Source organism: Cryobacterium sp. HLT2-28 (assembly GCF_004402495.1).
Classification (GTDB): domain Bacteria; phylum Actinomycetota; class Actinomycetes; order Actinomycetales; family Microbacteriaceae; genus Cryobacterium; species Cryobacterium mannosilyticum.
Window position 1 is genome coordinate 56287 of sequence record NZ_SOFH01000022.1, and the last position, 57671, is coordinate 113957.

Below are 57671 nucleotides of genomic sequence, written 5' to 3' on the forward strand. Positions count from 1 at the left end.
GCCGCGGTCCTCGAGACCATCAAGTAGCACCGCCTGAAGTCTGCCCGGCCCGGGAGTCGCATTGCATGCGCCCCCGGGACCGGGCACACTTAGGTTTGTGGCCAGCGGCTCGAACCTCCTCCCCCCAATCCAGCACCTCACCACTCCAGGGAGACGCCCGGCATGACCACCACCGTTGCCCGTGACACGATCCGGGCACCCCAGCGAGCCGGCGACCGCGTCTTCTCGACCGCGACCGTGGTGGCCGGCAGCCTCATCCTCGCCGTGCTCGCCGCCGTGGCGGCCTTCCTGCTCCTGCAGAGCCTCCCGGCATTCGTGGCCACGCCCGCCGACTTCAACGGCGACGCCGCCAACTTCTGGGCCTACGTCTGGCCGCTGGCCTTCGGCACGCTCTGGTCGGCATTGCTCGCGCTCCTGATCGCCATCCCGCTCGCGATCGGCATCGCCCTCTTCATCTCGCACTATGCCCCGCGCAAGCTCGCCCAGGGTCTCGGCTACATCATCGACCTCCTGGCCGCCGTGCCGTCGGTGGTATTCGGCCTGTGGGGCATCGGCGTGCTCGCCCCGCTGCTGCAGCCCTTCTACACGAGCCTGGTCGAATGGTTCGGCTGGATCCCCCTCTTCGCCGGCCCCGTCTCCGGGACCGGACGCACGATCCTCACGGTGTCGATCGTGCTGGCCGTGATGGTGCTGCCGATCATCACCGCGATCTGCCGGGAGATCTTCCTGCAGACCCCCGTGCTCTACGAAGAGGCCTCCCTGGCCCTCGGCGCGACGCGCTGGGAGATGATCGCGATGGCAGTGCTGCCCTTCGGCCGCTCCGGCATCATCTCCGCGTCCATGCTCGGCCTCGGCCGCGCCCTCGGCGAGACCATGGCCGTCGCCATGGTGCTCTCACCCAGCCCCCAGGTCATCTTCGCGCTGCTCACGTCCCAGAACCCGACGACGATCGCCGCGAACATCGCCCTGAACTTCCCCGAGGCGCACGGCACCGGCGTGAACATCCTCCTGGCCACCGGCCTCGTCCTGTTCGTGATCACCCTGGCCGTGAACATGGTCGCGCGGGTCATCATCAACCGCCGCAAGGCATTCTCTGGAGCGAACTGATGAGCACCACCACCGTGGCCGCGCCCCTCACCAACTCGCTCACCGCCGGCAAGCTGCCCCGGTACTCCGCGGTCGTCGTGCTGCTGGCGAGCTGGCTGGTCACCGCCGCCGTCTTCCTGATCGTCCAGCTCTCCGGCGGCGGCACGAGCTTCAACGTCGCGGGCACCCTGTTCTTCGGCACGGTGCTCTACTGCATCGCGATCTACCTGCTCTCCTACTTCGTCGAGGGCGTGCGGAAAGCCAAGGACCGGCTCGTCACGGCCCTCGTCACCGCCGCGTTCGTGATCGCCCTGCTCCCGCTGATCTCTCTCGTCGCCACGACGGTCATCAACGGGCTCCCGGCCTTCCTCACCCCGACCTTCTTCACCTCGTCCCAGCGCAACGTCGTCGGGGCCGGCGGCGGCGCACTGCACGCCGTCATCGGCACGCTGTTCATCACGGGCCTCGCCACGGTGATCTCCGTGCCGATCGGGCTGCTCTCCGCGATCTACCTGACCGAGTACGGCCGAGGCCGGCTGGCGCGGGCGATCACCTTCTTCGTCGACGTGATGACCGGCATCCCCTCGATCGTGGCCGGCCTGTTCGCGTTCGCGCTGTTCTCACTCCTGTTCAACGACCCCGGGATCCGGTTCGGCTTCGGCGGCGCGATCTCCCTGTCGGTGCTGATGATTCCCGTGGTCGTGCGTTCGAGCGAGGAAATGCTCAAGCTCGTGCCGAACGAGCTGCGCGAGGCCGCCTACGCCCTCGGCGTGCCGAAGTGGTTGACCATCCTCAAAGTGGTGCTGCCGACATCCCTCGCCGGAATCGTGACCGGCATCATGATCTCGATCTCCCGCGTGATCGGCGAGACGGCGCCGCTGCTGATCATCTCCGGCTTCACCGCCAGCATGAACTACAACCTGTTCAGTGAGCGGATGATGACCCTGCCGGTGTTCGTGTACACCCAGTACGCCAACCAGGGCACGGACACGCAGGCCTACCTCGACCGGGCCTGGGCCGGGGCGCTCACGCTGATCCTGATCGTGATGCTGCTCAACGCCCTCGCCCGGCTGATCGCCAAACTCTTCTCCCCCAAGCTCGGCCGTTAGGCTCCACCCGGCCGCTGGCCTCAAACTCGAAGGAATGCATGTCCAAGCGCATTGAAGTCAACGACCTCAACGTCTACTACAGCAAGTTTCTGGCTGTCGAAGGCGTGTCGCTGACGATCGAGCCTCGCACCGTCACGGCCCTGATCGGGCCCAGCGGGTGCGGCAAGTCCACCTTCCTGCGCACGCTGAACCGCATGCACGAGGTCATCCCCGGCGCCTACGTCAAGGGCGAGGTGCTCATCGACGGCAACAACCTGTACGGCCCCGGCGTCGACCCGGTGCTCGTGCGCCGCCAGGTGGGCATGGTCTTCCAGCGCCCGAACCCGTTCCCGACCATGTCGATCGGCGACAACGTGCTGGCCGGCGTGAAGCTGAACAACCGGCGGATGGCGAAGTCCGACGCGGACGACCTGATCGAGAAGTCGCTCCAGGGCGCCAACCTGTGGCAGGAGGTCAAGGACCGCCTCGACAAGCCCGGTTCGAGCCTCTCGGGAGGCCAGCAGCAGCGCCTCTGCATCGCCCGGGCGATCGCCGTACAGCCCGACGTGATCCTGATGGACGAGCCCTGCTCCGCCCTCGACCCGATCTCCACCCTCGCGATCGAGGACCTGATCGAGGAGATGAAGGCCGATTACACGATCGTCATCGTCACGCACAACATGCAGCAGGCCTCCCGGGTCTCGGACCGCACCGGGTTCTTCAACATCGCGGGAACCGGAAAGCCCGGCAAGCTGATCGAGTACAACGACACCACGACGATCTTCTCGAACCCGAGCATCCAGGCCACCGAGGACTACGTCTCCGGCCGCTTCGGCTGACCCGCGCGCCACACCCGTCAGGCGGTCAGGCCGTGCGGGCGAGGAGGTAGCCGTTGAGGGACCGGGTCAGGTCGAGGTCCGTCGGGCAGGGCTCACCATCGATGGAGGTGACGGCCACGGCCAGGCGCACGCTGGAGACCAGCCAGACCGCCTCGGCGTTCCGCAGCTCCTCGAGCGTGACATCCCGGTACTCGGTCTTCTCCCCCGCGGCTTCGAGGTACTCGAACACGCTCTGCTGGGTGGTGCCGTGCAGGATGGCGCCGCTCGGCGCCGGCGTGACGTAGGCGCCGCCCGACCGGATGATCACACTCGAGGTCGGCCCCTCCATCACATAGCCGTCGTGGGTGGTGAAGATCGTGTCGTCGGCGCCTCGGCGCTTCGCCTCGCGGATCGCCGCCATGTTGATGGCGTAGCTGAGCGTCTTCGCGCCCATCAGCAGCCAGGGCGCCTGCTCGGCCACCCCGCGCGGGTAGCCGCGGTCCAGGGTGACGACACGCACGCCCTGCTCGCGCACTGCGCGGTAGTCAGGCGCCGCCGTGGCGTGCAGCCACGCCGTCGGGGCCGGCCCCGATTCGACGCCGCGGCTGAGCACGAACTTGAGTGCGAGTTCTCCCTCGCCGGGGATCCGGTCCACGGCGTAGGCGATCGCCGCCCGCCACTGCCCGGCGTTGGGCACAGGCAGCTCACAGATCTCGGCCGAGTTCCGCAACCGGCTGATGTGAGGTTCGACCTCCTGGGGGTGGCCGTTCACCACGCTGAGGGTCTCGAAGATGCCGTCACCGCGCTGGGTGCTCAGCTCGCCCACCCGCAACGCCGGTGCGGTCGATTCCATCTCGTGGAAGGTATCGGCGAAGTCGGTGCGGGGCGAATCCGCGGGAACCGGGTCGATCAGCAGGGTGAAGGGCAGCGTCATACCCCGAGCCTACTTCGATCGAATCAGGAACTCTGGATGGCGACGATCGGGTCGGTCGTCGGCTGCGTGGAGCCGCCCTTGGGCTCGACCGTGACCCCGATCAGGTCGCCGACCGTCATGCTGCCGTCGAGCACGCGCCAGACCGTGCCGGTGCCGGAGGAGTCGAAGGTCCCGGCCGAGACCGGGCCTTTACCGCCGATGTACCAGAGCTGGTAGTCCTTGTCGGAGGGCAGCGCCGGCAGGTCGTCGACCAGCAGTGCGGAGAGTCTGCGTTCGGCGGACCAGACCAGGGTGGCCTGGTGGCCGTCCGCGGTGGTGGTCGAGGCGCGCTTGGAATCGGGTGCCGAGTTGATCTGGGCCAGCCCAGCCGCCTGCTGCTGCTGGAACTGGTCGGAGTTGAACGCCTGGCCGACGAACGCGCCACCCACGAAGAGGGCGGCGGCCGCGGCGGCGGCCATGAGCAGGCCGACCGGCCCACGGAACCAACGCTGCCTGGCCCGCTCGGTCGCGGTGCCCCGCGAGGGCGCAGCCAGGGGCGTGACGGGGCCGGCGAATGCCTCGGCGGCGGTCCGGGCGGCATCCGGCGCGGCGCGCACGGCCGGGGCGTCCGCGGGAGCCTGGAGCGGGGGCAGCTGCGGGGTCGAGGAGAGCCGGGCCATCAGGGAAGCCTTGAGGGCAGCGGACGGCTGGACCGGCGCGGTCGCCAGGCCAAGGGCCACGGCGGTATCGCTGAGCTCAGCGGCCTCGATCCGGGCCTGCTCCGAGGAAGCGAGGTGCGCCTCGTAGCCCGCGGCCTCGTCAGGGTTGAGCGCGTGCAGGGCGTAGGCGCCGGACAGTTCGCCGGGGTTCTCGCCCCCATTGTCGACGCGGTTGTTGCCTGGGCCGGTCATGACACCACCCCCAACTCGTCCCTCAGGCGGATCATGCCGTCTCGAAGGCGGGTCTTCACCGTGCCGAGCGGGATCTGCAGGCGTTCGGCGACTTCGCTGTGACTGAGACCGCCGTAGTACGCGAGGCTGATCGCCTGGCGTTGCAGTTCGGTCAATCTGGACATCGCCTTTTCCACCCTTTCATGCTCGATTCGTGTTTCGACGGTTTCGGACACGTTGTCGTACGCCACCGCGAGGTCGCGGATGCCGATCTTCGTGTCCCGGTCGCGGCCGGCCTGGGACGACCGGATCCGGTCGACCGCACGCCGGTGCGCCATGGTCAGGATCCAGGTCGAGGCACCGCCACGCGCCGCCTCATACCGCGCCGCCGACTGCCAGATCTCCAGGAAGATCTCCTGGGTCACTTCCTCCGACTGCGCGTGGTCGACCAGCAGGCGTTTGACCAGGCCGAGCACCCGAGGGGCCATCTGGTCGTACAGGTCCCCGAATGCCGCTTCGTCTCCCCGGGCCACACGGCCCAGCAGCTCCTCCTTGGAGGCAGGAGCAGTCGACTCGAGGTCGAAGTCGAAATCAGCAGTCATGAGACCTAGCATGTCAGGTCTTCTTCCATTCCATGACTAGGGTTCGGTGCCGAACCCGGCTCGGATTGGTGAAAAGACGAATCAACGGCGAAGAGAACACAGAGTGAAGGCCGGGCCGCAGAACGCCTCTCGGCGCGAGGCCGCTCGGAGCGGCGAATATTGGAGCCCGGGGTTACTGCGGCCCGACCAGCATCCAGTGTAAACGACGACCTCGGGTGTTTTGTTCCCCGGCTCCGGAAGGTGGCGGGGACCCAGGCCGCGGTGACCCGGGCCGCGGTGACCCGGGCCGCGGAGACCGCCGGCGGCCGGTCTCCGATGGTTCAGTCGAGGGACTCGCTGCGCCACAGCCGGGCGCAGGAGCCGAACTCCTGGGCCGTGGTCGAGAAGCGCAGCGCGCGGGTGGTGAGTTCGGTGGCTCGCGCCGACTCGGTTGATTCGTAGTCGTCGGCGACGCTCGTGCAGCCGATCGAGACCACCCGGCAGAACGCGGCGGCGCGATCGAGGGCCACGGCGAAGTCACCGGCGAAGACCCCGCGGAGAATCTGGTCGGCCAGGGCGATGATCTCGTCGGGCCCGGTCGGCGCCGCGACGCCGGCGACGACCGGGTCGATCGCCACGGTGACTTCGGTGCCGCGCTGGTAGAGAAGGGCAGTGCCCTGCGGGTCCTGCCGGATCAGGAGCCGCACCAGATAGATCCGCCAGAGCGCACCCGGGAGGCTGCGGGCGGTCGCGCTCGCCCACAGTTCGGCGACGGCGTCGATGCCGTGCTCGTCGGTATAGGCGACCAGACGGTCGACGACGGCAGGATCCGGGTCCTCGCGCACCCGGGCGAGGAGAGCATGGGCCGTCTCGTGGGCGACCCGGCTGATCGAGGCGGGGTCGTCGCCGCCCTGGAAGGACTCGAATTTGCTGCCGGAGAACTGGGTCGGCTTGTGGAAATCGTCAGCCATCGCATCCTCCTGCTGGTCTCATCGGCACCGCCGCCCCGACGTTCACGGGACGCAGTTCAACGCTACCCAGAAAAACGCCGCGCGAATCCACGCTAGATTATTAACCGCGGGCCTCTAGCTCAGTTGGTAGAGCAAAGGACTTTTAATCCTTGGGTCGTCGGTTCGAGCCCGACGGGGCCCACCCTTGTATCCCAGTGTTTATGCGGGGAGTACGGTCACTTTCGCTGTGGCCTCAGCGCGCTCTGCCCACGGCGTGCCCACAACTGAGGGATCGCCGGCGGCACTTAAAGCGTCTCCAACCGCGTCCAGATCATCATCAAACAGGTCGCTATAGACGTCGAGCGTCATTGCGGCCGACTTGTGCCCGAGCATCCGCTGGACGGCTTTCACGTTCGCTCCAGCGGAAATCGCTAGGCTTGCAGCTGTGTGGCGCAGGTCGTGAGGTGTCAGTCGAGGTAGAGAAGGGTGTGCTGCCCTCAGCTTGACCATCGCGGGGGTGAACGTTCGGATCCGCCAATTCCTGCTCATGAGCGGCCCACCTTTGGGCGCGGTGAACACGAGATCGTCGAGAGCCTTCCCTTGGCACCTGGCAGCGAGATCTTCAGCGAGGAACGCCGGAAAGGGAACGCTCCGCAGAGTGTGATTCTTTGGAGTCCCGTAGACCAGTTCCGATCCGATCAGTACGACCGCCTGCTCGACGCTCACCCGCCGGCGGAGCATATCGAGATCACGAACCCTCACCGCGGTGGCTTCGCCCCATCTGAGCCCGGTGTATCCGAAGAACAACACCAGATCACGATAAGTGCCGTTATACGCAGCGAGCTCATGCAACTGTGCGTGCGTCAGGTAACCGTGTTTGCGCTGGACGATCCGCGGGAGAAGGATACCGTCCGCGACGTTACGCGAGATACGACCGTCTCGCACCGCGTACTTCAGCATCATGGAGAACACCCGGTGGTAATACCGGACCGTTCGGGGAGAGACACGCTTCACCTGCTCCGAGATCCAGGATTGTAATCCTGAATGCGTGAGCTCGCCCAACGGCACTTGTCCCCACTTCGGGATGATCCTGGCGCGCATGATGCTCTGATAGCTGACATAGGTCGACGGCTTGAGTTGCACTTGGGCCGCGAGCCATTGCTCGCCCCAATCCCCCACAGTCACTCGCGCTCGGCTCGCCTCAACGAAATCACCGCGCGCCTTCGAGACCTCGATCGACGCCAGGAAGAGCTCCGCCGCCTTCTTGGTCTTGAAGCCTCGCTTATCCGTCTGGCCGCGGTCAGGCTTTCGGTAACGAACCCTGTAGCGCTTACCGGCCAACGTTTCGTATGGCGTTATCGAACCCACACTGACTCCTTGGTCTAAGGGTCGAATCTGGCTTGCGCCACCTCGACGGATGCCCAACCTGTCTCGATTCCGAACTCATCAAGCAGGTACTCACGGAGCATGTCCACCTCCGCGCTCTGCCTCGCCCACAGACCATTGAGCGCCTCAACGCGGGCCGGATCGGCATATTTCGGGACCCATACTTCGATCCCCTGAAGGGCTCGGAGCTCCATGGCCGTCCCTTCCCTCTGGTGCACCTGTATCGCAAGGCGCCGCAACGCGTCTACAGCTAACTCGTCGGTGAGCTGCGTGGGCGCAACAAATTCGAACCGCCCCTGGGTGTGCATCGAAACCCACTTGTCGAACTCGGCAATTGATGTGCGCTGAAGCGAAGAGACGAGATTCGGAAGGTCCAAGGGGTCTGCGGGGCGGCCGAGTGGAGCCAAAAGCAAGAGCGGCGATACTTTCAGCGCCCAAGCGATGTTAAGCAGCTGGCTCACACTCAAATCGCCCTTCCTGCCTGACTCGATGTTCCTCAAAACGGGTCCCGACATCTTGCCCTCACCAATCGCGGCCGCTAGCTGGTCCGTTGAGCTGAAGCCCCGCGCCTTGCGGAAGGCCGCTATCCGGCCCCCCAGCGAGTCCTCAACAAATCCTTGTGTCATTTCGACACCTTATCGCGATCATAAGAAATGACAGAGCACAAGACGAGATAACATCATGCTATCGTGCGCTCACGGCACAAATATCTACAATTTTGCGCTGAATCCAACCAAGGAGACTCCGTGGACACTGATTTCATCGATCCAGACACTGCGAGCGACATCGCCGGCCTCTCGGTGGCTGCACTTGCGCAGCTCCGCTACCGAGGAGACGGACCCCGCTTCTACAAGCCCACAGCACGCACCGTGCGATACAAGCGGTCCGAAGTCATCGCATGGATCGAGGCGTCTGCCCGAACGAGCACGCATCGGACCGACGTCATCGCACGCGCTGTGCAGTAATGCCGACCGTAGAGGCTCGATTCTCCGGCGGGCACATCATGATCACGGTCGAGTACTTCGACGCATCCGGAACGAAGATGATCAGCTTTCGATCTCCAAGCTCGGAATTCCCCCTATCCCCTGACGAGGCCCGCTCGCTGGCTCGGCGGCTCATCGAGGCGGCGAAAACGGCGGATCGTGACGGGGTATGCGAATGCCCGTGACAACGGGCTGGGCGGGTGCTGAACGCCCCGAGCAGACGTCTGGGGGCGATGAGGGCTAATGGCCCCCTGGTTCAAGGTCGACGACGGACTTTCGTCGAAGGCCCAGACAACGCGAATCCCACGTGCCAACAGACGGGCGGCCCTAGGCCTGTGGGTGCTGGCCGGGTCGTGGAGCGCCAAGGAGCTCACGGACGGGCACATTCCCGAACACATGCTCGATGAGCTGACCGGTACGCCGGCGGATGCCGCCTGGCTGGTCAAGGCTGCCTACTGGACGGTGGCCGAGGACGGTTGGCAGTTTGTGGAGTGGGCGCCGGAGCAGCCGCTGCGTGAGGTTGTTCTCGCGGGTCGCAAGAAGAACGCGGAGAAGGTATCGTCATGGCGCACACGTAACCGGCCCAGTAACCCAGTTACGCCCCCGGTTGCCAACCCGGTTAGTCATGCCCCTGTAACCCTGCCCCCGTCCCGTCCCAACCCGACCAATACTTCTAACGAAGTAGTTCATCTGCTGCATCCTGCTGAGCACTCGGATGCTCTCGAATCGGAATTTGCTGAGTGGTGGGAAATCTGCTGGCGCAAGCAGGCCAAAGCCGACGCGTTCAAGGCGTTCAAAGCTGCAAGGAAAGATACTGACCTAACCACGCTGCTCGCTGGTGCACGGGCATACAAGCTGCTCAACATCGGGCAGGACAAGGTGCTCACGAAGCTCCCCGGCGGCTGGCTTCGCGATCGTCGGTGGGAAGACGAAGACCAGATTCCCTACACGCGTTCCAATTCTGGAGGCAGGCAGTCGAAGGCCCAGCGCGCAGTGGTGGTGACCGAGATGGACCGGAGCCTGGATCAATCGCGGGGCGCGATGCCACCCCGACAACGTGAGATCACCGGCATGTGCCTTTTGCACCCGGAGTACCCAGACCCGTGCGACCTGTGCCGGCGCATCGCAGACGAAGTGCACAATGATCGAGTGCTTTGAGGACGAACATCTCGGTGCTAATGGCCGAGATGCGCCACGGAGCTTTCCCAACGCAGGACGCTGAATGCGGGCGCGCGCTCAACGTTTCTGAAGGGCGGCTTGCTCGATCAGCCGATTCTTGCGGCGGTTTGCTGCATGGCCAAATGCGCCGCGCTCGACGAGTATCAACGCGGTCTTTGAGCCACGTGATGATGGTTATGGGTCCTCCCCGCTCCGCCTCGCCCCGTTCAGAAGAGGATGACCCTCAGATCGGGTTCGAGTCCCTTCGGTCGACCAAGAAACCGCGCGAGATCCGCTCCCGGGAGGACTCCTGGCAAGGCCTCATGGGAGCCCGGCACCGCTGGTTGTTCGCTGATTCGCCCAAGGCCGGCAGGTGCTTGGCTAACGCCGCACACGAATCCAGCGATGCTCGGGGATGTCAGCAGAACCTGACATGGCCGCCAATGTCACATCTGGCGGACATTCTGCACTCTGTCATAGTTGACGGACAATGCCGCGCTTGTCATAGTTGACGGACAATGCCGCGCATGTCATAGTTGACGGACACTCGCCCGCCAGTGGGTCTCAGGAGGACATCATGATCGCAGATCGACCGGCCGACTGGGCTCGGATCATCCGTGAGCGCCGCATGGCGCTCAATATGTCCCAGGCAGACTTGGCAGTTGAGCTTGGTACATCCCGCCAGTGGCTGAGCAACTTCGAGAACGGACGCAGCACTGACGCTGCCCAGCTGCACGTCGTCTTGCAACTGATCGCCCTTCTCGACTTGACCGCGGTCCTCACCGCTGAAACGGAGTAGTCATGGCAGCCGAACACCTCGCGGCCTACCTCAGCGGGAGGCGGGTCGGCACCTTCGATCGGGTGGCAGGTGTCGTCTCGTTCACCTTCGACGACGATTGGCGACACGAGAACAGTCGTCTGCAGCTCTCCGCTTCACTCCCTCGAACGGTGGGTCATCACTCGGGATCAGCACCAGAGAATTTCCTATGGGGGCTCCTGCCTGACAACACCGCGGTGCTCACCCGTTGGGGGCGCCGGTTCGGCGTGAACTCCAACAACGCGCTCGCGTTGCTCAATCACGTCGGCCTGGACTGTGCCGGCGCGGTCCAACTCGTCGAAGATGACGGCGCTCGAACCATCGACCGGCCGGGAGGGGCCGAGCAGATTGACTCAACTCGAATCCACGACCATCTGAAAGAGCTGCGCTCGGATCCCGAGGCTTGGACACTGTCAACGACGCATGAAGGCAGTTTCAGTCTCGCCGGCGCCCAGTCCAAGTTTGCGCTTGCGCAGACAGACGACGGCTGGGCTGTGCCATGGGGCTCCGAACCATCCACTCACATTTTCAAGCCTGGCGCCGACGGGTTTGCTCAACAGGATGTCATCGAGCACGTGTCATTGGCCACCGCCGGGCGGCTTGGTTTGAACGCAGCCAGCAGCCGAATAGTGGACTTCGACGGTGAAACGGCGATCGTCGTCGAGCGCTACGACCGCGCGCTGGAAGACGGTCATCGGATCAGGATCCACCAGGAGGACATGTGCCAGGCGCTCGGCCTGCACCCGGCAGGGAAATACCAGAATGAAGGCGGCCCAGGGATCGCTGCGATTAGCGCGCTGCTCCGACAGGAGATACGTGGTCGCGGCGCACAGGCTGCAGTCGAAGAGTTCATGAACGCCAACGCGTACAATTGGTTGATTTCCGGGACCGACGCGCATGCCAAGAACTACTCACTGATCCGAACTGAACGGCGCACGCGGCTTGCGCCGCTCTACGATGTAGCTAGCGCCCTGCCTTACCCGGAGCTGCACGAACGGAAGATAAAACTCGCCATGTCAATCGACGGTGAGTACCGAATATTCGGGATGGCACCACGGCATTGGCAGCGTCAAGCCAAGGCAGTTGACGTCGACCCCGACGGCCTCATCGAACGGATGAAGACAATGGCCGAGCGGTTGCCCGATGCGGTCAGCGATATCGTCGCCGAGCTGCCCTTGAACGAGACTGGAGCAGCCTTCCGCGCGCGTTTCGTTGATTTGATGGCGGCGCGTGCCGTGGCTGTTCGAGCGACGTTGAACCGTGCGATAGGACTGACTTCGCCGGCCGCTGCTAGCACTGTGTCAGCGCAGCCTCGGAAGAAGGATTTGGGCGCGACAGATAACCGTGGCCGGTATGCGGCGAAGGGGTGAACACAATCTGAGAGAGGCGTCGAACTCTAGGATGCGCCGCGTGCGGGCTGCCCTCCCCGCGCCTCTCCTGCACTGGCTAGGTGCATTGTTCCCACTACTACCCCCTTGTCGGCGCGCTTGGCACCGTCCCATCGATTGCGCAGCACAGTACTTGAAGGCGATAGAGCGTGGCTTTCTCCAGCCGACGCTCGAGGCTCATGGTTTGGCCAGGTGCCGGTAGATCGTGGGGCGAGTGACTCCGAACTCCTCGGCGATGTGCTGGACGGTGTGGGCACGCTTGCCGTCGGCGTCCGTCTCCTCATACATTTCGCGGGCCAGCTTGACCTGGCGAGGCCCAAGCTTGGGTTTTTGCCCTCCTGTCCTTCCCCGGGCGCGGGCCGCGGCCAGCCCATCGCGGGTGCGTTCCGACATCAGCGCACGTTCAAACTCGGCGATTGACCCAAGGATCTGGAAGAACAATCGCCCGGTGATGCTGGACGTGTCGATGCCCTGGTCCAAGACCACCAAGTCAACACCGCGCTCCTGGAGAATGTTCGATAAATCGATGAGGTTCTCCAGCGACCGGCTGAGCCGGTCGAGTTTAGTAACGACTAGCTGGTCACCGGTCCGGTTCGCCGAGAGTAGAGCCTTGTCGAGTTCGGGCCGGCGGGCGAGTGTTCCCGAAGCAGTGTCGAGGAATATCTGATCACAGCCGGCCGCGGTCAGCACATCGTGCTGGGCCTCAGGGTGCTGATCCCTGGTAGAGACCCGGCCATATCCAATTCGCATGCCAGCAACGTATCACTAACCCGGTAGCGCGTTACAGAGACGCGTACACGACAAGCATTACGAATACCGCCAAACGTTTCCGCGACCGAATGAATCTGTCCTGGAGTGTCTTGCAAACGATCGTTACCGTACGCCGCACTCCTTGGCGTCAGATATCGACGAATCCCATCGCCACCCCCCGTTGGTCACACTTGTTCGGGGGTCTGTCGGACTGCACTCCCGGCTGCTAAACAGAAGTGCGCCTGTATAGATGGGCGCTTGGGGGAATTGACGTGGGGCGACATGGGGCATGGTCCTAGAGACTGGAACCCGCCGGGATATTGGGACGCGCCGGCGGCCAACACGATCACACGCCCCCGCAGTAGGTACGTTGCAACCCAGCCGCGCGTCCGGTCGAGCAATTTGACTGGATTGATGGCCGTCGCTTTGGGCCTCTTCGCCACTCTCCTGCCTCTGGCGCATCCGGACGTCAGCACGGGGTTCCGCGGATTCGCATTCACGACTGCCGGCATCACAGCGATCTCGCTCGCCATTCGAGCGACTCAGCTCCGACGGGAAGGCCGAGCGTCGAGCCGGCTACTGCCCGCAATCGGCGGAACTCTCGGTGTCGCCGGGACAATGTTATCAATTTGGAGCCTGGCGTTCTTCTACGCACCAAACGCCGTACCCCCCATGCCGAGCTTGGCATCGCTGACCGCTCTGACCCAGCCCATGGCCACCGCGCCTGATGTGCTCCCACAGGCGATCCCGGCAGCAGCGGCACCGCAAGTAGTTCCAGACGCCCCCGCTGCGACGCCGCTGGCCACCGCGCCACGTTCTCCGGAAGAGACGCGTGCAGCCATGCAGATGGCAGCCGGCACGATCTCGTTTGTCCTCAAGAACCTAAGAACCTCTGGGCAACCATGGCCTGCTGAACTCCTCATCAACGCAGAAAACATGGTCTCGACACCAGAGGGCCAAGCGCTCTTTCAAATCCCTGTAGGCACAACAGGCGGATACGCACGGAGCACTAGTGGTGAGAATTACCGCCTCACGCTCACTGACGACTCCTCCGGCGCCGGCGTAACCTTCGATTCCGCAACTGGCCTCGTGACTGAGTATTTGACGCTCTGAGCACCACCCAGTCGTGCTGTTCAGCACCACCGATCGTGCCAGAGAGCACCACGAATTTGCATGGCTCAGCACCGCTGGCCCACCGGGCCAATATTTGCCCACCGATGAGGCTGTTTCTACCTGGCCCTGCAGTGCCGGTCCGGGGACACATCATGTTGAGGATGCCCCGATCCATCATGGCGTCCACGTCGAACCTGTTCCGGTCCGTTGGCACCTACTCTTCGGTGAGCGCTCGATCATGACACCGTCGCCGTTGGCGACTAGCGCTCGTGGGTAGCGCTAGTCCGGGCAGGCGGTAGCGAAATTCCGCGAACTCGGCAGCACCCGGGTCTGTGCGCTGCCCTGCTATGAGGTGACGCCGATTTGGACGTTCCCGTTCATCGTTATGGGGCGGGTCCAGGAGGCCGCGTCATTGCCCGTAAGGGGATCCGCGAGAGACGGCACCTTCCACCTTGAGAACGATCACCACCGCGGGGAGATCCTGAGTCACCGCTCGTTACCCTGGGCACCAGACCAAAGTCGAATTTCGGCTTGCCACGGCCGACGAGCGCATTCGGAGCCGGGGAATTACGGTCTCATGACACGACACGACAGGGCCCCGCGGATCAAGTCGGCGAGCTTCGTCTGGGGGCCCGACCATACTGGCACTGTGACTGCACACGAAGAAGCTGATCGGAACCTGACTGAGGACGCGCCTAAACCTGCCGAGGTGCCAGCACCATCAGTCGTCCTCCGTACTCTCGCGCCCCAGTACGAGGCACCGCACCACGCGGGTTATCTACGCCACCTTGAAGATGCGATCAAGGAGCCCAAGAATCGCAACATTGCGCTCACGGGCCGATACGGTTCGGGAAAATCGAGCGTGCTCGATCAGTTCGAACTCGCGCACAAGGCGGATACCCTCCGAATCAGCATCAATACGCTCGGCCCGGACGAGGACGACGAAGACCTCACCAATCGGATCCAAAAGGAGTTGGTCAAACAGCTCGTCTATCGTGCGGAGCCGGGAAAGCTACGCCGTTCGCGATTTGCGCGAAGCAGACCGCTGACCCGTTGGCGCGCGTTTTTCGAAGCGCTCGGGATCACAACCGGCGGGCTACTACTGCTCTGGCTGGTAGGCCTCCGGCCCGGCGGCAACTGGTTCGGTGACACCAACCAGCCGCTATTGACGTTCGCACTGGGTGGGGTATTCGTTGCCCTCATCGTGGCGGTTGTGTGGCTAGCGCGGCTAATCATCGGCGATCGCATTGTCTCCCAGGTCACAACAGCCGGAACGACGATCACCCTCGGCGACAAGCCGACCACATACTTCGACGGCTTTCTCGACGAAATCGTCACCTTTTTCGACGCCGTCGAGCCGAAGTACGTGATCTTCGAAGACCTCGATCGCTTCGACGATCCGCAGATCTTCGACTCCCTCCGTGAACTGAACACATTGATAAACGCGTCCTCGCACTGGATCGGCAAGGATGGTCCGCTTCGGTTCATCTACGCGATCAAGGACAGCCTCTTCGAAAAAATCGGCACAGCTCTCGACGAAACGGACACGGCTTTGGGCGACGAATCGCCTAAGCCGCCGACCGCGAACTCGGGCCGCAGGATCGATCTGGCTGCCGCGGCCGTGGAACGCGCGAACAGGACTAAGTTCTTTGAACTAGTAATACCCGTCGTGCCGTTCATCTCACATCGCAACGCTCGAGACCTCCTTGCAGGAGCGCTGACCAAGCTCCGCCTGCCCGACAATCTTGTTACACGACCCCTACTGGATCTCGTCGCGCGCCACACGACCGACATGAGGCTGCTGATCAACATCTGCAACGAGTTCGCGGTGTTCGCCGAGCAGCTCTACTGGACCGACAATCGCGCGCCGGGAATGACTCCGGACGATCTGTTCGCGCTGGTTTCCTACAAGAACTTCCATCTCGCGGACTTCGAGTCCATCCCGCAGCGCGGGAGTGCCTTGGACACTCTTGAGGACCGCCATAGAGAGCTCGTTCGGTCGACCATTCAGGATCTCCAGAAGAAGCGCCGTGAGCTGGTCCAGACGGAAGAGAAGCGCCGCCTCCAGGGCGAAACTGCGGCGACTCTGGGAGCATTGCTGGTTGCGGTCAAGGATCTGGTTTCGTTGCGATCCACGTACGGCTTTGCGGGAATCGAAGTCGACGGAGATACTCGTTCATTCGATGACGCCAGCAGCCCGATGTTGTGGCAGCGCGTCTCGGAAGTAGGCACGCTAACGCTGACGCCCGCGCGGCCGCAGCACGAGAAACCCGTAATCATCGGGACGGCAGAGCTGGCAACCTTATTTCCCGGCAGCATCGACGGCGAGGTATGGCGCAACTCGAACCCGGCCGAACTCGCCCATCAGGTGCAGCAGTACGACCACGACATCGCGTCACTGCGGGGTGCGGACTTCGAGACCCTCGCCCAGTACGAAGTACCTTCGGGCAAGACACCGTTCAACGACACGATCACTAGCACGCTCGATTCCGAACTCGCACGAGATCTCGTGCGGCGAGGATTCCTAACCCGGAATTATTCGGAGTATTCAGCGCGCTTCTACGGGAGCTTCATTGGTGTGGACGTCGCCTTCTTCTACAACCACAGTGTCCAACCGAACCAAATGTACGTCGACTACACATTCAAGACGAAGAATGCAGTCACGAACCTACTTGAGCAGGTGCCAGCCGACTTCACGAGCTCTGTCAGCGCGCTCAACCTCGAGGTCACTGCACACCTCTTGATCAACGACCTGGACCTAGCGAAGGCAGTTGTCGCATTCATCTCGGCCCACTACAGCAAGGACGCGCAGATCTTCCTCGATGCGGCGATGAATGCCCCCACGTTCCCACGTGAGGAGCTCGTCGAGGTGCTTGCAGCCCATCCCTGGAAGCAACTCTTCGACTACATCGCCAGCCACACCGGTATGCCTGACGAGGACACCAGACTCCGCTTGCTGGACTCGGCCCTGCTGAGTAGCGAGACCACGGACGCCTACGACCTCACCGCGGAGGTGCGCTCACTCCTCGCCAGCGAGTATTCGAGACTCAGCGCGTTTCGCGAACCTCAAGCGGATGCGCGCTCGGTGACAGTCCTCGGCTTCGCAAAGGCCGCCGGGATCGTTGTCGCCGACTTGAACGTTCTTGGTACACCCCTTCGGAAGCGTATCGTCAACGCTGAGATGTACGAACTCTCCAAGACGAACCTGCAGACCGCGCTCGAGATCTCGACAACACCGACCATCGACGAACTCCGAGAGCACGATGCGGTTTGGCACTACTGCAAAGGGGACCTGGACGCGTACCTCGACGCGATACTCGGAGATGATGCTGGTGCAATCGTCGTGCTGTCGGAAGCTGTCCTCGCGGCTGTCATCGCAGAGCAACACACCATCTGGACAGATGAGCAACTTGCCGCGGTAATTGCGGCGAGCTCCCCTAAAGCGGAACTGGCAGACTTCTCGGCGGTCCCTCGCGAGTCTTGGCCGCTCATCGTTGCAGGTCACCGGGTCGTCCAGACTGCCACCAACTTGGAGGAATACATTGCTGCGCACGGCGTCGATGAAAGCCTTGCTCAGTACCTGGTCAGGGACGGAACTCCTATTGAACTGCATGGTGTTTCCGAGGTTGATGACGATGACCGGGTCGCTCTCGCGGTGCGACTTCTCAACGCCAGTTCGCTTCTCAAGGCTTCCGAGCGCGTCGCCCTCGCCGTCCAGCTTGACCTGCCAGACGGTGTCGAGGCGGTCGCACTGGTTCCCGCCGGGGACGACCTTCTGGCACGCACTTTAGAAGCAGGCATAGTTCCCGACGAGGCCGCGTCCTTCGCGCATTTCGCGACAGGCGGTTGGCGCTCAGTCGCAGACGCATTCTCCGTGTCGAAGAACGCGGATGTGTTCATCACGCCGGCGCTCGTGTCAGGGTATGTCGCAGAATTGATTCAAAGCGTTGATGTCCCTGGAAGCATCCGCAACAAAGTGACAGAGGACGTCGCTGCGTTTGTCCCCGAGGACGAAGTCGAATCGCTCCGGGCGATAGGCATCTACGCCGCCGAAAGGTGGATCAGGATTTCGCGCGAGCAGGTCAGCCGAATTGCGAGAGTCACCCTGGACGCCAGTGCCGTGCTCCCACATCTGGTTCGAGATAGAGACCTCAGCCCTGATCAGTTGATCGAGACGATGGCATTCCTCGGCGCACCATACAACGCTTTGACCAGCGGTCCGGGAGTGGAGTTCAACCTACCAACCGGCTCGTCTGCCAAGACACTCCTGGAGCGACTTGAGGCGGCCGGCCGTGTGGAGATCTTCAACCGCGGATGGGGATCTGGGAAGGGTGTACGCAACCGGATCTGAGACCGGGGACATCCCAGTTGACGGCGGAACGGAGAAATGATGGCGGGAGAGGCGCTCGGCGCCGACTCGCGGACAATCAAGATGATGGACCCACTCTCTTTCTCCGCGGAGCTTATGGGGTCACGTCCCGCTGAGTGGTGGAGTTTCTCAACGGAGCGGGGGTCAGTTGTTCTAGCTTAGGTGGCGGCGAGTTCTGGGAGGATCACCGCCTCGTCGAGGACCTCGATGGGGTTGTTCATGACGGCCAGCTCGAGCATCGAGGCCTCGGAGAAGTAGCGGCGTTCGCCGGCTTCCCACTCGTCGTGCTGCTCGATCAACACAGACCCCGCCAGGCGCAGCAGGGCTGCGGCGTTGGGGAAGACGCCGACGACGTCGGTGCGGCGTTTGATCTCCTTGTTCACCCGTTCGAGCGGGTTTGTGGACCAGATCTGGCGCCAGTGCCGCCTAGGGAAGCCGGCGAAGGCGAGGAGGTCGGGTTGCGCGTCGACGAGCATCGCGGCGACCTTCGGGTGCGAGCGGTCCAGCATCGTGGTCACCTCGCGGAACTGTTTCTCGATGTGTTCGCGGTCGGGCTGGGCGAAGATGGTGCGGATGATCGAGGCGACCATGTCCTGCGATCCCTTCGGCACCACGGCGAGGACGTTGCGCATGAAATGCACCCGGCAGCGTTGCCAGCCAGCGCCTTGAAAGACGGTCCCGATGGCTTTCTTCAGCCCGGTGTGTGCGTCAGACATGACCAGCTTGACCCCGGCGAGCCCGCGGGTCTTCAACGACCGCAGGAAGCTGGTCCAAAAGCCCTCGTTCTCGCTGTCACCAACGTCGAAACCCAGGACTTCCCGGCGTCCATCGGCCGCGACGCCGACCGCGACGACGATGGCCTGGGACACGATCCGGTGGCCGACGCGGGCCGTGCAGTAGGTCGCGTCAAGGAACACGTAGGGGAAGTCCTGCGCGGCGAGGGTGCGGTCGCGAAACTGGGCGACCTCGGCATCCAGGCCCGCACAGATCCGGGACACTTCCGACTTCGAGATCCCGGTGTCAGCGCCGAGCGCCTTGACGAGGTCGTCGACCTTCCGGGTCGATACACCGTGAACGTAGGCCTCCAACACGACCGCGAACAACGCCTGGTCGACCCGGCGGCGCCGCTCCAACAGCGCCGGGAAGAAGGAGCCGGCGCGCAGCTTCGGGATCTTCAGGTCGAGGTCCCCGGCCGTCGTCGTCAACGTCCGCGGCCGGGTGCCGTTGCGGTGGGTGGTGCGGTCGCCGGAGCGTTCAAACGGGGCGGCGCCGATGAACGCGGCCGCCTCCGCATCGATCAATTCTTGATAGAGAGTTTCGGTCGCGACGCGGATTCGGTCGGTGACATCGGTGAGTTTGAGTTCTCCCAGCAGGTCAAGCAGGGCAGACTGGTCTAGAGCCATCTCTAATGGTTAGTTGCTGGCCTGGGGCTGGCTGGCAAGCTGGTATCGGCCTTTCCCAACGTGACTCAAGAGCCATCTGTCCCGCGCAAGCGGTGGCTTTCACACGACCTGTCCGCTGGGCTAGGTCGGTGCCGGCCTGACCCGTTTCGATGGCTTCATAGAAGGTTGTCCACCCACGCTCCGGCGGGGGTGTGACTCATTAGAGATCTGCCTCGCGACGATTCTCCCAGGCCCGGATAACGAACCATTACCGGAAGAGGACACTTCGTGAGCACCGTGGCTGACACATACAAATACGTCATCGGCGTGGATACCCACGCCAAAACGCACACCTACGCAGTCATTGACACCGCTTCGTTTCCCACCACCGACGCTGGCACCGCCCGCGCGATCGCATGGATTGAGCGACGCTCGGATGGGCAGCAGCTTGCCGCTGTCGAGGGCACCGGCTCCTACGGAGCCACCGTGACTCGCGCTCTCACCACCGCGGGGATCCGCGTCTGCGAGGTCAAACCACCCAAACGGCAGGCCCGGGATGGTCACGGCAAAACCGACCAAATCGATGCCGTGGCTGCCGCCCGCACCGCGCTTGGCACCGATGCGACCGCGCTGATTCTGCCGCGCGCCGACGGGCTTCGCAGCGCCCTTCGAGTTCTGCTCGTCGCGAGACACAGTATCGATTCCCAACGCACCAGCGACCGCGACGCGCTCAACGCGCTCCTGCGGATAATCAACCTGGGCCTCGACGTCCGCGCACCCCTGACCAACACCCAAGTCGACATCATCGCCGCATGGCGCGATCGCTCCAGCGATGACACTGCCGCTGCCGTCGCCCGATCTGAAGCCCGCAGGCTCGCCTCCGCGATCCACCAGCGCACTCGCGAGTTGGAAACGAATCACGCGGCCCTGTCAAAGCACGTCGACGAACTCGCTCCAGGCATCCAGGACATCCCCGGTGTCGGACCGTTCACGGCCGCTATCATCCTGACCGCTTATTCCCACCAAGGCAGAGTGCGCTCGGAAGCCGCCTTCGCGGCGTTGGCTGGCGTTAGCCCAATTCCGGCATCATCGGGAAATACGACCCGGCATCGCCTCAACCGCCACGGCGACCGTCAACTGAACCGAGCGCTCCACATCATTGCCCGCTGCCGCATGATCACCGACCCCACGACGAAAAGCTACGTTGACAGAAGAACCGCCGAAGGCAAGACCCGGCGAGAGATCCACCGCTGCCTCAAACGATTCATCGCCCGCAGCATCTATCGCTCACTGGCTACCCTTACTGCTTGACTTCAACCATAGAAGGGTCGTGTGGTGTCCTTTGTAAGTTCTTTGATCGGTACTCACTGACCATCCCACGGTGGCTCCTCACGTTGACGAAGCAACGCTCACGAGCCGGAAACCACACCACTCACAGGGACGTAACCTCTTATGGCTCACCGAGCACCATCGGGCCCGAGTTCGGCCGGCTGCACGCACGCCCGCAGGTGGATCCTTTGGCGAGCATCCTGGCGTCGAGCGATGACCGCCGCTTGAGGCCGCTGGCCTGCAGTTTTCCGCACATGCGATTCGACAACGTCGAAGCCGGCGCGGCCCAGCTCCGCGCTGATCGCGTCCACGGGCCACCGCTACGCCGGTGTGGTCGCGTGCGCGAACTTCTCGACCGCCGGGCCCTCAAAGAACCCAACAAGCAGTGTGCCTCAGGCTTGATCACCCGGCTGAATTCGCGCAATGGAACCTGGATCGCGCCGGGCTCGTAATGAATGTGTGCGTACCACGACAGCACCCCACCGACCGAATTGGTGTCAGCGTCGATGGAATCGAGACCTTCGATGGCGAAGTCCACGGTGGGGAAAGCGTTTGTGGCATGAGCAATGAATTCAGGAACTTGATCGATGCCCCGAGCGATCAAGCCCTGCTGGGGCAGGAAGTTCGTCCAATGACCCGGGCCACAACCCGCATCAATGAGGTTGCCATGGACGGCGCCTGCCTACGTAGACACGATATGCAGATCCGATGGATGAACCGAACTCATCGAGCCCAACAGATCTACGTATTCCGTCGCCCTGCCGGAGTATGCGGAGCTGCTCGCTTCGCTGGGCATGCCCTCAAGTCTAAGCAGACCGAATCGAGCTGCCCGCACGACGGTGGCTCATCGAGCAGCCTAAAAGTAAGTCTCCAGTTCTGAGCCAAGCGCCTGGTCCGGGAGCGAAAGTAATTGCTCAGTCATGGTGCGGCACGATATTTCGGGCGATCGCATTTCCCAGAACGCGGCCGGCGAACCGAGACTTTGTTGCTCGAGTGTTGACATAATGCCGGGGGTCCATTCCCCTGGCGCCGCCCGGCGGCCATCATTGTCGAAAGCGATGCGTTGGGAAAGGTGAAAAGATGGGGAGCGAAGCTGTCACCCAACCCGCTGACGTGGGAGTGCTTTTCGTTCATGGCATCGGCTCTCAGCGGAAGGGTGAAGGTCTCAATGAGGCAGGCAACGCGCTCCTCCGTTGGTTCCGGGCTCTCACACAGGTAAAAGGGTTCGAGAAGAGCTCTGCTGAAATCGGCACGGTAACGACGTGGCTCGACCAGCCCGCGAACGCCGAACTCCGGCTTTCTCTACCCCACGGGGAAATCCGCCACTGGGTGCTGGCGGAGTCGCATTGGGCAAACGTGTTCCTGCCGCCGACTATCGCTTCGACGTTGCGGTGGACGTTCACTGTCAGCCCCGGCCTACTTCTGTCTCGGGCGGTGGAGTCGCTTGCCCACGCGTTCGCCGCCTGGTCCGGTTTTCCTTTGCATTGGTGGCGCATTCTCATCGCGGCCATGTGGCTGGTGGCTGTCGTGCCCGTATCTCTCGCCCTTATCGTTCTACTTTCGGTCCTGATCCTATTTCGCTTTCTCATCCCGATCGCCGGGGTAAGAGACGGGTTAGCAAAACTCGAAGTTCTGCTGACGTCCAGCCTCGGCGATAGTTTCCTCTTCTCCGAGAATGCAATGAGCCGTGGCGCCATGGTCTCAAAGGTTCGGTCTGAGATCGATTGGCTTGCCGACCGATCGAATCGCGTGATTGTCGTCGCACATTCCCAAGGTGCGGCCGTCGCAGTCCACGCGCTCGAAGTTGGTTCGGCCGTCGATACGCTGATCACTTTCGGAGCAGGAATTAGCCAACTTCAGTGGGTGCGATCGGGCTCCGACAGTGCCGCGACCTCGAGCGTGCGATGGCTCCGCCTCATTGCGTGGGTGGGGCTGCTACTAGTGGTCGGGGTGGCCACATTCCAATTCGTACGACTCGCTCTTGGGGAACCTCTCGAGCCCTTTCTATGGGCCGTTACCCTGGTGGGGTGGGTGCCGCTGGTGTGGTTCTCCGCGTCGATCTTCAAGGAGGTTTACGCGTTCTCGCGGGTTGGGCCGGGATGCGAAATGCCCACCAAACTCGCCGACCGCTGGTGGGACATTTGGGCGTCTGCCGATCCCGTTTCGGGTGGTCCTTCCACGTCCTGGACCTATAGAGGTGTTTCCGAGTTTCGCGCCCTTAATGCGGGAAACGTCCTCACTGACCACACTGCTTATTACAACAATGCCGACGACTTTGTAGCGCGCATTGCTATTGCGGGGCTCATACCGCCGGCAAAATCTCTCCGACCGAGCTATTCGAGGAAGCTTCAGTCATGGGCATGGCGACGCTCCACTTTGCGGCTCCGACGCGGCCGCTGGTTGGAGATCTGGCGGCTGAGCATGCTGGCCCTTTTCGCGGCGGTTGCGTTGCGCTTCTACTCGTACGCAAGCGAGCAGGTCGGCAACATGGTGGACGGACTGCCGCTCCCACCTGACTGGGAAGTGTGGACGGGGAACGGCAGGGTGCAGGTCGGCATGGTCGTGCTCGCGCTCGGATGCACTGTAGCGGTCTGCTACTGGCTGGGCCTGCTCTACTGGAAAGTGTGGGCTTGGATCGACGCCGACTCTATCGCGGCAATTTTTCGCGGCGCCAAGCCTCTCGACAACGATCGACAGATTACCAACCGGCTACAGCTATGGGCGCTGACCGTGGGCGCGGCCCTTCCGTGGGTCGCCGTTGCCACTGCAGTCGCCATCTTCTTTGGCGCCTCAACTCTGCTTGAGTTCTTCGGCTTGGCAGTCTCCGCCTTAGGCGTGGGCATTCTCGTCTACATTCTGTCCTTGCCGCTCAACGCGTTTCTCCGCAGGATTGTTGTGCGCGATCCGGCGGTTCGCCTGAGGTTACAGGTGTCATCTAGACATGCTTGGCTCATTGCCGTTCCCGTCTGGTCGATAATCTGGGCATGTTCCCTCGTGATTCTCGATCCAGACGAATTTCTCCTCGCCACGGGCTCGATGACATGGGCGCAGACCGGACCCGCGGTGTCCCTCATGTTGCCCTTGACCTGGTTGACACTCGGCCTGCGTGTGTCCCGTGGGACTAGACGTCAGCGACCGAATGTGCTCCTCAGATTCGTTCGGAACCCTGCTACGTATCAGCCGGTCAAATACCGGGTTCTGGACATCACACATAACAGGGTTGAGGCCGCGGGCGTCGTAGCTGTGCTCGCCTTCCAAGTTGCCGTGATCGTGACGTTGCCCCTGATGTCTGATCAGGCTCAGAATATCGCGGTTGCGTTTGCAGGACTTGGCGGGTTCTTCTTCGTGATATTCGCGGTCGCCGTCGCTGTGGAAATGGACACGCGTTGGGGGAAGATCGCGGGAGCGGTCGCGGCAGCAGCGGTGCTGGGGCTGAGCGTCGGGGTGTTTGTGCGCGTGTACGCGCTGATCTTTTGGTGACAGCGAGATATTCGACCATGACTGGACATAACCAATAGCTTGACGTGCTTCCGGAATGTCGACCGACAATTGCAGCCGCACGTCTCCCCAGCGCGAGTCAGCGAGGGTCTGTCTGGCACCCGTAGGCCGGTCCGCTTCGACGCCGAGCATGCCCGCAACTCAATTGGCCTCGTCCTCTGATCAACCATGACCACCTCCGCGTACTGCGCCGAGCGTGTCGGTCGCGCGCCTCAAGCGGCGCCCGCAAGCCGGTGATAGCAGATCGAGGTGGTGCTCAAGCACGCCGGCATTGGTGCTCAGTCGCACCAATCGCGCCACCGTGCCTTGGTGCTCAGGCGCACCACAGGTGGTGCTCACGGAAGCGAATATTCACGTGACCAACAACTGACCCCGCGATGAACAAAGCAAGCCCAGTGAAGCGCCACCCCTACAACCGCAACGACGAGTCCGCGACAGACGGCAGCCCTGTCGACGTCGATGCCGATCACACGAAGCCGTCCTTACCAACGACGACGGACGCGCCCGAGCGCACTCCCCTACAAACGAAATGAGTGACCGGCAGATGTCTCCCTACCCGCAGCAGCAGATCATCTACCAGCAGGTCATCAGGCCGCCCACCAATGGCATGGCCATCACCTCACTTGTTCTCGGCATAGTCGCCATCGTCACTGGGATCTGGATACCCATCCAGATCCTCGGGCTGGTCATGATGTTCTTGGCCTTCCTACCCGCAATGCTCGCTGTGATCTTCGGCCACGTTGGATTGCGAAACGCAACCCGCCTCGGCGGCATCGGACGCGGTGCCTCACTCACAGGGCTCATCCTGGGGTACGTCACGCTCGGCATCTCCGTGATCACGACTTTCCTATGGATAGCCACCGCAGCGGCGGCATCAAGTTCAGGCCAATAGTCACCCGGGCCCGTCCCGCCCTCGTCCACCCCGTCAGTGTCAGAGAACCTCCAAGAGCCATGTCAGCGAGTGTCATGGAATGAAGAACGGACGCTATCCGACCGCAGCCCTACTCTCTGACCTGACGTCCATCTGGGGTGTACTCCACATTGGTACGCGGATTGGGTGTTGACCTATGACACGAGTACAACTGGCGCCGCGACAACAACAGCACGTATCGATGCCGCCCCAAGACCATAATCGTTTGCTCCCATGACGGGCTCCGCCTCGAGCAGTAGGTCAGATGGTTCGACAGCGATTACCTTGCATAATCCCTCGAAGTGATGCCGGTCGACAGCGTTCATGAACGTGAAGGCCGCAGTTATGGTGGCTCCGATCTCGTCGGGAGTCACAGCCGCGTCAGTCTCGGGCGTTTCCGCATGCGAGTTGGCATGCATGAAGCGCGTGAGCTGAAGCCGAAGCGCGTCAGCGTCACCCATGTACCCGAGGTCGTCCAGGGTTGCACCGATATCCCTCATGGCATTGGTGAAGTTTCCCACCGAGGTCGGACTCTTGAATGCGAGAAAGGTCTCCAACATGCGCCGCAACACGTTCGGATAGAGCAGCATTGCATCGAGCCTCTTCTCCATTGAGGAATCGACAGCAAGAGCGGCGTGAGCGCGGGCGACGGTGATAAAGGCGTGGTGGTAGGACGATCGAACCTTCACTCGCGTGTCCTCATTCGGAGGCCAGACAATGAATCTGGGCACTCGTTTCTTTATGCCGGTCACATCTTCATGAGGTGCGATCAGCTCGAAGCAGTTCGAGGGGTAGGTCCTGTTGGTTGCCCCGCGCTTCCCAGGCAGGCCCTCGATCTGGATATCCCACTGGCGAAACAGTTCGAAGTTGTGCGTCAACAGAAAGACCTGTCCGATGTGACTCTTGGAGACAGTCTCGCTCCAGATATAAGTCGAGATGCCCATCGAAGCGCCATTGTCGAGGCTGGACACAGGGTCGTCAATCACGACGATCGGCTTGCCAGAGCGCGAGTCCGCACGCTTAACGTTCTCGAGGAAATGGATGAGCGTGATCGCTGTGCGCTCTCCGGTGCTTAGATCACGCGCAGGCTTGCCGTGGCGGGTTACCTGATAGTGCTTGCCGTCAGGAAGCAACTCGAATGACAGCTCGTTGCGCCCCAGAATTCGGGTTAGTTCCTTTGCCATCACGTCAGCGCTCGGTAGAGGATCGCCCTCGACGTTCTCGAGCGCGGCGGCTTCCTCGCGGTACTGCCTCAGTGTCTTTTCGAGGTCACCCATGGCCGTCCTGGCCTGCTTGGCATTCTCGTCCAACTCAATTATTTTGTCTTCTGACTCTTTGAGGAGATGCAGCTCAACCTTCTTTGCAGCCTGCCGTACCAGCGTCGCATGCTCGGAGACACGGGCATTGTGATCTTTCAGAGCCTGCTCGATCTTTGCGCCATCGACCGCTGGCGCTTGGGTGAAGTCATACTCGACCCGCGCGACCACATTGGACCGCTTCTTTTCTAGTGCACCCAGCAACCTCTCGAGCCACTTGTCTAGGACGTCAACCTGGGTCTTCGCGTTGGCGTGGGCTTTCTTGAAGCCGTCACGGAGATCGTCGAACAGTGAGCCAGAAATCGCACCATCGCCAAGCAGACCCTGCAGCGAGGCTCGTGTTGTTTTGATTTCTTGGATCAGAGCATCGGTAGTCCGCTGCGCAGCCTCGACTTCGTCTGAGAAGTGCTGCTCAATCTGCTTCTTCCTGTCCGCGAGGAGATCGCCGCCACAGAAGATGCACGTATCCAAATCTTCGTGGATGAGGCGACCGTTCTCGACCCAGCTCGATGCCTCCTCGTGCTCCCTCAACGTGTCGAGGACCACGGAAACCGGCGAGGCTGCAAGTGCTTCCGCCGATTCGCAGGGCAATTCCGACCTAATCGTGCACGAATACGACTCGGTGGCGACGGCCTGCCGCTCGTCCGAGTTGACGGTTGCCAGCGCGGTGTTTTTGTCCTTGTCAGAAAGCAATGTCCACGCAGTGCGCGACCCTGCGAAACGTGTCCTGACCACGCCCTTGCTGTAGCTGCCGTTGGAGCGGTATTCGCCGCCAGCGCGACTGAGAGCGGTAACGACGCCTCGGGCGATCGTTGTGTGCTCCTCTGTCAGCGTCTTATCCGCATTCAGTGATGTCTTTGCGACCTTGGTCAATTCTCGACTGGTAGTCACGATGACGCCGTTTAGTTCAGTAAGGCGCCTCTCATTCTCGACTGTGCGCTCACCGAGCGTAAGTACCGCTTCGACTTCACTGTCCTCGCCGAAGTCGTGGTTGCGAGCGACGTAGCCATCGCTAAACACGAAGACTTGCTCGAACTCCGCGTCGTGCGTTTGACTGCTCTGACGATCGTTGCCCTTGTTCACGTTGCTCATCCGGATCGAAACCCGGGGATACCCGCCGCTCTCGCTATCGAGACCATCGAGTGCGCGAGCGAGTGAAGTCTTGCCCGCGCCATTGGTGCCGTAGATCAGGTTGATGCGCTCGAAATCAGGAACAGACGTGTTCCACCGGTAGTTCTCGAAAATTCCGCAGTCTCTTATCGACTCGAAGCGTCGGAGCATTACAGATTCCACTTCTCCGGCACTGAACGCTCATAGTCATCGATGCCGATCGCAGCGAAGTGTTTCTTGGCGGACTTGATCTTCGCGAGCTCGCTCGGGCGTAGCTTCGAGTCGTCGAGGGTGCCCTTGGTCTCGCGGATCATGTAGATCCGATCCTCGCCATCCTCCTGCTTGATAATCGCCCAGTCCGGGTTGTAGGGGCCGACCGGAGTGTCGATCTTGAACTTGGCCGGCAGCTTCATGAACAGCTTGATGTCCTCGCGGGTGTCGAGCTTCTCCGCAAATTGCCGCTCGATGTCGGAGTCGTAGACGACGTAGTCGAAGTCAGCCTTCTGCTTGTTCTTGACCAAGTACATATGGTCGAGGAAGCGCTCCTTCTCCTCCAGCCCATCCTTCTGCAGTTCGCGCAGCTCGTACACACTGCCGGCGATCTTCTCGTACTGGATACCCTCGACAACGATCCTCGCTAGTTCACCCTGGAGGACACGCTTGGTCATCGCGATGAAATCGTTCGGGTTGCCAATGAACTCGCCCAATCGCTCACTGCCGATCAGGATGTCGACGATGGTCTTTCGGGTCAGTGACGTCGCCTCTTGCAGCTCGGTGACGATGTTGGGCAGGTCGTAGCTGCCCTTGAGATCGGCCGATCGGGTTCCGAGCTCTTCTCCCTTGGCCCCGCCGCGCAGCACGCGCACGCCGGCCCGGGTGACCTGGATGCGAAGCGGCTCGATGGCTGGCGCGTCCTGAATCGCGCTAATTGTCTTCTGAATGATCTCGTCGCGGTCCACTCTCACCCGGTAGGTCGTCTTGCGGCTGATAGCGTGCCAGAATTCCTCGAACTCGGGAGTCGTGTAGAGCTGTTTATTCAGGGTGAGCGGCGCACGCTGGCTCTTCGGCTTGACGTACTTCTCGATGCTGGCACGACCGACGAGTTCAACGATCTCCGTCTCGTAAGGCTTGAGATGCGCCGGAAGCCCAAGCGAAAACCCGATGGTATTCGGCAGGAACTTCGAGGTGACCTTGCCGACCTTAATGAAGCCATCGGCTGCGAGATGGTCGTAGACCTCCTTCGACCATGCGTAGCCGAACGGATCCTCCGTGACTACGCCGTCCTGATCTTGGCGCGGAATTTTGGCGAACTCGTTGACACGCACTTGGCCGATCTCGACACCAGCGGCCTTGTACTCATTCTGGAGGCTCTTGGCGAACGCCTGATACGACTCGTTGGCGATGACGGTCAGAGTGGCGACGCCGCGATCGCCAACACGCTCGTAGCCTTTGTCGGTCTTGGTTACCGGAAGGCGCAGCCCACGCCCGATAGTCTGACGGCGCTCGACTTCGGCGCCCATCTCTCGCAAGGTACAGATCTGGAAGACATTCGGATTGTCCCAACCTTCACGCAGCGCCGAGTGGCTGAAAATGAACCGAACAGGCTCATCTTGATCGAGCAGACGCTCCTTGTCCTGCATGATCAGTTCGTACGCGTCATCATCTGCTTTCGTTTTCCCAGTCGAGTCCTGCGCCAGGACATTCTTTCCGCGCTTGATCTGGGAGAAGTAGGCCCGGCGCAGCTCGCTCGGTGCCTGCGGCAACAGTTCCTGCCAGCGGGCAGACTTGGTGCGTTCCTCGACGAAGACCTCGTCGAACCACTGCACAAAGTCTCCATCGGCGTTGTCGTTCGTCGTTCCAGCGCCGAGATAGCTGGCAACCTTGTCGACAAAGAAAAGACTGAGCACCTTAATTCCCTTGTCACGCAGCATCGATTCCTTGCGGAAGTGCTCGCGAATGGTCTCACGGATCATCTCCTTGTAGATCGCACCAGTAGCGCCGCCGATGGTCTCGCCCTCGTAGAGCAGGCCGTGCGTGGTGAGTTCGATGGAGGCTGGTTCACCACTGGAGGTGATGCTCATCTCATTGATTCGCCAGCCCTCATATGCCGGGTTGTTGGTAAGGCGTTCACCTGAGAGTTCCTGATGCTGGCGCACACCCACCTCACGGCGCTCCAGCGCGCCGTCCGCCCTGCGGACGGAAAGTTCAAGCCGAGCTGACCAGCTAGGGTCCCGCTTGACCGATACGAGCTTGATGTACGGAGCGGCGTCAGCTCCCTGTTGTTGCACCTCAGCGACGACGATCTGCTTAACCAGCCCAAGGTCGTGCGCGTCGACCGGGTCGAGCCGGTAGACGACGTTGCGCTGCTTCTTGTGGGTCGCCGAGTAGCGGAGGGTGAAGACTGGATCGAGTTCCCCAATCGCCGACTGGGAAAGCTGGGACTCCATGTTTTGCGGCTCGTCCATGATGACGACCGGGTGCGTGGCCTTGAGGTAGTCAATCGGGCGCAGGCCGTTCAGTTTGTCGCGGGTCTGATGGATGATCCGTGTGTTTGCGTCGCCGCGGATCGAGTCAATGGTCATGACGAGAATCTGGACGTTTGTCGACGTGGCGAATGCCTGCACTTCCTCGGCGTTCTTACCGGAGTAGACCGAGAAGTCGAATGGGAATGCCGGGTAAAGCTCGCGAAAGTGTTGACGCATGAGGCGGATGCTCGTACTTACACCCTCACGGATTGCCACGCTTGGCACGAGAATCACGAATTTAGTGAAGCTGTATTTGTCGGCCAACTCGAATATCGTGCGGAGGTAGACGTAGGTTTTACCTGTGCCCGTCTCCATCTCGACGTCGAAATCGAGCGCGGAGTCGAATAACCTCGGTGCAACCTCGAGGCCGCCCTGGTCCTGGACGTGCTGCATATTGTCGAGAATAAGTTCGGGTTCGAGCACAAGGCAGTTGCCGATCGCACCAACCTCCTGTGTCAGATCGATGTCCAAGCTGACCTGGCCCTCAGAGTCGTGCACGTCCACTGATCCGCGAAGCGTCGTGATGAGTTTTTCGGCGTCTTTCGGCTGGCCGTCAAACAATCCGATGACCGAGTTGATGGCGTCGAGCTGATACTGCTGGCTGGCGTCGAACTGGAAACCCGCACTACTCATTAGGCCGTCCAGACTTCGATGCCCTTGCTCTTTGCGAGCTGGGCCAGGTTGGTCTTGAGTTCGTCGTCGCCGTGGAAGGCGTCTTCAAGGATGATGATGCGCGTCGGCGATTCATTGACGAAGTCCCGGAGTTGGTCCAGCGTCGGCTTGACGTGCTCGTTTAGGTAGGCGAGCACGCCAACGTCACCGTCCGGGTCACGAACGATCCTGACTTCGAGGCCAGCCACCTCCGCAGCGGAGACTGCTTCGGTCAGGGAATAGCCCTGTTTAAGAAGTATCTCCGTAAGCAGTACGTCTGCGGTCGCGTCGTCAGTAGCACTGTCGCGGAGGCTCAGCAGATGGTGCTGCAGTGCGTTCTCCTCTACGTCGCTGGAGACTTTCCACTTCGAGAAATTCGTATCGGCGAGCTTGAATGCCCGGAATCCTAGGTCGAGTGGAGCGTCCGGCGTATCAAGCTGGTCGCCAGACTCGGCAAGGATCGTCTCACCGGCCAGCACGATTCGTCGGCGAGAGATATCAGCAATTGTATTGAAGCCTGCTTCTCTCGCTTCCGACTTGTCGGGCGTTGGCTCCGGTAGCTGAGTCATGATGAACCGACGCCTCCCACCGTCTTCAGCGTTCAGTTGCATTACAGCGTGAGCTGTGGTGGAACTGCCCGCAAAGAAATCCAACACAATCGCGTCTGGACCAACGGATGCCAGCTGCAGAATGTATTTCAAGAGTTTGACTGGCTTCGGGGTATCGAAAACGTCCTCAGGCATGAGTCTCATCAACTCGTACTTGGCTTGTCTGTTGTGCCCAGTCCGGTCGAGGTCAATCCATAAGCTGGATGGTGGCAGCCCTTTCGTGTCCCAAAGGTAGGTTCGCCGCCGAATGCTCTTGCCATCGGGTGTAAAACGTATCTCGCCAGAAGCAATCTTCTCTTGCATGGCCTCTTTCGACCATCGCCATCCATTCTTCGGAGGATCAATTCCGATGCCCTGGGGAGAGGTGAGGATGTAGGTCAGGTTCTCTCGATAATTGGGTGAGTTGAGAGGGTTGCCATCAAAATACGGGCCTCTGGGATCAGCGTCCGGGTTCTTGAAGTGCCCCTGCTTATTTTCGTCCGAGATCCTTGCGGGAACCCACTGGCTACTTCTGGCATAGATGAGGGTGTGATTGTGGTCTAGAGAGAACCGCTTGGCGTCATTGTTACTATTATCTTTTGAGCGCCAAATCGCGTCCGCGATGAAGTTATTCTCACCGAAGATTTCATCACACAGACGACGAAGGTTTGCCACTTCATTGTCGTCAATCGAGATGAATATCACACCATCGTCAGTCATCAAGTTGCGCGCGAGTTTGAGCCGCGGGTACATCATGTTGAGCCAGTTCGAGTGGTATCGCCCCTCGGCCTCGCTATTCGTCGAGACCTTCTTTCCCTCCTCGTTGACCTGGCGGGTCCATTCGAGGTAGGTGTCCAGTCCCTCCTTGAAATTGTCCGGGTAGACGAAGTCCTTGCCCGTGTTGTACGGCGGATCGATATAGATCAGTTTGACCTTGTTGTGATAGTGCTTCTGCAGCACTTTCAGCACTTCGAGGTTGTCGCCCTCGATGAAGATGTTCTGCGTCGTTTCCCAGTCTTTCGAGTTCTCGAAGTCGGGATTCAGAGTCGCTGTCGTAGGCTCCTGCGCAGCACGAAGGGCGCGCTTCTTGCCGGGCCAGAACAGACCGAATCGCTCGCTGCTGTCAGCGACGTCCGACCCGAGCAACTCCTTGAGCTTCTCCACATCAAGTTTGCCGTCGGCAATGGCCTCGGGGATCAGATCGGCAAGTTGCGCTGCCAGTTCGGTCTGAAAGTTCGGGGTGGCAGATGCCGTTTCGTAGATATCGTGAGTCATTCGGTGAATCTCTTTCGTAGTATCAACAATTTGCATCGGGCTTCTGAATGGCCCGTCGTCTATGCGGCAATCCGCCATCGGATCGTAAACAAGTGCTCAGTGTTCTGCGTGCCCTGAAGTGACTGCTCGATGAGATCCAGGAATTTGTCTGCTTCGGCGCGGAGTTGTTGGCGAGTCCCTCGGAAGTTCTCGTCCGCATCCTCAGCGCGCTGCTCCCACTTACGGGCTTCTTTCTTCAAGCGAAGCTGCTCCATCGGGTCGTCGGCCTGGCGGGCAAGCTTGCGCGCTTCCTTCTCCTTGGCCCGGTAGTCCCGGATCGCACCCTCGTGCTCAGCCTTGCGGTCCTGTTGATTGCGGTAAATCAGTTCCTCTTGCTGGTCGTAGTAACGAGAGTTGCGGCCTTGAACTTCCTTCCCCAACTCGCTGCGTCGGGCGGTGAGCTGAGGCGTGAATCGAGCCTCGTCAATTGCCACCGCCTGCTCACCGATACTGGTGCACGCCAGGTCGAGTATGTCAGCGGCATACTCGTCGTCCAGCCACCCGCCATCGTCAGTCAGCCCACCCGCCAGGATGTACGACTCGGAGACATCTTCGTCGCGGGCCTTCATGCTGAACGTGACGAGGTTAACCGTCAGCTCACCGCTGGAGCCTTCCAACGCCTTGACAGCGCTGCTCGCGCGCTCAGACGCGCTCAACGAAAAGGTCAGTTCCCGAGGAGGGGTGTACTGGGACTTCGAAGTGTCGACGACATGCTGGGCCAGCGCGCTCGAGTATCGGTACTGGTGTGCGTTCTCCAGCGGCCGCGACTTGAAGAAGTATCGCCCGGTCGGTGCATCGTTGATCGGTGACTCGTGAAGCACGAAGTTTCGCCCGTCACCCTCAAAGGTCGCAAGAGAGTGGAGCCCGTGCCTGGTCACCGCTAGCAGCAGGCGCTCAAACTTGTTGAGGACCTCGCCTGACTGCGCGTCATATGCCTTGAGACGGTCTTGGACGTGGGGATCAAGGTTGTCAAATACCTTCGCCTTGGCAGTTGCCATCTCCCGGGAGATTTCAGATGCATACCGCCCTTCGAGCTCCTTGAACGCGATATTGAGATCATCGGCCGTCCGACAGCGAGTCAGGATCTCGCCGATCATCTTCTCGAAGTCGAGCCCGTCCTCGATCGCACCCAAAACCTCATCACTGGCACCAAAGACGCTCTCGAAGAGGTGGAACTTGTTCGCTAGCAGTTCGAGAATGCGCTGCTCTGCAATGTTGCCTTTGTTGGAGAAGTTGACGACCACGACGTTGTGCTTCTGTCCGAATCGATGCACCCGTCCGATGCGCTGCTCAACTCGCTGCGGGTTCCACGGCAGATCATAATTGACCAGCATCGAGCAGAACTGCAGGTTGATGCCCTCGGCGGCTGCCTCAGTCGCGATCATGATCTTGCCTTCGGCACGGAAGTAGTCCACTAACGCCTTGCGCCGATCGGCGGAGACAATGCCCGTGATCAAGTCTCCGTCCTTGTTGGCCCTGAGCCATGCCTGGTAGATCGACGTCTGCTCCGGCGAGTTGTTCGAGCCGTTGAAGAGCACAACACCCTCGCCACGGCCTGAATCCTTCAGAGTGCGGGCAATGTACTCTTGCGTTTTGGTCGAGTCGGTGAAGATGATCGCTTTCTCCGGTGCCCCCAGCTCATGGAGACGTTCAAACCCCAGGTCGATCGCCTCGCCAAGCTTGACCGCCTTCTGATTGACAGTGATCGACCGTGCAAGTTCGGCGTACTCACGTAGTTCCCCGACCTCGGCCTGCATTTCCCGCGCAAGCGTCTCGTCCAGCGAACCCTCCCCGAGCGCCGAGAAGCCTGCCGTGGTTTGAATGGTGGCCTCGATCTCCTCAGCCTCTTCCAGCTCTTCGCCGGTGATTTCGTCATCGACCACGAAGTCAGCAGCGACTAGTCCACCGCGGTTGTCTCGACGCTGGCCGGCCGCCACTTCGCTCGCGAGGCGGTTCGCAATATTCTCGAGCGTGCTCGCCACGGCGTACGTCGAAGATCCCAGTCGCTTGCGGATTATGAGCGCTGACAGGTGACGCTGGGATCCAGCGAAGGCGAACAGCTCGTCGCGCTGTAGGTAGTCGTTGACGAGGTCGTACAGCTTCACTTCGTTGGGGGAGGGCGTGAACTCCACCGTCAGCGGTAGACGCTTGGTGAAGTGGATGTACTTGTCTGCATCCCGGCGCAGCGTTCGTTTCGAAATCGTTGCGACTCGCTCGACCAAGTCGTCGTCACCATTCAGATCACGGTTTTTGACGTACCGCTCCCGGAACGCTTCGAGCGAGTAGAAATAGCTCGGATCAAACACGGACACCAGTCCGTAGAGCTCCTCCAGCTTGTTCTGCAGCGGGGTGGCTGTCAGCAGAACCGTCTTGTGTGCGCTGCCGACGACATGGGCGACGGCCTCGGCAGCCTTCGTCTTACCCGTCCAATAGTTACGTAGGCGGTGGGCCTCATCGGCAACGACGAGATCCCATGCTTTTAGCAACGACTGCTCGTGCCGCAATACGAACTCGTACGAGCAGATCAGTACCTGCGATGAGTGCGAACCGGACTGTGCCAGAACCGCATCCATCGTCTTTCGATCAAGGATCGAGGACGGGATCAGGAACTTCTCGTGCAGCTCCTGTTGCCATTGCTGGCGAAGACTCGATGGAGTGATGATGAGGATACTGCGCCGCCGCTCAGCCCAATACTGCGAGATGACTATGCCCGCCTCGATTGTCTTCCCGAGGCCGACCTCGTCGGCAAGGATCACACCCGGCAGAAAGGGTGTCTGAAGCGCGAAGAGTGCCGCATCGATCTGGTGAGGCTTCGGCTCGACTTGAGCGTCGAACAAAAGGCCGGCGAGCTTGCCCACGTGATCGTTGGCGTAGCTGCGCTGCAATTCATGCGCGTAATACTTCGCCTGGTAATTGGTGAGTGGATACGTCACAGTGAAGGGCCATCCGTCATCGGATCAAGAATCCAGGTGCTGGAAGAAAACGAGTGCCCCACGATCGGCAAGTAGATTCGACAGCGCGCATCCATTCACCCTCCCCCTTGTCCACACAAATGCATGCGCGTCCTATTCCCCACGCCTGATCAAACAATACTGGCGGATTGCCACATGAGGCTTCTTGCTCTGACTGTCTGCGCGCGTGGGTTCGCTTGCAGGTGGGCGTTTTCGCAAGGCTGAGCCTCAGATCGACAACATGTTCTAGGTCTGGAGACCCGCCGTGGACCTGCGGAGAAGCGGCGGTTCTGGGGGTATATCGACCATTCGGAACGAGGGGAAACGGTCCAGTCCAGCGGTAACCTCTGGGGAGTCAGCAATCAGTCGGACGGAGCGGGTTCCCGCGTTCCCGGCCCGCACTGCATCTACAACATCGCCGAAGATTCAGGCAAGGATTAATGCCTGCTTTGCGGCGATCCGAGCGAATGGAAGTAGTCATGGAATCCCAGGGGGGAGGGAACCAGGCAGCAGACCAGACGGCAGTAGACCAGACAGTGGCGCGCCCGCACACGCCCGGAGCCGGGCGTAGAGCGGCGCCCCGGGTCATCCGGGACCTCCGGGGCAACGTCCCCGGGCAGGGCCTCATGATCGAGGTGCTCCGCCGCCAAGCGGAATCCGGAGAGATCGTCCCCGAGACCGGCGCCGTGCTCTTGACAGACGCCGCTGTGCCGTGGCGGATCGGCGCGCTCGGGGAGATCCAGGTTGGCGCGCACCTCGCGCAGCTCGGCCCGGAATGGTCCGTTCTGCACTCCGTTCCCGTCGGGAAGGGCGAGAGCGACATCGACCACGTCGTCATCAGCCAAGCCGGGGTGTTCACCATCAATACGAAACGGCACGCGGGCCAGAAAATCTGGGTCGCCGGGCGCGGGTTCATGGTCGGCAATCATAAGCAGCCGTACATTCGGAAGGCCAGCCAGGAAGCGAAACGTGCGGAGAAGATGCTCTCCCTGGCGACCGGGATGACGGTCCCCGTCTGCGGTGTCATCGCTCTCGTCGACCCGGCCAGCATCACCCGGAAGGCCCCGCCCGAAGGCGACGGTGTCGAACTGCGCATCATCGACTCCCGCGACCTCTGCGCCACCGTCAGCGGCCGCCCCATCTTCAGCGTCGAACAGGTCGCCGCCATCGTCGCCGCGGCAGCGCAACCCGGGACCTGGCACGCGGGCCCACACTCCATCGAGGAACCCGCCGAGATCGCCGAAGCATTCCACGCGCTAAGCGACCGCGTCGTGGACGAGGCGACGCCACCCGTCATCCTGCGCCCGCGCACCACGGCCTCCCCGGCAACCACGCGCACCCGTCAGCCAACGGCGGTGAAGCCCCGCGCCGCCCGGCCCAGCAAGAGAGCCCAGAAAGCGAAGGAGAAGCGCCAGGCCGAGATCATCAAGCTCGTCGCCATCTGCGTCGGGCTGACCATTTGGTACGTCAGCACCCGCTAGCCGCAGGTTGGCATGTCGAGTGTACGGCGCGCCCTGGCAGAGGACACCCTCGAGCACGAATCGAAGGCGTCCTAGACGCCTTGCCCGGCCACACAGGCATTCATCACGCCGAGAGTCTTTCGTTCCAGGCCGTGAGCTGCGCCTCCCAGTCGTCGACGCTGGATCGTAGGTAGCGGACGGACTTCTTTGTGAGAGTAACGAAGGCCGGGCCTTCCCCGAGGCCAACTAGGGATGTTTGCATGGGTTGTCGGCCGTCCGATTGGCAGTCTTGATCTATCCCTCCCCGCCGCGTTGCCCACCGATGTACTCGAGGACGATGTCAGAGATGCCTATAACGGCCTAATGACACACGTTGCCCAAGCCGTTGAAGGGCATGATTGGCCCGAATTGCACCGAACTGCGGTCCTTTGGCGGCTGGCGGGAATCGCAGAAGGTCTCCAAGAGTCCAAGAGCCTTCACACTTCCATGGACATATTGGTCCGATCTCTCTCCGCGACCATGCCCGTCGGCCTCTACAACAGGATTTCGAGAGGCACATGGCTCAGCGATTTTGTAGAGGATCGCAATGGGTTCACTCACGTAAGGCCAGACGACACTGGACGACGCGCGTTCCAAGCCAGCCTGGTGAGGCATGCATCGGCAGCCGAGATCGTGGACTATCTGCGGGTCGCCACGTACTTCGCTGCGGGGGCCATCAACACCAGTATTCGCCGCGTCGACAGTAGCAAAGCTCGGAGTTGGATGGACCGGATCGACGACGATTATTCTTGGGTGACGTAGGCCCAGATTCGCCCGCGGAGGTTCTCGAGTCGACTTGAAGAATGGCAGTTTCGTCCCTTGTCAAAGCGGCAAGAAGGTTGTGCGCGGCCATGCAGATGCCAAGCATCGATTTCTGTCGCCTCGTCACAAAATTGGCTTGCAGGTTCGTACAGGGTCCCTGCCGATGCCAGCATCGGAATTCCCCGTGCTGGGAAGTCGAGAGCCGGCCTCTCCAAAATCGCCGACTGTCGAGAGCCAGGCTTCGGTGCCAAGCAACTCAACAGGCTCGTCGTCGTCCGGTCCGTGGCCTGGTAGCCGAGAAATGTGAGCGTCCATGAAAGCAGGGTACCCGTGAGCCGGGCTCGGTGTTCGTGGGGCTGGCTGGCATGAGACGAAGCATGTTCGTTGCATCCGATGCGAACGGCGCTCTTCCTCACTTCTCCCACCACCAGTACTTCAGGGCGCCAACCTCGTCGGCCCGGTGTTTCGGGAGTGTCCCTTGTCGCATCCTGCTCCGCACGCGAGTGGCCCACCCAGCGGCGAGTCGTTCTTCCTCCTCGTCGCTCGTCACGATCGGAGCGCGACCGACATGTTCGACAACTCGGTTGTACCGCTCGATCTGCGCATCCCATTGGTTGCTATGCGGGTCCAACTCGAAACTGGGAATACATAGCAGGCGTTCTCGCTGATAAGTGCATAGCGTGTCCCATGCGCCTCGGCGGTAGTCAACCCATTCCGCCAGCCTGTTTTCTTCCCGCGCGGCCTGGTCTCGGGGCGGGTACGCCTGTTTGTGAGGCGCACGCCTGTATCGGAGATTGAAATCGTCGAGCTTGGCGACGTTGACGATCCACTTGCGGACCTTCAGGGGTGCGTGCACATCGTCGACGTGTCCGGTCCTCATGTACCGCATCTCTGCGCGATAGAAGTCGAGCGAGCGCCGGTCGTCCTCGGAGAGATCAGAGTCTGGTGACTTGTCCAGTCTTTCATAGCGGTCGAGCAACGCCTGGTAAGTCTTGATATCCACGTGGGACTCCTTCGTGGCACACGGTGTGTGCCGTCGGAGGAGTCATGCGCGGAGGGTGAGTGAAACTTACCGGCGCGCGCAAAGAGAAAAATTCAGGGATCTGAAAGCTGTACCGTCCCTACATGAGCAACGTGTTGGCCTCGACAGAGCACCCCGGCCCAAGGGTCAGAATCGAATCCAGGGGAAGCGGCAGCCGTGGATTCAGCGTGGACGTACGCCAAGACACGCTGCCCCGTCCTGCCGAGGCTGATCGCGCCAACCTCTGGTGCATGTGCGATGAATGGGGCTACATCGAGCTCTACGCGGTTCTCGATGGGGTCAGCGCGTTAACGTTCTGGGACGGGCCGAGCACCCAGATCAGGCAGAAGGCTCACCCAGCCGTGCCCGAACACTTCCTCGCCTGGTGCCGACGAGTCCACATGAACTTGGTCACGTCCTACTGCCAAATCGCCAAAGCCCACCTGACCCTGCGATCTAGCGACAACGTCTTTGGGGCGGCGGCGGGTCATAGGAACCAGACCAGCTACCTAGTAGACAAATACCTGGAGGTCCTCGGTGAAGCCTGCCGATGGGGAGGCGTTAACAAACTATTGGCGACCGGACCCGTCGCTGACCGAACCGACATCGCAAGCACAGCAGCCGTTGAGTTCATCTTCGAGACGACGGGTGAGGCGTCGGCCCGGTCTGCCGAAATCCTGCGGCTGTACCTCTCCCGAGTACTAGGCCGCGACGTTTCCCTCATCTGGCGCCGACACCGGGTTGACGGCGAGCCAGCACACATCACCATCAAGAAAACCCGCGAACTGTGGACGGCTGAGCAATGAACACCTGGGAACTAGACGATGGCTCAACGACGGTCGCATTCGCCGGCGACTGGCACGGAGTGTCAGACGGTGTATTTCAGACCCTGAAACGACTCTCCGATGCCGGGATCACCAGGGTCTATCACGTCGGTGACTTCGCGATTTGGCCGGACAAGAGTGGCACGAAGTTCCTGAATACCGTCAACGGCTACGCGGCGGATCTGGGGATCGGAATCTCCGTGACGCCGGGTAACCACGAGGACTGGGCCTATCTAGATTCAGCCCTGAGCGTGGCGGACCCAGAACCGTTCCTTGTTCGCCCGCGTATCGCTGTGTTTCCCCGGGGGTATCGATGGGTGCATGGCGGGCGCTCGTTCGTGAGCTTCGGCGGGAGCGCGTCGATCGATTACGAATACCGAACTCCTCGACGCAACTGGTGGCCTGAGGAACTACCCACCGGCGCCGATCTCGAGCACATCAAGGCCGGAGGGCGGGCCGACATCATGATCACCCATGACGCCCCGATACCGGGAACGCCAATGGTCGAGCAAATCCGATCGATTAACCCCCAAGGGTGGAGCGAGGCGGCTCTGGACTACGCCGCCGGCAGCGCACGAATGATCACGGACGCCTGGAACGCCGTTCAGCCGCACACGCTCGTCCACGGCCATTTCCACGTTCGGGACACGACGACTTTGCCCACCGGGCAACGCATATTCTCCCTCGCGGCCGAGCAGGCCGTCGGCAACGTGCTGGTTCTCAACCTCAAGAACCTGAGCACGAAGTGGCTGGAGGACCTCGGTGCCTGAATCCGACAAAGCGAATAGCCGTGGCACCGACCAGAAAGAGTTGCTCACCCTCATGGACACCGCCACCGGTTGCTACGTCGTCACATCGGCATCCTCCGCCCAACACGCGATCGACTTCGACTCCGGAACGCTGACCCGCACAGCAGGGGAACTCGGCGATGAACCGACCAAGCTCCGCTGTGACGGCACTCCTGTTGGGCTTCAAGCTGTTATCTCGTGTACGGTCGGGCGCCCCGCCCAGTTCCAGGTCAGGCTCAGCCCTGACCGGGTCATCGACACGGTACGCACAACGACAACAGTCGTGCGCATCGAGCGTCTTGTAGAATCTCAGACTCCGCCCGTCCTCCAGGCTGAAGCGGAGAGGCGTTGATGCGTGCCCGGCTCTATCTAGATGTTGACGGCGTACTCAACGCGCGCAACGCAAAGTTCATCTGGGGAGAGGCGACAAGTACCTCCATGACGATCCATCACCCCGGGGGGTACACCGACGACTTCACCATCCACTGGGCACCAGACCTGATCCTCGCCTTGGATGTCCTCCGAACCACGTTCGATATCGAGCTGGTTTGGCTGACCACCTGGAACGAGAACAACTTCGTGCTGACACATCTGGTGCCGACGATCCAAGGCCTTGCGGGCGGCCGAGTGCTGCCCTACGACCCGCCATTCAGCCCGGTCATCGAAGCCTCGGGCTGGTGGAAAGGCCGAGGCCTAATCAAAGACCAAGCAGCCTCACCAACACCCTTCATCTGGATAGACGACCAGGAAGTGTCCTTGCACGGTCACAAGATCCTGGCAAAGACAACAGGGACGCCGTCCCTCTTGATCCCCACCAGCCCGATAGCCGGCCTGACACCCGAGCATGTTGAACAGATGAGTGAATGGCTGGAACGACTGCCTGACGATGCCAAGACAATCTGACGGTGCCCCTTCTTCGGAAGATGCCGAACGAGAGGTGATGAACGAACAGGCGAAGGATACTGATGTCCCCGAAAAGCTTGAGCTGACTGGGACAGAAGGAGGACTGTGGTGCGTTTACACGAGGGACAGCAACCACATATTCGACCTAGACCGCGGAACCGTCACACGCGTTCCTGGCGCCGATGCACCAGCCAATATCAACGACGGCCCACGAAGGCTGAAAGAACTCTTCACGTGCCGCGTGGGCGAGAGAGGCTATTGGACGATGCCGGGCGACTATCTAATCGACTTTCGCTTTAACCTCACTTCCACAATTCAGCGCATCCAAAAGATCACGGGCGACACAACCCAGCCGCCGTCGTAGCCGGGCTGGAGTTCAGGGCAAACCGGGATCAGCGAGCACGACCAGAACCATCGATGAACGAAATTTCGAAGGGAGCCTAGCTATGAGGACTGACAACCGTGATGCTGCGCTGGACCTCGCTCAGGAAATCTTCCGGATTCTCGACGCAATCAATACGCCAAACCCGAAGTGGCTTCATCGCCAGGACTCAGTGGCAGCAATAGTGAACGTACTGGTCAGCATCCACGCGACGCGGGCCTTGCGCTCAGACGTTTGACTTCCACCGCCAAGCGTGGGGATGCGACCTGGCTGGAGGACCTCGATGCACACAGTGAACAGCGGTGGCATGGAGCAAAAAAGAGTCACTCACGCTCATGGACACCGCCACCGATAGCTTCGTGGACACGTCCGCATCCTGCACCCAGCACACGATCGACTTCGGCTCTGGGACACTCACCCAGATCCCTGCGAAGCTAATCGACGAACAGGTCAGGCTCCGCAGTGAAGACACCCCGCTTCAGCTACTGAACATACTTTCGTGCACGGTAGGGCACCATAGCGAGTTCATGGTCAGACTTCACCTAGACCGGCTCATCTACGGTTCCGACGAGAACAACGACTCGGTGTCTGACCGCAAGGAGTTTTCAATGAACGAAACCCGTCCGTGTGACCGCCAAGCCGGGGAGCACACCAAATGACTGTCGACGAGATCGTTGGCCCAGGCCAGTTCGGTACCTGGCGTGTGACCACGTCAATGGGTGACATCGCAACGATCGTTCTGACACCGGAGAGATGCATGATCCACGGGGAGTGGACACCCCTCACCCGCTCAAGGCATGGACTGCCACAGATCGGGCCAAGCGCACTGAGGAGCCTCGTGTGCAAGGTAGGCCAACCGCTGATTTGGACCACCCATGGCGGGGTTGGTGGTGTTGATGAATGGCGTGTCGGAGAAGTTATTCGAATTGAGCGCCGCGAATCTTGACGAATTGATGCGTTAGCTTTGCGTCATGAGCAATGCGTCAGGCGCACTGAATTTCGGCAGGCTCTTGGCTGGACGAGTTGCCAAGGTCGCCATCGAACCAAGCGAACTCTACGAGGGACTACCAAACAAAGGTCGAGGATATGGCCACTTGAGATTGGTGCAGGGTCAGACCGATTCACGCGATCGGCAGTGACGATGGTGCCCATTTTTTGCCCACACTTGCCCACGCTATTGCGTGATTTCCTGTTATTGCCGGTTACCATAAACCGTTGAATTCACGGGCGATTACGGGAAAACTCGGGCTATGGTTGAACCCTGCCAAAGACTTTTAATCCTTGGGTCGTCGGTTCGAGCCCGACGGGGCCCACTTGTGTCGCGGTCGGGGTGCGCGGAACCGGATGCCACCGGCACCCGAGTGAGTCAGGCGTGACTGGCCTGCCGGGCCAGCTCGCCCTGAACAGTGAGAGCGAGTTCTCGAAGCAGAACCAGGTTGACGTCCGCCTCCGCTCGCGGCTCCGCCCCGAACACGCACAGGGCCCCGATCCGTTCGCCGGAGGGAGACTCGATCGCGAACCCGGCGTAGAACCGAACCTCCGGCCTGCCTGCGGCAGTCGGACCGTTGCGGATTCGTTCATCGGCCCGGGCGTCGGGAATGACCGTGACTCCCGATTCCTTGATGGCGAGGTTGCAGAATGAGCCGGCACGGGGCAACTCGCCGCGGTCGCGCCCGGCGGTGCACGACATCCTGACCCGCTCGCCGTCCACGAGGCTGAAGGATGCCCCGTCCGCGCCGAACGAGGTGAGCGCAAGCTCGACGATCGGGCCGAGGAGCCCCTGATAGTCCGGGTCGGGCCGGTCGAATTCATCGACAGCGCGTTGCCGCCTTGCCTCCCTCCGCTGTGCACCGTCAGGCTCCAACGGATCGGCCTCCCCACTCTCGTGCCGATGCGGCGCCGGATCAAGGGCGGGCGTCAGGACAGAGGCCAGCAACTCAGCCCACTGCTCGTAAACCGGGGCCGCCCGGTAGTCCTGGTACTGACGGCGTTCCGGCAGATCGGGCGCGATCGACAGCAGAGTGGTGCGCGGCATCGGCGCGGAAACCGCTCGGGTGATCCGGTTCAGGCGCTGCGCGTGCCGCTCGGCGAGTGTGCCCAGCACGGAGTCGAAGATCGGAATGGAACGGATGCCCGCGGCCTCGACGATATAGACCTGCGTGGTCTGGGAGGTCGAGCGCTCCAGCCGTGCGAGCAGGTCGGTAACGGCGCGCCGCCACTGGCTCGTCGCCGTGTAGAAGACGGCGTCGCCGACGCCGAGGAACACGACGATCGCGTCGTAGCGGCAGAGCCTGGCCCCGTCGAGGGCACCGACGGCCGACCCGATGAGCATCCGGGGGTCGGCAATGACGTCGACGTCCGCCCCGCGGCCGGTGCGCCGGGTCAGCGCCCTGGCGAGTGCCCCCGGTATGCCCAGGTCGTGGCTGAGCACTCCCCAGCCGACCAGCGGCCCGCTGCCGAAAAGCAGCACCCGGTCGGAGTCGAGACCGGCGGAATGGGCCTGGGGCGCATCCGAGGGCCGGGGGATGTTCTCCAGGTCGCGGAAGTTCAGGATCACCCAGGCGCGCATCAGCGGCGCCAGCGCCAGTCGGAACGGAGCGGATGTCCAGCCGTCGAACGGGTGGGCCGGCCACCGAGTCATCTTCGCCACTGAGCGTCTCCCGCCTCGGGCCCGTCCGGGCAGTCTGCCCGTGTCGGAGTCAAACACTCGAGCAGCTCCCCCACCAGCCCATCTTCGGGGAACGCAGACGGCCGGATTCCGGCCGGTCCCACTACGCTCAAGCTATCGACCAGATGGTTACGACCGGGAACTGGCCGGAACGAGCCGGAACAAGCTTCAGAACGACGAGACACGAGGAGAGGTCAGAATGTCCAGGAAAGTGAAGTGGCTCGACCAGCCCGACGCCGACGACTTCCCGAAGGCGGCGAACTACCTGCATCTGCTCGTGAACGACAGCGCCGTCGACGCCACCGTCGGCGCGCTGGAGGCGGCCCCGCTCACCCACCACAAGGCCAAGGACATCCTCCGGGCCAGCGGCTTGCCGCTGCTCGACGCCGCCAATCCGCACGTGGCCGCCTACCTGAAACTGATCCGTGACGGGGTGAGACTGTCCCCGATCCTGCTCGTGCGCGGCAATCTCCCCGCCGGGGTGCCACTGCACATCGCAGACGGGTACCACCGGGTGTGTGCCACCTACCTCACCAACGAGAACACCGACATCCCCGTGCGGCTCGCCGACCTGACGCTCTGACCGACCCTGGACCCGGCCGCGATGACCTTCCAGACCCTGGCGATCATCTCGGTCGTCGCACTGCTCGGCCCTCTCCTGGCGATCCCGCGCCGCGCCCGCCTGCCGGTGATGCTCGGTCAGCTTCTGGCGGGGATCGTCGTCGGGCAGAGCGGCCTCCGGCTGGTGGATTCGACCGACCCCTCGATCACGCTGCTGGCCGACGTTGGCTTCGCACTGATGATGTTCGTCGCCGGAACCCACGTGCCCCTGCGGGACGGTCAGAACCGCTCCGCGCTGCGCAGGGGGGCTGCCCGCGCGACCGGCACTGCCGTGGTCGCCGCCGGGCTCGGGGCGGGGATCGCCGCGCTCTTCGGCATCAACCACGCCCCCCTCTACATCGTGCTGCTCGCGTCGTCGTCTGCCGCCCTGGTGCTTCCGATCATCGACTCCCTGCGGCTGAAGGGCACCCCGGTGCTCGAGGTGATCGCGCAGGTCGCCATCGCGGACATCGCCGCGATCGTGGCGCTGCCGCTGGCGATCGACCCGCCCAACGCCGGCCGGGCGGCGCTCGGCGCGGCCGCGGTGGCCGGCGCATCCGTGGTGCTCTACCTCGTGCTCTCCCGGCTGGAGGCGACCGGGGCCAGGCTGCGGCTGCACCACCTGTCGGAGTCGCGCAAGTTCGCCCTGGAACTGCGGATCCAGCTCGCGGTCCTCTTCGGCATGGCGGCCCTGGCCGTCTACAGCCACGTGTCGATCATGCTGGCCGGGTTCTCATTCGGGCTGGCCGTTGCCGCCGTCGGCGAACCGAGGCGACTGGCCAGGCAACTGTTCGCCATCGCCGACGGATTCCTCGGCCCGCTGTTCTTCGTCTGGCTCGGCGCCTCCCTCAACCTGCTCGACCTCCTGAACCGGCCGCAGATGATCCTGCTCGGCCTGACGCTGGGGGTCGCCGCAGTGCTGGCGCACGCCGTCACGCGCGCCCTCGGGCTGCCACTGCCGCTCGGCCTGATGTCGGCCGCGCAGCTCGGGGTGCCGGTGGCCGCGGTGACGATCGGCAGCCAGTCGAACCTGTTGCTGCCCGGCGAGGCCGCGGCGCTGATCCTGGGGGCCCTCGTCACGATCGGGGTGTCCGCGATCGCGGGCGGGCGGGCGGCCGCGCCTCCGGAGGCCGAGCCGGTCTCCCCGCGACGCCCCCCGGAGACCGCGACCCCCTGACGCGGCGGGCCTCCTCTCGGACTCCGGAGGGCACTCTTCGGAATTCCCGGCGGGCGCACAGCGTTGATGCGGTCAGTGCACGGGTTTCCCGCTCATACTGCAGAACAGAACGGGCACGGCCCGGCGACGAATCAAGGAGGTCGCACGTGGAAAGAGTGAATGAAGAGGTAGAGGTCAACACCGGAGTGATCGAGAAGTACCGGCGCCACGGGAATGGGCGCGGACTGGTCTCCCCCGCTGCCCGGGTGCACGCGAGCGCGTTCGTGTCGAGCACGGCCTATGTGGAAAGCGGCGCGCAGGTCAGCGCAGAGTCGTGGATCGGACCTGGAAGCTGGATCGACCACGGGGCCGTGATCGGGTCGAAGGTCTTCATCGGCCAGAACGTGCATGTGGGCGCGGACGCGCAGGTGGGAAACGGAGCCCGGCTGGGCAGCCACTCCCGGATCGGCCGGAACGCCCGCATTCCCGCCGGCGCCGTCCTCGACCGGGACCTCCGGGTGCCCGACAACGCGGTGGCCGCCGCGACCGCGTCACGCGCCGCCCACGCCGCCCACCGTCGGGCCGACCTGCCGGGGACCGGGCTCCGGTCGGCCGCCTGACCCGGTCGGCCGCCTGAGCCGGCGTCACTCGGTGGCCGGTCAGTCGGTGCGGGACGGATGCCGCAGCTCGCGCTGGACCATCAGCGCGAGCTCCCGCAACAGGACCAGGTCCACCTCCCCGTCGGAGCGAGGCTCCGGGTCGAAGACGCAGAGCGCGCCGATCCGCTCCCCCGAGGGAGATTCGATCGGGAACCCGGCGTAGAAACGGATGTGCGGCTCGCCGACCACGAGCGGGCTCTCCCGGAAGCGCTCGTCGAGCAGGGCGTCCGCGACCACCATCGGCTCCGGTCCCTGGATCGTGACCGTGCAGAAGGAACTGCTCCGCGGCACCTCATCGTGGTCGAGGGACACCCGCGCCTTGTGCCACTGCCGGTCACGGTCGATCACGGTCACCGCGGCGGACCGGGTGCCGAACATGATCCGGGCGAGGTCGGCGATCCGGTCGTACCGCTCCTCCGGTGCCGTGTCCAGGATGCCGAGCCGGTCGACCGCATGCTGCCGCATCGCCTCGCGGGTGGCGGCATCCGTGTGGGCGACGGGGATGGCCTCCCTCGCGAAGGCGAAACGCTCCGTCTCCAGCGCGGGCACCATCGACGCCGCGAGCAGCCCCGCCCAGTGCGAGTACACCTCCGGCGAGCGATACCGACCGGAGGCGGGCGGCGGAGCCCCGTTGAGGGGCAGGAAGTCGGCACGCGGGATGTCGGCGCAGATCGCGGCCGTGGCCCGGTTCAGCCTGCGGGCGTGAGCGTCGGCCAGGTCGCCGAGCGGGCTGTCGAAGACGGGGATCGACCGGATGGGCTGGACCCCGGCGGCGAACACCCGGGTGCTGCCCGATGAGCTCCGGACCAGCTGGCGCAGCAGCCTGTCCAGCCCGAGCCGCCAGACCCGTTCGGAGGCCAGGGTGACCGACTCGTTCACCCCCAGGGTGACGACGATCGCGTCGAACCGGGTCAGCCTCAGGTCACCGAGGTCGGCGAGGGCGGTGACCGACGTCATCCGGGACCGGGAGAGGACGTCGACGTCCACGCCGCGCCCGGTGCGCGCCGACACCGCGCGCGCCAGCGCCCCGGGCAGGGCGAGATCGTGGCTCATCACCCCGCGGCCGACCGCCGGCCCGGAGCCGAAAACGAGGATGCGGTCGGAGTCGACGCCCGCGGCGTGCGCCTGCGGGGCATCCGTGGGCATCGGGATGTCCGTGGATTCCCTCTCGGCTGCCGCGGCCCAGGCGCGCATTGTCGGCGCCAGCGACCGTCGAATGAGTTCGTGCACCGGTTCCTCTTGCGATTCCGCACGCGAGGGCGGTCCACGCGGGTTGGCCCAGTATCCCGCATCCGCCGAAATTGTATGCAATCCGGGGCAAGGGTGTCGCCGCCGCAGGCCCCGCTCAGAGCAGTGACACGACGGCTTGCGCGGCCGCAAAGATGGCCACCCCGGCGAGGGCGCCGACGACGGTGCCGTTGATGCGGATGAACTGCAGGTCCTTGCCGACCTGCAGTTCGATCTTCTCCGACGTCTCGGCCGCGTCCCACCGCTCGACGGTCTCAGTGATGACGCCGGCGATCTCGTGCCGGTAGCTCCGCACGAGGTGGCTGGCCGAGTCGGCCAGCCACCGGTCGATCCGCGCCCCGAGGGCGCCGTCTCCGAGCAGGCGGGCGCCGACCTCGATCACGGTCGAACGGATGCCGGCGCGCAGCGCGCTCGCCGGGTCGCCAAGGGAATCGACCAGGGATGCCTTCACCGCCTCCCAGGTCTCCCCGGCGAATTCGCGCAGCCGGGCGCTGTCGAGCAGCTCGAGCTTGAGCGTTTCCACCCGGTTGATCATGGCGGGATCGTGCTGCAGGTCACCCGTGAGTTCGACCAGATAGCGATCGATCGCCGCCCGCAACGGGTGGGCGGCATCCGTGCGAACGGCGTCGAGGAAGGCGAGCACCTCCCGGTGGGCCTTGTCGTCGACGAGCTTGTCGACAAAACCGGGCAGCCAGCTCGGCAGGCGCTGCGACACGGCCCGGCCGAATGCCTCGGGGTGCGCGAGGAGCCAGCCCTGGGCACGCTCGAGCAGCAGGTCGACGACGGCGTGCTGTTGCCCCGACTCCACCAGCCGTTCACCGATCCGGCCGATCGGCGGCGCCCAGTCGGCCTGCACGAGGTGCTCGCGGGCGACGGTCTCGATCAGGTCCTTGATGGCGTCGTCACTGAGCAGTTCGAGCAGCCCGGTGCCGGCCACCGCGACCTCGTCGGTCAGCCGGCCGGCGTTCTCCGGCGTCGACAGCCACGCGCCCAACCGGCGGGACACCCCCATCGAGTCGAGCTTGCCCCGCACGACGGTCTCGGAGAGGAAGTTCGCCTCGACGAACTCGCCCAGACTCGCGCCGATCTCGTCCTTGCGGCTGGCGATGATGTTCGTGTGCGGGATGCGCAGGCCCAGCGGGTAGCGGAACAGTGCGGTCACCGCGAACCAGTCCGCCAGCCCACCGACCATGCCGCCCTCGGCCGCCGCGCGCACGTACTGCAGCGCCGGGTAGCGGTCCTGGAGCGCGAAGGACACGGCGAAAACGACGGCCATCACGAGGAGCAGGCCCACCGCGAGCCGTTTCATCCGCACGAGGGCGCTCAGGCGCGCGGCATCCGACGGGCTCAGCCGTGCCGGGGCCGGCGCCAGTGCGTGTTCGGACATGTCGTTTCGCGGTGACGTCGGTCTGGCCATCCCCCCAGCCTGCCCGATCAGGCCCCGCCAGCGAAACCCGCGGTCGGCGCCATCCGGCCCGGCCGAGCCCGAGCGCGTTCCGAATTCAGCGGTTGAGAGGCTGGCGCTGGGGAGGTCAGCAGTGGCAGTGGTCCTCGCCCGCTGCGGCCGGGGTGCTGGCCGGCACGTCGAGGACCGGGCTGCGGTCGAAGAAACCGTCCGGCTTGAGCTTGAACCCGGCGGTGTCGACCGGCATGATCGGCCAGTCCTCGATCCGCGGATAATGGGTCAGGCCGAAGGTGTGCCAGAGCACGATGTCCTGCCCGTCCAGGTCACGATCCGCCGCCAGGTAGGCGGGAAGACCGGCGCCACCCGCGTGCTGGTTGACGAAGTCCCCGGTGGGGTAGCGCTCCTCCTCGGCGAAACGGGTGATCCAGAGGTCCTTGGTCGCGAATGCCGCCCGGCGCGCGACCGACGATTCCTCGTCCGCGAGCAGGGTCGGCTGGCCCTGCGGGTAGAGCTTGTAGCCGACCGGCTCGCCGAGGCGGTTGAGCACGTTCGGGTTCGAGACCAGCCAGGTGCGGCCGTGCCGCATGTCCGCCTCGCGCACCCCGTCGGCCTCGCGGGCCACCACCGTGCGTTTGCGGGTGAAGGCGTTGCCGCGTTCGTTGCCGACTCCCATCGGCACCCGCACCGCCTCTTCTTCCTCGACCCGGTTGGTGAGCCCGTCGACGGCCATGTCCAGCCGGGCGCTGAACAGGTGCTGGTGGAACGGGGCGCCGAGCCCCGGGGCCAGCTCCGAGGCATACGGGTAGCCCTTGCCCGGGTACGCGCTGGTGAAGACGATGCCGGTGGCCTTCGCCTCGAACTCGATGGTGCCGTCGAGGTAGAGGTACCAGTAGAAGCCGTAGTCGTAGTTGCCGATGGTCGTGAAGAAGGAGATCACCAGGCGGCGGTTGCGGCGGGTGTACTCGATCCCGGTCCAGAGGTCGCTGTGCTTGGAGAGGATGCTCCAGTCCTCCTCGTGCATGCAGATTCCGTTGCGGATCTCCCGAGGGTTGCCGAAGCCGTCGGTGATGACGGGGCTGAGGTAGGTGATCTCACCGAGGCAGTCGCAGCCGAGTTCGAGCGAATTGGCGTACTGGCCGACCAGGTACTCACCGGTGTCGAAGTAGTTCTGCCAGGACCGCACGGGCGACGGATCGCCGTAGGGCACGACCATCTCCGCGATCGACGCCCGGCGGATGATCGACCGGCGCACCCCGGCATCGTCGAAGCCGATGTTGTGCAGCACGACGCCCTCGCGCACATCGAAGCCCACATCGAGGCTCCACTTCTCCCACTCGACGTGGTTCCCGCCGGTGACGGTGAAGCTCGGGCCCTCCGGCTGGGTGATCTCGATCGGCTTGAGCGTCTCCCGCAGCGGACCGGTGAGCGCGGGGTCGGTGTAGTTGCCGTGCTCGGCCGGGATCGGCACCACACCGTAGTCGATGACCTGGTCGACGGTCTTGCTCACAATGTCGACGTAGGCGACGAGCCCGTCGATCGGGTGGGCCCACGGACTGTCCTCCGGGAACTGCTGCACGAAGGCGAGCCCGCGCAGGATGCGCCGGCCCTTCTCCTCCGGATACTCGAACACGCCGGCCGACAGTGGGGCGACCCGCACGGTGGCGACATCCAGCCCGCGCGCGGCGAGCGCGGCCAGCCAGCGCGCGTCGTGGGTGAGAAGTTCCTCGACCGCGCCGAACTCCTCCTCGAGCACGGGCAGCTCCCCGGTGACCGCGGTGTCGAGCAGGGTGACCGATTCGACGGCCCGCCGGGTGGCCGAGACCGTGACGTCCCGGGGAGCGGCACCGGAGATGTCGTGCAGGAAGGCCCGGAAGCGCCGGTTCGGCTCGCCGGACTCCGCGCCCCGCGGCGGATCGAGCAGGCCCAGGTAGGCGAACCGCACGTTCTCCCCGAGCAGCCCGGCGTCACCCAGGATGGCCCTGACCGACTCGAGTTCGGCGGTGGTGGTCAGCGCGTGCGCACCGGCGAGCGGTGGCAACGCCGTGGTGGCGTCAGCGGAGGCGAGTGTCATGGGAACCCTTTCGAGGTTGTAGGCCGGGCAGGTGGATGCGCGGGCATCCAAATGCGTCACTGCATTTATTTCCTATGGTTGTAGAAGAATAGGGCTCACTATGCTCGGGGGCAAGGGTCAATTCCTGCGAGGACTGTCGGAGACGGGGAAGCATGCCAAAGGTTGTCGACCACGACCAGCGTCGGGTCGAGCTGGTCAACGCGACCTGGCGCATCATCGCCAGGCACGGCATCGAGGGTGCCACGATGCGCGAAATCGCAGCTGAGGCCGGGTTCGCGAACGGCGCCCTGAAGCCTTACTTCCCGACCAAGGACGACCTGCTCACCTTCGCGTTCGGGCACGTGTTCAGCCAGACCAGCGAACGGATGCGCGCCGCCACGACCGGGAAGACCGGACTCGTCGCACTGCGGGCCTACTGCCACGAGATCCTCCCCCTGGACGACATCCGGATCAGCGAGGCCCGGATCGTCATCCCGTTCTGGCAGAAGGCGCTCGGCGACCCGGCGAAGGCGACGCTGCACGACGCCTCCATGCTGCAGTGGCGGCAGGCCCTGCGCGCACTGCTCACCGAGTGCCGCGAGAGCGGCGAGGTGCACACACTGGTCAGCGACGCGGACATCGTCGGGCACCTGATGACGGTGGTGCTGGGCGCCCAGATCACGGCGGCCCTCTCCCCCGCCGACCACTCGCCGAACCAGCTGATCACCCAGCTCGACGGCTACCTCCAGCTGCTGGCGACGGGCGACTGATCCGCACCCTCGTTTTTCAACATCTGTCGAAAAAAGAGTGACTTTGCCGGCGAACCCGGCTAGGTTACTGCCACAGCGAGTCTGTACACGACGGCAAAGGAGCCCACCGTGACGATGACCATGGCCACCCAACCCACCCCGGTCGGCGGCAGCGCCGACTCTGTCCGCCGCGCGGAGGCGAACTCGTTCGGCGAGTGGCGCACCCTCGTCTCGGATTCGTTCGTTCCGCTCGAGGTGCGCACCGACGCCAGGGACTTCCACGGCACACTGCGCTCGCGGGTGCTCGACGACCTCTCCATCGTGGAGGTCACGGCCAACGGGCACCAGGTCCTGCGCACCCCGTCGCTCATCGCCAGGTCCGACCGGCAGTACTTCAAACTCAACCTGCAGCTCTCCGGCAGCGGGATCCTGATCCAGGACAACCGCGAGGCCACCCTCCGCCCGGGCGACCTCGCGGTCTACGACACGAACCGGCCGTACACCCTGGCGTTCGAACGGGACTTCCGCACCCTCGTGCTGATGTTCCCGCACGATGCGCTCGACCTGCCGGCGGATGCCATCGCGCAGCTCACCGCGGTGAGGATGGCCGGCGACGCCGGCCTCGGCCGGATGATCAGCCCGTTCATGGTGCAGCTGGCCGAGAACCTCGACGCCCTCTCCGGGGCGACCGGCCACCGGCTCGCCTACAACGCCGTGGACCTGGTCGCGACGATGTTCGAGAGCGAACTGAGCATCCGTCGCGACCCGGCGCCCGGAGCCCGCGCCGACCTGCTCACGAGCATCCACCGCTACATCGAGGCCGAGCTCGGCGACCCGGCGCTGTCACCGGCGGGGATCGCCGCGGCCCACTTCATCTCGCTGCGCCAGCTGCACAACGTGTTCCATGCGGCCGACACCACCGTGTCCGGCTGGATCAGGTCCCGGCGGCTGGAGCACTGCCGCCGGGATCTCCGGGACCCGATCCTGTCGCCCCGCTCGGTCGGCGTGATCGCCGCGCGCTGGGGGTTCATCGACGCCGCGCATTTCAGCCGGATCTTCCGCACCGCGTTCGGCGAACCGCCCAGCAGCTACCGCCGCGGCTGACCGGGAACCCGGCATCCGTTTCATCACTGGTCGTCAACTGCCCTACCCGGAATGGCAACTCCGCGACCGGGCCTTCGGGCAGAGTCGTCACACCGGCACCGCCGGCGACACCGGCTGCACCCGCCGGCCGGCGCCCTCACCCCCTGAATTTTCGTTGTCAACTCGATGAGGAGTACCCCATGACGACCACCCGCACCGAGGCCGAACCGGAGACCACCCTGCACAAGGGCAGGCTCGGCGTGATCGGCATCGTCTTCTTCGTGGTCGCCGCCGCGGCCCCGCTCGTCGGGATGACCGGCGCGGTTCCCGTGGCGATCGTGCTCGGCAACGGGGCGGCCGCCCCGGGGGCCTACCTCATCGTCGGAATCACCCTGCTCCTCTTCAGCGTCGGCTACGCGGCGATGAGCCAGCGGGTGACCAACGCCGGCGCCTTCTTCGCCTACGTCGGCCGCGGCCTCGGCAAACACCTGGGCACCGCCTCGGCGTTCGTGTCGATCCTCGCCTACCTGGCCATCCAGCTCGCGATCTACGGTTTCTTCGGCGGGCTCCTGGCCGCCCAGGTCGGACTGCTCCCCTGGTGGGCCTGGACGCTCCTCGCCTGGGTCCTGGTCACCCTGCTCTCCCTGCTCAGCGTCGACGTGGGCGCCAAGGTCCTCGGCGTGCTCATGCTGCTCGAGCTCACCGCCCTCATCGTCACGTCGGTCGCGATCCTCGCCGACGGCGGGCCGGAAGGCATCAACGTCTGGGCCTCGTTCAACCCGACCGCGATCCTCGCCGGCGGGCTCACCGGTTCGGCCGGGATCGCCTTCGCGTTCGCGTTCGCCTCCTTCATCGGCTTCGAGGCCACGGCCATCTACGGGGAGGAGTCCAAGGACCCCAAGAAGGTCGTGCCGCGGGCGACCTACCTGGCCGTCGGTGTCATCACGGTGCTCTTCGCGCTCACGGCCTTCGCCATGGTGACCGGGATGGGCGCCTCCGCCGTCGTCGAGAAGACCGTGGAGCTCTCGACCCTCGACGGCGTGCCGCTGGCCGACCCCGCCGCCGTGCTCTTCGCCCTCGCCACGCAGTACGTCGGCCCGTGGATGGCGACCCTGATGGGGATCCTCGTGCTGTCCAGCCTGTTCGCCGGGTTGCTCGCCTTCCAGAACGCGTCAGGCCGTTACCTGTTCGCGCTCGGTCGCGGCGGGGCCCTGCCCGCGCCGCTCAGCCACGTGAACCCGCGCGGCGCCCCGAGCACGGCGTCCCTGGTCACGTCGGTCGTCACCGGGCTCGTCATCGCGGCCTTCGCGGTCTTCCAGCTCGACCCGGTGCTGAACATGTTCTACTGGTTCAGCGGTCTCGCCGTCGTCTCGATCGTGCTGATCGAGGTCCTCGTCTGCATCGCCATCATCGTCTACTTCCACCGGAACAACGGCAGCGAGAACCCGTTCCAGACGGTCATCGCGCCGGTCCTCGCCGCGATCGGCCTGGTTCTCGGCGAATACCTCCTGATGAGCCGGTTCGGGCTCCTCGCCGGCACGGTGGCCGAGGGCGTCGACCCCACGACGACCTCGTGGGGCCTGAGCCCGATCGGCTGGGTCCTGGTGGCGCTGCCGTTCGCGCTGCTCGCCGCCGGCTACGTGCTGTCTCTCGTCACCCACAGCGAGAACGAGGAACTGGTCATGGACGTGCTGTCCTGACAGTGGTCGATCGGGTCACCGGTCGGGCGTTCAGCCGCAGGTTCAGCCGGCCAGGCCGGTGTGGCGGATGCCCCAGCGCACCGTCCAGGTCTCGCCGGGTTCCAGCCAGCGCAGGCCGGCCCCCGTGTTGAAGGCGTTCGCCGGCGCCGTCATCGGCTCCACCGCGACCGCACGTCCCGGGGTCGGCCCGTCGGGGGTGTCAACCGGAAAGGCCCGTGGGGTGAAGACCTGCACGTAGCGCATATTCTCGTCGCCCCAGAGGATGACGCTGCGGCCGTCGGGCGCGGTCAGCGAGTGCTCCACCGCACCCTTGACCTCGTCACGCGAGTCGTCGTCAAGCTCGTCGCCGTGACCGATCGCGGTGGTCTCCCGCATCGTGGCGGTGAAGCCGTCGTCAAGGTCAAGCTCACGCACGAGGCGGCCAGCACGCAGGTCGTAACCGGTGCCGTCCACGGCCGTCTCGCCGACCGGATTCAGCCGCTCGTCCACCAGGATGCGGGTGCCGGCCGCCACCGTCAGGGTCAGGTCGTCGGTGGGCACCCCGCCGATCTTGAGGTACGGATGTGCTCCGATGGCCACCGGAGCGGCATCCGTGCCGACGTTGCGCACCGTGTGGGTGACGTCCAGCCCGTCGTCGGTGAGGGCGTAGGTGACCGTGGTGTCGAGCTGGAACGGGTAGCCGAGTCGGGGGAACACCGTTGCGGCCAGGGTGACGGCATCCGGGCTACGGTCGAGCAGCCGATAGGGCGAGGCGTAGAGCAGCCCATGGATCGCGTTCTGTTCGATCGGTTCGTTCAGCGGAAGCCGCCGCTCAACACCGCGATGGAGCCAGACGCCGTCGCGGATGCGGTTCGGCCACGGTACGAGCACGATGCCCGCCGACTTGGGCGGGATGACCTCGGCCGGGAATGACTCGACCAGGTCTATGCCGTCCACGGAATATGCCCGGAGTCCGGCCGCGACCTCGGTGATGATCGCCCTGGCCGGCCCGCTCGGAGAGGCCGCCCGCAACTCGTACTGTGTTCCTGTCGCTGCTCGCATGACTTCAGACTATGCCCGGCTGGAGAACGGTCAGACCGGCGTCGCGGAGGGGCGTCAGCCGATCGAACGGGGCGTCGGCATCCGTCACCAGGGTGTCGAATGAGGTCAGCGCCCCGATCCGGCCGAGGTGTACCTGGCCGAGCTTCGAACCGTCGGCCACGACGATGGCCCGGGTCGCGGCGGCGAGCATGAGCGTCTTGATGCCGGCCTCCGGAAGGTTGATATTGGTCACCCCGCGCTCCGCGTCCACCCCGTTGCAGCCGATGAAGGCCAGGTCCGCGTGCACCTGGCCGAGCACGGTCTGGGCCATCGGCTCAACCAGGGAATGCTGCAGGGGGCGCAAAGACCCGCCGGTGACGATGACGGTGAACCGGGGAATGGCCGGTTCGAGCTCGAGCGCGATGCTGAGCCCGTTCGTGATGATCACGACATCGGTCAGTTCGGTTCGGGCCAGCAGCGCCCGCGCCACCGCGAGCGTGGTCGTTCCCACGTCGAGGATCACGCTCTGGCCGCTGGAAACGAGCGAGGCGGCCAGAACGCCGATCTGCTGCTTGGGCAGCACGGATGCCGCCAGCGCCTCTTCAAAGGAGGCCTCCCGGTCTGGTCTGATGCCGGCTCCCGTCGTCGGCGCCGGCACCGCCCCGCCGTGCACGCGCTGGAGGGACCCGGCCGCCTCGAGGGCGTCGAGGTCGCTCCGGGCTGTCACTCCGGACACCCCGAATGCCTCACGGAGCTCGCTGACCCGCACGAACCCCCGCTCGTCGACGAGCATCCTGATGCGCTCCCGCCGCTGGTGCGGCGGCAGGGCACCCCGATCGGCTTGCAGTTCCGGGTGCTGGTCCTTCGACGATTCTGATTCGGGCATAGAGCCATCTTCACTTAGTTTGCTTTGGTTTTCAATCCGAAACCTCTGGTTTCTGATACGCAAATTTGTTATCGTGGTCAGTGCCATGAATACAGAAGACTTCGTCGCCGACACCGGCATCATCCGTCACCGCCACACTCTCGCGGACGGCCGCGACCTCATCTACTTCGATGACCCGGGCACCACGCTTCCCCCGGAGCGGGCCGCCGACCTGCGCGAGCTCGATCCGCGCCCCGCGACGGCCCGGATGCGCCAGGACCCGCTGAGCGGGGAATGGGTGTCGATCGCCGCGGCCCGCCAGAACCGGGTCTTCCTGCCTCCAGCGCACCTCGACCCGCTGGCCCCCTCGACGCCGGAGAACCCGTCGGAGGTGCCGAGCAACTACGACGTGGCCGTGTTCGAGAA

At 63.4% G+C, this 57671-nt stretch carries 45 protein-coding genes and 1 tRNA gene (2 of these 46 only partly in view); 26 read left to right on the forward strand and 20 right to left on the reverse strand.

Annotated elements, in window-relative coordinates:
• From pstS to pstB, 4 genes are all read left to right on the forward strand, one after another.
• Positions 1-27, forward strand: partial view of a phosphate ABC transporter substrate-binding protein PstS gene (pstS, locus tag E3O48_RS11075; RefSeq protein ID WP_134538829.1) — the end only. 1062 nt of this gene lie to the left of the window's left edge; the window shows 27 of its 1089 coding nt (coding positions 1063-1089); the start codon falls outside the window, past its left edge; its stop codon occupies positions 25-27.
• Between the two features lie 135 nt (positions 28-162).
• Positions 163-1107: a phosphate ABC transporter permease subunit PstC gene (gene pstC, locus E3O48_RS11080; RefSeq protein ID WP_134538831.1), complete on the forward strand. Its 945-nt coding sequence runs from the start codon at positions 163-165 to the stop codon at positions 1105-1107.
• Positions 1107-2195 (forward strand): phosphate ABC transporter permease PstA, encoded by a 1089-nt coding sequence (gene pstA / locus E3O48_RS11085; protein ID WP_134538833.1) that lies wholly within the window; start codon positions 1107-1109, stop codon positions 2193-2195. Before pstC ends, pstA begins: the two co-directional genes overlap by 1 nt.
• 38 nt (positions 2196-2233) lie before the next feature.
• Positions 2234-3013: a phosphate ABC transporter ATP-binding protein PstB gene (gene pstB, locus E3O48_RS11090; protein ID WP_134506797.1), complete on the forward strand. Its 780-nt coding sequence runs from the start codon at positions 2234-2236 to the stop codon at positions 3011-3013.
• Between the two features lie 25 nt (positions 3014-3038).
• Here the strand turns inward: pstB and E3O48_RS11095 are convergent, their stop codons facing one another.
• The 4 genes from E3O48_RS11095 to E3O48_RS11110 form a co-directional block, all read right to left on the reverse strand.
• Positions 3039-3926 carry an aminodeoxychorismate lyase gene (locus tag E3O48_RS11095; protein WP_134538835.1) on the reverse strand — a complete coding sequence of 296 codons (888 nt, stop codon included), beginning with the start codon at positions 3924-3926 and terminating at the stop codon, positions 3039-3041.
• Between the two features lie 23 nt (positions 3927-3949).
• Positions 3950-4816, reverse strand: a complete 867-nt coding sequence (locus E3O48_RS11100) for an anti-sigma factor domain-containing protein (protein WP_134538836.1) — start codon at positions 4814-4816, stop codon at positions 3950-3952.
• Positions 4813-5409, reverse strand: a complete 597-nt coding sequence (locus E3O48_RS11105) for a sigma-70 family RNA polymerase sigma factor (RefSeq protein ID WP_134538838.1) — start codon at positions 5407-5409, stop codon at positions 4813-4815. The genes E3O48_RS11100 and E3O48_RS11105 overlap by 4 nt, the downstream gene beginning before the upstream one ends.
• Positions 5410-5717: 308 nt before the next feature.
• Positions 5718-6347 (reverse strand): DNA-directed RNA polymerase subunit beta, encoded by a 630-nt coding sequence (locus E3O48_RS11110; protein WP_134538840.1) that lies wholly within the window; start codon positions 6345-6347, stop codon positions 5718-5720.
• 108 nt (positions 6348-6455) lie between these two features.
• On the opposite strand from E3O48_RS11110, the gene E3O48_RS11115 reads away from it, so the two are divergent.
• Positions 6456-6528, forward strand: a tRNA-Lys gene (locus tag E3O48_RS11115).
• A 17-nt stretch (positions 6529-6545) separates the two neighbouring features.
• On the opposite strand, the gene E3O48_RS11120 is transcribed toward E3O48_RS11115, so the two are convergent.
• Both E3O48_RS11120 and E3O48_RS11125 read right to left on the reverse strand, forming a co-directional pair.
• Complete coding sequence (locus tag E3O48_RS11120; RefSeq protein WP_134538842.1) at positions 6546-7694, reverse strand: tyrosine-type recombinase/integrase; 1149 nt, start codon at positions 7692-7694, stop codon at positions 6546-6548.
• Positions 7695-7708: 14 nt separating this feature from the next.
• Positions 7709-8338 (reverse strand): helix-turn-helix transcriptional regulator, encoded by a 630-nt coding sequence (locus E3O48_RS11125; protein ID WP_134538844.1) that lies wholly within the window; start codon positions 8336-8338, stop codon positions 7709-7711.
• Positions 8339-8458: 120 nt separating this feature from the next.
• On the opposite strand from E3O48_RS11125, the gene E3O48_RS11130 reads away from it, so the two are divergent.
• The 4 genes from E3O48_RS11130 (at position 8459) to E3O48_RS11145 (ending at position 12040) form a co-directional block, all read left to right on the forward strand.
• The gene (locus E3O48_RS11130) at positions 8459-8677 is read left to right on the forward strand and encodes an AlpA family transcriptional regulator (protein ID WP_241982503.1); all 219 of its coding nucleotides are present in this window, start codon (positions 8459-8461) and stop codon (positions 8675-8677) included.
• Positions 8678-8938: 261 nt separating this feature from the next.
• The gene (locus E3O48_RS11135) at positions 8939-9853 is read left to right on the forward strand and encodes a hypothetical protein (protein ID WP_134538846.1); all 915 of its coding nucleotides are present in this window, start codon (positions 8939-8941) and stop codon (positions 9851-9853) included.
• Positions 9854-10430: 577 nt separating this feature from the next.
• Entirely contained in the window at positions 10431-10652 is a 222-nt protein-coding gene (locus tag E3O48_RS11140) for a helix-turn-helix transcriptional regulator (protein WP_134538847.1), read from the forward strand.
• A 2-nt stretch (positions 10653-10654) separates the two neighbouring features.
• On the forward strand, positions 10655-12040 hold the full coding sequence (locus tag E3O48_RS11145; RefSeq protein ID WP_134538849.1) for a type II toxin-antitoxin system HipA family toxin: 1386 nt from the start codon (positions 10655-10657) through the stop codon (positions 12038-12040).
• 195 nt (positions 12041-12235) lie between these two features.
• Here the strand turns inward: E3O48_RS11145 and E3O48_RS11150 are convergent, their stop codons facing one another.
• Positions 12236-12808 carry a recombinase family protein gene (locus tag E3O48_RS11150; protein ID WP_134538851.1) on the reverse strand — a complete coding sequence of 191 codons (573 nt, stop codon included), beginning with the start codon at positions 12806-12808 and terminating at the stop codon, positions 12236-12238.
• 1762 nt (positions 12809-14570) lie between these two features.
• Between E3O48_RS11150 and E3O48_RS11155 the strand changes: the two genes are divergently transcribed.
• Positions 14571-18272, forward strand: coding sequence for a hypothetical protein (locus E3O48_RS11155; RefSeq protein ID WP_134538853.1), 3702 nt, complete (start codon positions 14571-14573; stop codon positions 18270-18272).
• 176 nt (positions 18273-18448) lie between these two features.
• On the opposite strand, the gene E3O48_RS11160 is transcribed toward E3O48_RS11155, so the two are convergent.
• A complete protein-coding gene (locus E3O48_RS11160) occupies positions 18449-19693 on the reverse strand; it encodes an IS256 family transposase (protein WP_134538855.1) in 1245 nt (414 codons plus the stop codon).
• Between the two features lie 267 nt (positions 19694-19960).
• On the opposite strand from E3O48_RS11160, the gene E3O48_RS11165 reads away from it, so the two are divergent.
• A complete protein-coding gene (locus E3O48_RS11165) occupies positions 19961-20983 on the forward strand; it encodes an IS110 family transposase (RefSeq protein WP_134538856.1) in 1023 nt (340 codons plus the stop codon).
• A gap of 139 nt (positions 20984-21122) precedes the next feature.
• On the opposite strand, the gene E3O48_RS11170 is transcribed toward E3O48_RS11165, so the two are convergent.
• Positions 21123-21605, reverse strand: a complete 483-nt coding sequence (locus E3O48_RS11170) for a class I SAM-dependent methyltransferase (protein ID WP_241982504.1) — start codon at positions 21603-21605, stop codon at positions 21123-21125.
• Positions 21606-22081: 476 nt separating this feature from the next.
• On the opposite strand from E3O48_RS11170, the gene E3O48_RS11175 reads away from it, so the two are divergent.
• Positions 22082-24481 (forward strand): hypothetical protein, encoded by a 2400-nt coding sequence (locus tag E3O48_RS11175; RefSeq protein ID WP_134538858.1) that lies wholly within the window; start codon positions 22082-22084, stop codon positions 24479-24481.
• A 562-nt stretch (positions 24482-25043) separates the two neighbouring features.
• Positions 25044-25391 (forward strand): DUF4190 domain-containing protein, encoded by a 348-nt coding sequence (locus E3O48_RS11180; RefSeq protein ID WP_134538860.1) that lies wholly within the window; start codon positions 25044-25046, stop codon positions 25389-25391.
• A 173-nt stretch (positions 25392-25564) separates the two neighbouring features.
• Here the strand turns inward: E3O48_RS11180 and E3O48_RS11185 are convergent, their stop codons facing one another.
• From E3O48_RS11185 to E3O48_RS11200, 4 genes are read right to left on the reverse strand one after another with little or no spacing between them, the layout of a single operon-like run.
• A complete protein-coding gene (locus tag E3O48_RS11185) occupies positions 25565-28006 on the reverse strand; it encodes an AAA family ATPase (protein WP_134538862.1) in 2442 nt (813 codons plus the stop codon).
• Entirely contained in the window at positions 28006-30993 is a 2988-nt protein-coding gene (locus E3O48_RS11190; protein WP_134538864.1) for a DEAD/DEAH box helicase family protein, read from the reverse strand. Before E3O48_RS11190 ends, E3O48_RS11185 begins: the two co-directional genes overlap by 1 nt.
• Positions 30993-32873 carry a site-specific DNA-methyltransferase gene (locus E3O48_RS11195; protein ID WP_134538866.1) on the reverse strand — a complete coding sequence of 627 codons (1881 nt, stop codon included), beginning with the start codon at positions 32871-32873 and terminating at the stop codon, positions 30993-30995. Before E3O48_RS11195 ends, E3O48_RS11190 begins: the two co-directional genes overlap by 1 nt.
• Positions 32874-32932: 59 nt before the next feature.
• On the reverse strand, positions 32933-35845 hold the full coding sequence (locus tag E3O48_RS11200; RefSeq protein WP_134538868.1) for an SNF2-related protein: 2913 nt from the start codon (positions 35843-35845) through the stop codon (positions 32933-32935).
• Positions 35846-36342: 497 nt separating this feature from the next.
• On the opposite strand from E3O48_RS11200, the gene E3O48_RS11205 reads away from it, so the two are divergent.
• Positions 36343-37344 carry a nuclease-related domain-containing protein gene (locus E3O48_RS11205; RefSeq protein ID WP_166788682.1) on the forward strand — a complete coding sequence of 334 codons (1002 nt, stop codon included), beginning with the start codon at positions 36343-36345 and terminating at the stop codon, positions 37342-37344.
• 1192 nt (positions 37345-38536) lie between these two features.
• Here the strand turns inward: E3O48_RS11205 and E3O48_RS11210 are convergent.
• A complete protein-coding gene (locus E3O48_RS11210; protein WP_134538872.1) occupies positions 38537-39127 on the reverse strand; it encodes a hypothetical protein in 591 nt (196 codons plus the stop codon).
• A gap of 122 nt (positions 39128-39249) precedes the next feature.
• Between E3O48_RS11210 and E3O48_RS11215 the strand changes: the two genes are divergently transcribed.
• The 5 genes from E3O48_RS11215 (at position 39250) to E3O48_RS11235 (ending at position 42701) form a co-directional block, all read left to right on the forward strand.
• Positions 39250-39951, forward strand: coding sequence for a hypothetical protein (locus E3O48_RS11215; RefSeq protein ID WP_134538874.1), 702 nt, complete (start codon positions 39250-39252; stop codon positions 39949-39951).
• Positions 39948-40739, forward strand: a complete 792-nt coding sequence (locus tag E3O48_RS11220) for a metallophosphoesterase (protein WP_134538876.1) — start codon at positions 39948-39950, stop codon at positions 40737-40739. The genes E3O48_RS11215 and E3O48_RS11220 overlap by 4 nt, the downstream gene beginning before the upstream one ends.
• On the forward strand, positions 40732-41109 hold the full coding sequence (locus E3O48_RS11225) for a hypothetical protein (protein ID WP_134538878.1): 378 nt from the start codon (positions 40732-40734) through the stop codon (positions 41107-41109). Before E3O48_RS11220 ends, E3O48_RS11225 begins: the two co-directional genes overlap by 8 nt.
• A complete protein-coding gene (locus E3O48_RS11230; protein WP_166788683.1) occupies positions 41109-41660 on the forward strand; it encodes an HAD domain-containing protein in 552 nt (183 codons plus the stop codon). Before E3O48_RS11225 ends, E3O48_RS11230 begins: the two co-directional genes overlap by 1 nt.
• A 717-nt stretch (positions 41661-42377) precedes the next feature.
• Entirely contained in the window at positions 42378-42701 is a 324-nt protein-coding gene (locus E3O48_RS11235; protein ID WP_134538882.1) for a hypothetical protein, read from the forward strand.
• Between the two features lie 707 nt (positions 42702-43408).
• Here E3O48_RS11235 and E3O48_RS11240 read toward each other — a convergent pair.
• Entirely contained in the window at positions 43409-44692 is a 1284-nt protein-coding gene (locus E3O48_RS11240; protein WP_134538884.1) for a GAF domain-containing protein, read from the reverse strand.
• A gap of 217 nt (positions 44693-44909) precedes the next feature.
• Between E3O48_RS11240 and E3O48_RS11245 the strand changes: the two genes are divergently transcribed.
• From E3O48_RS11245 to E3O48_RS11255, 3 genes are all read left to right on the forward strand, one after another.
• Complete coding sequence (locus E3O48_RS11245; protein ID WP_134538886.1) at positions 44910-45293, forward strand: hypothetical protein; 384 nt, start codon at positions 44910-44912, stop codon at positions 45291-45293.
• Between the two features lie 21 nt (positions 45294-45314).
• The gene (locus E3O48_RS11250) at positions 45315-46487 is read left to right on the forward strand and encodes a cation:proton antiporter (RefSeq protein WP_134538888.1); all 1173 of its coding nucleotides are present in this window, start codon (positions 45315-45317) and stop codon (positions 46485-46487) included.
• A 146-nt stretch (positions 46488-46633) separates the two neighbouring features.
• On the forward strand, positions 46634-47086 hold the full coding sequence (locus tag E3O48_RS11255; RefSeq protein WP_166788684.1) for a hypothetical protein: 453 nt from the start codon (positions 46634-46636) through the stop codon (positions 47084-47086).
• A 39-nt stretch (positions 47087-47125) separates the two neighbouring features.
• Here the strand turns inward: E3O48_RS11255 and E3O48_RS11260 are convergent, their stop codons facing one another.
• The 3 genes from E3O48_RS11260 to E3O48_RS11270 all read right to left on the reverse strand — a co-directional run bounded on the left by E3O48_RS11260 (position 47126) and on the right by E3O48_RS11270 (position 51849).
• Positions 47126-48355 (reverse strand): GAF domain-containing protein, encoded by a 1230-nt coding sequence (locus tag E3O48_RS11260; RefSeq protein WP_134538890.1) that lies wholly within the window; start codon positions 48353-48355, stop codon positions 47126-47128.
• A gap of 115 nt (positions 48356-48470) precedes the next feature.
• Positions 48471-49760 carry a DUF445 domain-containing protein gene (locus tag E3O48_RS11265; RefSeq protein WP_134538892.1) on the reverse strand — a complete coding sequence of 430 codons (1290 nt, stop codon included), beginning with the start codon at positions 49758-49760 and terminating at the stop codon, positions 48471-48473.
• 145 nt (positions 49761-49905) lie between these two features.
• Positions 49906-51849, reverse strand: coding sequence for a primary-amine oxidase (locus E3O48_RS11270; RefSeq protein WP_134538942.1), 1944 nt, complete (start codon positions 51847-51849; stop codon positions 49906-49908).
• 152 nt (positions 51850-52001) lie between these two features.
• Here E3O48_RS11270 and E3O48_RS11275 point away from each other — a divergent pair, with 152 nt between their 5' ends.
• The 3 genes from E3O48_RS11275 to E3O48_RS11285 all read left to right on the forward strand — a co-directional run bounded on the left by E3O48_RS11275 (position 52002) and on the right by E3O48_RS11285 (position 55360).
• Positions 52002-52598, forward strand: coding sequence for a TetR/AcrR family transcriptional regulator (locus E3O48_RS11275; protein WP_134506768.1), 597 nt, complete (start codon positions 52002-52004; stop codon positions 52596-52598).
• 114 nt (positions 52599-52712) lie between these two features.
• Positions 52713-53681: a helix-turn-helix domain-containing protein gene (locus E3O48_RS11280; RefSeq protein WP_134538944.1), complete on the forward strand. Its 969-nt coding sequence runs from the start codon at positions 52713-52715 to the stop codon at positions 53679-53681.
• A 179-nt stretch (positions 53682-53860) separates the two neighbouring features.
• On the forward strand, positions 53861-55360 hold the full coding sequence (locus tag E3O48_RS11285; RefSeq protein ID WP_134538894.1) for an APC family permease: 1500 nt from the start codon (positions 53861-53863) through the stop codon (positions 55358-55360).
• A gap of 42 nt (positions 55361-55402) precedes the next feature.
• Here the strand turns inward: E3O48_RS11285 and E3O48_RS11290 are convergent, their stop codons facing one another.
• Both E3O48_RS11290 and E3O48_RS11295 read right to left on the reverse strand, forming a co-directional pair.
• Positions 55403-56401, reverse strand: coding sequence for an aldose 1-epimerase family protein (locus E3O48_RS11290; protein WP_134538896.1), 999 nt, complete (start codon positions 56399-56401; stop codon positions 55403-55405).
• A gap of 4 nt (positions 56402-56405) precedes the next feature.
• Positions 56406-57266 (reverse strand): DeoR/GlpR family DNA-binding transcription regulator, encoded by an 861-nt coding sequence (locus tag E3O48_RS11295; protein ID WP_134538898.1) that lies wholly within the window; start codon positions 57264-57266, stop codon positions 56406-56408.
• Between the two features lie 85 nt (positions 57267-57351).
• Between E3O48_RS11295 and galT the strand changes: the two genes are divergently transcribed.
• Positions 57352-57671 carry the start of a galactose-1-phosphate uridylyltransferase gene (galT, locus tag E3O48_RS11300; protein WP_194088067.1) on the forward strand. Its footprint extends 964 nt past the window's final position, so 320 of the gene's 1284 nt are visible here — the first part of the coding sequence; it begins with the start codon at positions 57352-57354; its stop codon lies beyond the right edge, outside the window.

Bases quoted from the DNA above. Each gene is read 5' to 3' on its own strand.
- pstC (WP_134538831.1), top strand. From the start codon at position 163: ATGACCACCACCGTTGCCCGTGACACGATCCGGGCACCCCAGCGAGCC.
- pstA (WP_134538833.1), top strand. From the start codon at position 1,107: ATGAGCACCACCACCGTGGCCGCGCCCCTCACCAACTCGCTCACCGCC.
- pstB (WP_134506797.1), top strand. From the start codon at position 2,234: ATGTCCAAGCGCATTGAAGTCAACGACCTCAACGTCTACTACAGCAAG.
- E3O48_RS11095 (WP_134538835.1), bottom strand. From the start codon at position 3,926: ATGACGCTGCCCTTCACCCTGCTGATCGACCCGGTTCCCGCGGATTCG.
- E3O48_RS11100 (WP_134538836.1), bottom strand. From the start codon at position 4,816: ATGACCGGCCCAGGCAACAACCGCGTCGACAATGGGGGCGAGAACCCC.
- E3O48_RS11105 (WP_134538838.1), bottom strand. From the start codon at position 5,409: ATGCTAGGTCTCATGACTGCTGATTTCGACTTCGACCTCGAGTCGACT.
- E3O48_RS11110 (WP_134538840.1), bottom strand. From the start codon at position 6,347: ATGGCTGACGATTTCCACAAGCCGACCCAGTTCTCCGGCAGCAAATTC.
- E3O48_RS11125 (WP_134538844.1), bottom strand. From the start codon at position 8,338: ATGACACAAGGATTTGTTGAGGACTCGCTGGGGGGCCGGATAGCGGCC.
- E3O48_RS11135 (WP_134538846.1), top strand. From the start codon at position 8,939: ATGGCCCCCTGGTTCAAGGTCGACGACGGACTTTCGTCGAAGGCCCAG.
- E3O48_RS11140 (WP_134538847.1), top strand. From the start codon at position 10,431: ATGATCGCAGATCGACCGGCCGACTGGGCTCGGATCATCCGTGAGCGC.
- E3O48_RS11145 (WP_134538849.1), top strand. From the start codon at position 10,655: ATGGCAGCCGAACACCTCGCGGCCTACCTCAGCGGGAGGCGGGTCGGC.
- E3O48_RS11150 (WP_134538851.1), bottom strand. From the start codon at position 12,808: ATGCGAATTGGATATGGCCGGGTCTCTACCAGGGATCAGCACCCTGAG.
- E3O48_RS11160 (WP_134538855.1), bottom strand. From the start codon at position 19,693: ATGGCTCTAGACCAGTCTGCCCTGCTTGACCTGCTGGGAGAACTCAAA.
- E3O48_RS11175 (WP_134538858.1), top strand. From the start codon at position 22,082: ATGGGGAGCGAAGCTGTCACCCAACCCGCTGACGTGGGAGTGCTTTTC.
- E3O48_RS11180 (WP_134538860.1), top strand. From the start codon at position 25,044: ATGTCTCCCTACCCGCAGCAGCAGATCATCTACCAGCAGGTCATCAGG.
- E3O48_RS11185 (WP_134538862.1), bottom strand. From the start codon at position 28,006: ATGCTCCGACGCTTCGAGTCGATAAGAGACTGCGGAATTTTCGAGAAC.
- E3O48_RS11190 (WP_134538864.1), bottom strand. From the start codon at position 30,993: ATGAGTAGTGCGGGTTTCCAGTTCGACGCCAGCCAGCAGTATCAGCTC.
- E3O48_RS11195 (WP_134538866.1), bottom strand. From the start codon at position 32,873: ATGACTCACGATATCTACGAAACGGCATCTGCCACCCCGAACTTTCAG.
- E3O48_RS11205 (WP_166788682.1), top strand. From the start codon at position 36,343: ATGGAATCCCAGGGGGGAGGGAACCAGGCAGCAGACCAGACGGCAGTA.
- E3O48_RS11215 (WP_134538874.1), top strand. From the start codon at position 39,250: ATGAGCAACGTGTTGGCCTCGACAGAGCACCCCGGCCCAAGGGTCAGA.
- E3O48_RS11220 (WP_134538876.1), top strand. From the start codon at position 39,948: ATGAACACCTGGGAACTAGACGATGGCTCAACGACGGTCGCATTCGCC.
- E3O48_RS11230 (WP_166788683.1), top strand. From the start codon at position 41,109: ATGCGTGCCCGGCTCTATCTAGATGTTGACGGCGTACTCAACGCGCGC.
- E3O48_RS11235 (WP_134538882.1), top strand. From the start codon at position 42,378: ATGGACACCGCCACCGATAGCTTCGTGGACACGTCCGCATCCTGCACC.
- E3O48_RS11245 (WP_134538886.1), top strand. From the start codon at position 44,910: ATGTCCAGGAAAGTGAAGTGGCTCGACCAGCCCGACGCCGACGACTTC.
- E3O48_RS11250 (WP_134538888.1), top strand. From the start codon at position 45,315: ATGACCTTCCAGACCCTGGCGATCATCTCGGTCGTCGCACTGCTCGGC.
- E3O48_RS11265 (WP_134538892.1), bottom strand. From the start codon at position 49,760: ATGTCCGAACACGCACTGGCGCCGGCCCCGGCACGGCTGAGCCCGTCG.
- E3O48_RS11270 (WP_134538942.1), bottom strand. From the start codon at position 51,849: ATGACACTCGCCTCCGCTGACGCCACCACGGCGTTGCCACCGCTCGCC.
- E3O48_RS11275 (WP_134506768.1), top strand. From the start codon at position 52,002: ATGCCAAAGGTTGTCGACCACGACCAGCGTCGGGTCGAGCTGGTCAAC.
- E3O48_RS11280 (WP_134538944.1), top strand. From the start codon at position 52,713: ATGACCATGGCCACCCAACCCACCCCGGTCGGCGGCAGCGCCGACTCT.
- E3O48_RS11285 (WP_134538894.1), top strand. From the start codon at position 53,861: ATGACGACCACCCGCACCGAGGCCGAACCGGAGACCACCCTGCACAAG.
- E3O48_RS11290 (WP_134538896.1), bottom strand. From the start codon at position 56,401: ATGCGAGCAGCGACAGGAACACAGTACGAGTTGCGGGCGGCCTCTCCG.
- E3O48_RS11295 (WP_134538898.1), bottom strand. From the start codon at position 57,266: ATGCCCGAATCAGAATCGTCGAAGGACCAGCACCCGGAACTGCAAGCC.